Annotated in this window: 52 protein-coding genes and 6 tRNA genes (1 of these 58 cut by a window edge); 38 read left to right on the top strand and 20 right to left on the bottom strand. The window is 33.2% G+C overall.

Features of this window, described 5'->3' with window-relative positions:
- From QZU75_RS12805 to QZU75_RS06300, 8 genes are all read right to left on the bottom strand, one after another.
- Positions 1-696: the 5' end (the start) of an ABC transporter ATP-binding protein gene (locus tag QZU75_RS12805; RefSeq protein WP_296882381.1), read on the bottom strand. It extends 768 nt beyond the left edge of the window; the window shows 696 of its 1464 coding nt (coding positions 1-696); its start codon is at positions 694-696; its stop codon lies off the left edge, out of view.
- Between the two features lie 12 nt (positions 697-708).
- Entirely contained in the window at positions 709-1476 is a 768-nt protein-coding gene (locus tag QZU75_RS06330) for an ABC transporter permease (protein WP_296882379.1), read from the bottom strand.
- 8 nt (positions 1477-1484) lie between these two features.
- Complete coding sequence (hisE, locus tag QZU75_RS06325; protein WP_296882377.1) at positions 1485-1775, bottom strand: phosphoribosyl-ATP diphosphatase; 291 nt, start codon at positions 1773-1775, stop codon at positions 1485-1487.
- Entirely contained in the window at positions 1776-2579 is an 804-nt protein-coding gene (locus QZU75_RS06320; RefSeq protein WP_296882375.1) for a CBS domain-containing protein, read from the bottom strand.
- An 8-nt stretch (positions 2580-2587) separates the two neighbouring features.
- Positions 2588-3940 (bottom strand): Asp-tRNA(Asn)/Glu-tRNA(Gln) amidotransferase subunit GatB, encoded by a 1353-nt coding sequence (gene gatB / locus QZU75_RS06315; protein WP_296882374.1) that lies wholly within the window; start codon positions 3938-3940, stop codon positions 2588-2590.
- A 168-nt stretch (positions 3941-4108) separates the two neighbouring features.
- Positions 4109-5446, bottom strand: a complete 1338-nt coding sequence (locus QZU75_RS06310) for a phosphorylcholine transferase LicD (RefSeq protein WP_296882373.1) — start codon at positions 5444-5446, stop codon at positions 4109-4111.
- A gap of 44 nt (positions 5447-5490) precedes the next feature.
- Complete coding sequence (locus QZU75_RS06305) at positions 5491-6471, bottom strand: radical SAM protein (RefSeq protein ID WP_296882372.1); 981 nt, start codon at positions 6469-6471, stop codon at positions 5491-5493.
- Positions 6472-6528: 57 nt separating this feature from the next.
- Complete coding sequence (locus QZU75_RS06300) at positions 6529-8172, bottom strand: hypothetical protein (protein WP_296882371.1); 1644 nt, start codon at positions 8170-8172, stop codon at positions 6529-6531.
- Between the two features lie 933 nt (positions 8173-9105).
- Between QZU75_RS06300 and QZU75_RS06295 the strand changes: the two genes are divergently transcribed.
- The 8 genes from QZU75_RS06295 (at position 9106) to QZU75_RS06260 (ending at position 10977) form a co-directional block, all read left to right on the top strand.
- A tRNA-Asn gene (locus QZU75_RS06295) sits at positions 9106-9178 on the top strand.
- Positions 9179-9185: 7 nt separating this feature from the next.
- Positions 9186-9259, top strand: a tRNA-Ile gene (locus QZU75_RS06290).
- 29 nt (positions 9260-9288) lie between these two features.
- Positions 9289-9363: transfer RNA gene (locus tag QZU75_RS06285), tRNA-Glu, on the top strand.
- Positions 9364-9424: 61 nt separating this feature from the next.
- A tRNA-Leu gene (locus QZU75_RS06280) sits at positions 9425-9507 on the top strand.
- Positions 9508-9539: 32 nt separating this feature from the next.
- Positions 9540-9615 (top strand) — tRNA-His (locus QZU75_RS06275).
- 102 nt (positions 9616-9717) lie between these two features.
- The gene (gene hjc / locus QZU75_RS06270; RefSeq protein WP_296882370.1) at positions 9718-10128 is read left to right on the top strand and encodes a Holliday junction resolvase Hjc; all 411 of its coding nucleotides are present in this window, start codon (positions 9718-9720) and stop codon (positions 10126-10128) included.
- A 37-nt stretch (positions 10129-10165) separates the two neighbouring features.
- A tRNA-Trp gene (locus QZU75_RS06265) sits at positions 10166-10313 on the top strand.
- A 58-nt stretch (positions 10314-10371) separates the two neighbouring features.
- The gene (locus tag QZU75_RS06260) at positions 10372-10977 is read left to right on the top strand and encodes an MBL fold metallo-hydrolase (protein WP_296882368.1); all 606 of its coding nucleotides are present in this window, start codon (positions 10372-10374) and stop codon (positions 10975-10977) included.
- A gap of 6 nt (positions 10978-10983) precedes the next feature.
- On the opposite strand, the gene QZU75_RS06255 is transcribed toward QZU75_RS06260, so the two are convergent.
- Entirely contained in the window at positions 10984-11631 is a 648-nt protein-coding gene (locus QZU75_RS06255) for a TrkA family potassium uptake protein (RefSeq protein WP_296882367.1), read from the bottom strand.
- Positions 11632-11686: 55 nt separating this feature from the next.
- Positions 11687-13120, bottom strand: a complete 1434-nt coding sequence (locus QZU75_RS06250; protein WP_296882365.1) for a TrkH family potassium uptake protein — start codon at positions 13118-13120, stop codon at positions 11687-11689.
- A 67-nt stretch (positions 13121-13187) separates the two neighbouring features.
- On the opposite strand from QZU75_RS06250, the gene QZU75_RS06245 reads away from it, so the two are divergent.
- The 5 genes from QZU75_RS06245 to QZU75_RS06225 all read left to right on the top strand — a co-directional run bounded on the left by QZU75_RS06245 (position 13188) and on the right by QZU75_RS06225 (position 20467).
- Complete coding sequence (locus tag QZU75_RS06245) at positions 13188-14252, top strand: UPF0104 family protein (protein WP_363139641.1); 1065 nt, start codon at positions 13188-13190, stop codon at positions 14250-14252.
- Positions 14253-14290: 38 nt separating this feature from the next.
- Positions 14291-15568, top strand: coding sequence for a hypothetical protein (locus tag QZU75_RS06240; protein ID WP_296882361.1), 1278 nt, complete (start codon positions 14291-14293; stop codon positions 15566-15568).
- Positions 15569-15686: 118 nt separating this feature from the next.
- Positions 15687-16574, top strand: a complete 888-nt coding sequence (gene fhcD / locus QZU75_RS06235) for a formylmethanofuran--tetrahydromethanopterin N-formyltransferase (RefSeq protein ID WP_296882360.1) — start codon at positions 15687-15689, stop codon at positions 16572-16574.
- A 237-nt stretch (positions 16575-16811) separates the two neighbouring features.
- The gene (locus QZU75_RS06230) at positions 16812-18578 is read left to right on the top strand and encodes a hypothetical protein (RefSeq protein ID WP_296882358.1); all 1767 of its coding nucleotides are present in this window, start codon (positions 16812-16814) and stop codon (positions 18576-18578) included.
- A 50-nt stretch (positions 18579-18628) separates the two neighbouring features.
- Positions 18629-20467 (top strand): Ig-like domain-containing protein, encoded by a 1839-nt coding sequence (locus QZU75_RS06225; protein ID WP_296882356.1) that lies wholly within the window; start codon positions 18629-18631, stop codon positions 20465-20467.
- Positions 20468-20469: 2 nt separating this feature from the next.
- On the opposite strand, the gene QZU75_RS06220 is transcribed toward QZU75_RS06225, so the two are convergent.
- Positions 20470-21603, bottom strand: coding sequence for an NAD-binding protein (locus tag QZU75_RS06220; protein WP_296882354.1), 1134 nt, complete (start codon positions 21601-21603; stop codon positions 20470-20472).
- A gap of 163 nt (positions 21604-21766) precedes the next feature.
- Positions 21767-22483, bottom strand: a complete 717-nt coding sequence (locus tag QZU75_RS06215; protein ID WP_296882352.1) for a DUF4013 domain-containing protein — start codon at positions 22481-22483, stop codon at positions 21767-21769.
- A 253-nt stretch (positions 22484-22736) separates the two neighbouring features.
- Between QZU75_RS06215 and QZU75_RS06210 the strand changes: the two genes are divergently transcribed.
- Both QZU75_RS06210 and sfsA read left to right on the top strand, forming a co-directional pair.
- The gene (locus QZU75_RS06210) at positions 22737-24278 is read left to right on the top strand and encodes an NAD(P)H-hydrate dehydratase (RefSeq protein ID WP_296882351.1); all 1542 of its coding nucleotides are present in this window, start codon (positions 22737-22739) and stop codon (positions 24276-24278) included.
- Positions 24265-25008: a DNA/RNA nuclease SfsA gene (gene sfsA, locus QZU75_RS06205; RefSeq protein WP_296882348.1), complete on the top strand. Its 744-nt coding sequence runs from the start codon at positions 24265-24267 to the stop codon at positions 25006-25008. The genes QZU75_RS06210 and sfsA overlap by 14 nt, the downstream gene beginning before the upstream one ends.
- Here the strand turns inward: sfsA and QZU75_RS06200 are convergent.
- A complete protein-coding gene (locus QZU75_RS06200; RefSeq protein ID WP_296882346.1) occupies positions 24958-25683 on the bottom strand; it encodes an NAD-dependent protein deacylase in 726 nt (241 codons plus the stop codon). The genes sfsA and QZU75_RS06200 overlap by 51 nt on opposite strands.
- A gap of 84 nt (positions 25684-25767) precedes the next feature.
- On the opposite strand from QZU75_RS06200, the gene QZU75_RS06195 reads away from it, so the two are divergent.
- Positions 25768-27417 carry a helicase C-terminal domain-containing protein gene (locus QZU75_RS06195; RefSeq protein WP_296882343.1) on the top strand — a complete coding sequence of 550 codons (1650 nt, stop codon included), beginning with the start codon at positions 25768-25770 and terminating at the stop codon, positions 27415-27417.
- Between the two features lie 11 nt (positions 27418-27428).
- Here the strand turns inward: QZU75_RS06195 and QZU75_RS06190 are convergent, their stop codons facing one another.
- The 4 genes from QZU75_RS06190 to QZU75_RS06175 all read right to left on the bottom strand — a co-directional run bounded on the left by QZU75_RS06190 (position 27429) and on the right by QZU75_RS06175 (position 38468).
- On the bottom strand, positions 27429-28607 hold the full coding sequence (locus QZU75_RS06190; RefSeq protein WP_296882341.1) for an argininosuccinate synthase: 1179 nt from the start codon (positions 28605-28607) through the stop codon (positions 27429-27431).
- Positions 28608-28834: 227 nt separating this feature from the next.
- A complete protein-coding gene (locus QZU75_RS06185; protein ID WP_296882340.1) occupies positions 28835-34009 on the bottom strand; it encodes a right-handed parallel beta-helix repeat-containing protein in 5175 nt (1724 codons plus the stop codon).
- A gap of 10 nt (positions 34010-34019) precedes the next feature.
- Positions 34020-36188 carry a hypothetical protein gene (locus QZU75_RS06180; protein ID WP_296882338.1) on the bottom strand — a complete coding sequence of 723 codons (2169 nt, stop codon included), beginning with the start codon at positions 36186-36188 and terminating at the stop codon, positions 34020-34022.
- Positions 36189-36545: 357 nt separating this feature from the next.
- Positions 36546-38468, bottom strand: a complete 1923-nt coding sequence (locus QZU75_RS06175) for an IGHMBP2 family helicase (RefSeq protein WP_296882336.1) — start codon at positions 38466-38468, stop codon at positions 36546-36548.
- 44 nt (positions 38469-38512) lie between these two features.
- Here QZU75_RS06175 and QZU75_RS06170 point away from each other — a divergent pair, with 44 nt between their 5' ends.
- The 20 genes from QZU75_RS06170 (at position 38513) to QZU75_RS06075 (ending at position 51240) form a co-directional block, all read left to right on the top strand.
- A complete protein-coding gene (locus tag QZU75_RS06170; protein WP_296882334.1) occupies positions 38513-39253 on the top strand; it encodes a succinylglutamate desuccinylase/aspartoacylase family protein in 741 nt (246 codons plus the stop codon).
- Positions 39254-39323: 70 nt separating this feature from the next.
- Positions 39324-40049 (top strand): metal-dependent hydrolase, encoded by a 726-nt coding sequence (locus QZU75_RS06165; protein ID WP_296882332.1) that lies wholly within the window; start codon positions 39324-39326, stop codon positions 40047-40049.
- A 27-nt stretch (positions 40050-40076) separates the two neighbouring features.
- Entirely contained in the window at positions 40077-41126 is a 1050-nt protein-coding gene (locus QZU75_RS06160; RefSeq protein WP_296882330.1) for a glycosyltransferase family 2 protein, read from the top strand.
- A gap of 266 nt (positions 41127-41392) precedes the next feature.
- Positions 41393-41707, top strand: coding sequence for a monovalent cation/H+ antiporter subunit E (locus QZU75_RS06155; protein WP_296882328.1), 315 nt, complete (start codon positions 41393-41395; stop codon positions 41705-41707).
- 28 nt (positions 41708-41735) lie between these two features.
- Positions 41736-42002 carry a hypothetical protein gene (locus QZU75_RS06150; RefSeq protein ID WP_296882326.1) on the top strand — a complete coding sequence of 89 codons (267 nt, stop codon included), beginning with the start codon at positions 41736-41738 and terminating at the stop codon, positions 42000-42002.
- Positions 41999-42421: a cation:proton antiporter gene (locus QZU75_RS06145; protein ID WP_296882324.1), complete on the top strand. Its 423-nt coding sequence runs from the start codon at positions 41999-42001 to the stop codon at positions 42419-42421. The genes QZU75_RS06150 and QZU75_RS06145 overlap by 4 nt, the downstream gene beginning before the upstream one ends.
- A 1-nt stretch (position 42422) precedes the next feature.
- A complete protein-coding gene (locus QZU75_RS06140) occupies positions 42423-42656 on the top strand; it encodes a DUF4040 domain-containing protein (RefSeq protein ID WP_296882323.1) in 234 nt (77 codons plus the stop codon).
- The gene (locus tag QZU75_RS06135) at positions 42656-43042 is read left to right on the top strand and encodes a cation:proton antiporter subunit C (protein ID WP_296882322.1); all 387 of its coding nucleotides are present in this window, start codon (positions 42656-42658) and stop codon (positions 43040-43042) included. Before QZU75_RS06140 ends, QZU75_RS06135 begins: the two co-directional genes overlap by 1 nt.
- On the top strand, positions 43035-44489 hold the full coding sequence (ehbF, locus tag QZU75_RS06130; protein WP_296882320.1) for an energy conserving hydrogenase EhbF: 1455 nt from the start codon (positions 43035-43037) through the stop codon (positions 44487-44489). Before QZU75_RS06135 ends, ehbF begins: the two co-directional genes overlap by 8 nt.
- Positions 44486-44821 carry a hydrogenase gene (locus QZU75_RS06125; protein ID WP_296882318.1) on the top strand — a complete coding sequence of 112 codons (336 nt, stop codon included), beginning with the start codon at positions 44486-44488 and terminating at the stop codon, positions 44819-44821. Before ehbF ends, QZU75_RS06125 begins: the two co-directional genes overlap by 4 nt.
- Positions 44814-45092: a hydrogen gas-evolving membrane-bound hydrogenase subunit E gene (gene mbhE / locus QZU75_RS06120; protein WP_296882316.1), complete on the top strand. Its 279-nt coding sequence runs from the start codon at positions 44814-44816 to the stop codon at positions 45090-45092. The genes QZU75_RS06125 and mbhE overlap by 8 nt, the downstream gene beginning before the upstream one ends.
- Positions 45089-45565, top strand: a complete 477-nt coding sequence (locus tag QZU75_RS06115) for an MnhB domain-containing protein (RefSeq protein ID WP_296882314.1) — start codon at positions 45089-45091, stop codon at positions 45563-45565. Before mbhE ends, QZU75_RS06115 begins: the two co-directional genes overlap by 4 nt.
- Complete coding sequence (locus QZU75_RS06110) at positions 45565-45813, top strand: energy-converting hydrogenase B subunit J (RefSeq protein WP_296882312.1); 249 nt, start codon at positions 45565-45567, stop codon at positions 45811-45813. Before QZU75_RS06115 ends, QZU75_RS06110 begins: the two co-directional genes overlap by 1 nt.
- Positions 45814-45825: 12 nt before the next feature.
- Entirely contained in the window at positions 45826-47235 is a 1410-nt protein-coding gene (locus tag QZU75_RS06105) for a 4Fe-4S binding protein (RefSeq protein WP_296882311.1), read from the top strand.
- Positions 47236-47724, top strand: coding sequence for a 4Fe-4S binding protein (locus tag QZU75_RS06100; RefSeq protein WP_296882309.1), 489 nt, complete (start codon positions 47236-47238; stop codon positions 47722-47724). It begins immediately after the preceding gene.
- Entirely contained in the window at positions 47725-48171 is a 447-nt protein-coding gene (locus QZU75_RS06095; RefSeq protein ID WP_296882307.1) for an NADH-quinone oxidoreductase subunit B family protein, read from the top strand. It begins immediately after the preceding gene.
- A gap of 12 nt (positions 48172-48183) precedes the next feature.
- Positions 48184-49311, top strand: a complete 1128-nt coding sequence (locus QZU75_RS06090) for a nickel-dependent hydrogenase large subunit (protein ID WP_296882306.1) — start codon at positions 48184-48186, stop codon at positions 49309-49311.
- Between the two features lie 4 nt (positions 49312-49315).
- A complete protein-coding gene (locus tag QZU75_RS06085; RefSeq protein WP_296882305.1) occupies positions 49316-50314 on the top strand; it encodes a respiratory chain complex I subunit 1 family protein in 999 nt (332 codons plus the stop codon).
- A gap of 10 nt (positions 50315-50324) precedes the next feature.
- Positions 50325-50588 (top strand): energy-converting hydrogenase B subunit P, encoded by a 264-nt coding sequence (locus tag QZU75_RS06080; protein WP_296882304.1) that lies wholly within the window; start codon positions 50325-50327, stop codon positions 50586-50588.
- A complete protein-coding gene (locus QZU75_RS06075; RefSeq protein WP_296882302.1) occupies positions 50581-51240 on the top strand; it encodes a DUF5612 domain-containing protein in 660 nt (219 codons plus the stop codon). Before QZU75_RS06080 ends, QZU75_RS06075 begins: the two co-directional genes overlap by 8 nt.
- Positions 51241-51354: 114 nt before the next feature.
- On the opposite strand, the gene QZU75_RS06070 is transcribed toward QZU75_RS06075, so the two are convergent.
- The 3 genes from QZU75_RS06070 to QZU75_RS06060 all read right to left on the bottom strand — a co-directional run bounded on the left by QZU75_RS06070 (position 51355) and on the right by QZU75_RS06060 (position 55405).
- Positions 51355-52149 (bottom strand): Dna2/Cas4 domain-containing protein, encoded by a 795-nt coding sequence (locus QZU75_RS06070; RefSeq protein ID WP_296882300.1) that lies wholly within the window; start codon positions 52147-52149, stop codon positions 51355-51357.
- Between the two features lie 135 nt (positions 52150-52284).
- The gene (locus QZU75_RS06065; protein WP_296882299.1) at positions 52285-53763 is read right to left on the bottom strand and encodes a sodium-dependent transporter; all 1479 of its coding nucleotides are present in this window, start codon (positions 53761-53763) and stop codon (positions 52285-52287) included.
- Positions 53764-54331: 568 nt separating this feature from the next.
- Complete coding sequence (locus QZU75_RS06060) at positions 54332-55405, bottom strand: DNA polymerase subunit beta (RefSeq protein ID WP_296882297.1); 1074 nt, start codon at positions 55403-55405, stop codon at positions 54332-54334.
- Positions 55406-55672: 267 nt separating this feature from the next.
- On the opposite strand from QZU75_RS06060, the gene QZU75_RS06055 reads away from it, so the two are divergent.
- Together QZU75_RS06055 and QZU75_RS06050 are read left to right on the top strand one after the other, a co-directional pair.
- Positions 55673-57121 (top strand): hypothetical protein, encoded by a 1449-nt coding sequence (locus QZU75_RS06055; RefSeq protein WP_296882295.1) that lies wholly within the window; start codon positions 55673-55675, stop codon positions 57119-57121.
- Between the two features lie 238 nt (positions 57122-57359).
- A partial coding sequence (locus QZU75_RS06050) for a hypothetical protein (RefSeq protein ID WP_296882293.1) occupies positions 57360-57671 on the top strand: 312 nt, incomplete at its 3' end.

The raw sequence follows: 57671 nt of genomic DNA, 5'->3' as shown, positions 1-57671 counted from the left end.
ATCTCTAAGCAGTATTTCCAATTTGGATTTGTTGTGAGCGGAATTATATTTGAAACCGCCTTCATAGTCAATTTTAACAGGGTATGTTCCAACATCTAAAGCTATATCTACCTTTGCAAATCCCTGTTCATCGGTTTTGGAGGTATAGGTTTTCCCGTCAATTGTGAACTTAATCTTTTCCCCTTCAACAGGTTCGAACTCATAATTCCTTAATTTGGCATAGTACTGTGTTTCACTGTTTTTATACATTGTCATATTTGGAGTATAGAGATAAACTTTCTTTTTAGGGTCTTCATCATTTTTCTTTTTATTATTTGTCAGCCTTTTTGTTTTTTCAGGTGTGAACCTGGTTATATTTGTTTCAATGCTTTGTGAATATTCTCCGTTTGGGAAGAAAACTTCTGCAACATATAATCCTAAATCCAAATCCAATGGAAAAATTACATTTCCATATTCATTTGTTTGCTTTTCAATTATTTCATCGTCAATTTTGATTTTTATGGTTTCATCAACAATAGGATTATTATTTTCATCAAGTGCGCTGAGATAAAATGTATCTGCATTCATACCTCTGTCTGGAGCAAAAAGAGTCATATTCTTATATTTGCTGGTATTTGGAAGAATAGTGACTTCTTTTGGGTAAAGGTTATCAATTTGTTTATTTAACAATCTTTTTAATCTTTCCTTTAAACTCATAATAACACCGTCCTACAGCTCCAATGTCAATTTATTTTCATATATGCTGAAAAGAATTATTCCTGCAAAAAAGAATGTCAATGAAAATACCGCCAGATAAGACAGTGCACTTAAATTCGGAAACACTCCAAATACAACACATTCCCTGAAACAGGATATTGCACAGTAAATAGGATTTAATGTAAATATCTTCTGGATAGTTGCAGGTACGATTTCAATTGGATAAAAGAGTGCGGATGCATACATCAGAATTAATGCGAATACGTCATAAAGATATCCTACATCTGTGAAATAAGTGTTTGCAACTGATAATATTAAACCTACTCCAAATATCAATAATATTAAGAAGAATATTGGAATGACTGCCAGAAAGCTTGTAGCGTGGAATTGCGCTCCTGTAACAATCATAACTCCTGCTAAAATGATTAATGATATTAAAAAGTTTATAAATTCATAGCATACTTTACTTACTGCAAACATATATCTTGGAACATAGACCTTTTTAAGGATAGATGAATTTGCCTTAACTGATTTCATTGCACCTATTGTTCCTGATTTGAATAAATCGTAGATTACTCTTCCGGATAAGAAATATACAGGATAATTTTCAATCTGACGTCCGAACATCATTGAAAATATTGCTGTAAATACAATCATAATCATAAGAGGATTGAGAAAACTCCATGCAATACCCAATACGGAGTCCTTGTATTTTGAGGTCAAATCTCTTTTGATTAGTTGTTTTAATAAAAATCTTTTTTCAGGAAAAATCTCAGTCATTTTCTAACCTATTTTCTTCTATTGGCAAATTCTTCAAATACTTCATCTATGTCTACGCCTTTGTAAACTAAAATCAATAATGTATGAAATATTAAATCTACTGATTCATATACAAGATTTTCGTCATTTTTTGCAGCAAGCAATACTTCTCCAGCTTCTTCTGCAATTTTTTCAAGTATTTTGTCTTCAGCTTTTTTATCGCTGTCCTGCATGATTTTGGAAGTGTATGAATCTATGGGATTGTCCCGTCTTGATTCTAAGACTTCATAAACTTCTCTGATGATTGTATCATCAGCCATTTAATCATCACCTTTGGATTCTTGGTCTTGCATGCTTTCTGTAAGAGCGATTAAAGGATGTTTGTCATCGTCAATGATTTCGATGTCATCGAATGTTTTAATTCCAGCTTTATCAGCAGTTTTTTCCATTCCTAATTTGATGTCTTGGCCTAAATCAATAACATATGAGTCTACAGTTTCATATCCTTTCTGCAGTGATGCAACTGCTCTGTGATGTCCGTCGACCAAAATCCATCTGTCTCCAGTCTTAACAACAATTGCAGGTTCGGCCAGTCCTTTTTCTAATTCATATGCTCGTCCTTCAAGTTCATCGGCATACACTCTGTCCTGTGTTGGCCTTAACTTTTTGGTTTCAACACCCATATGTTTTAGATGGGTATGGATTCCGTATAACTGTTCCAATGTTTTTTTGAAGTACTCCACCTTATTTGGAGTTGATCTTTCGATGTGGGATCTTACCATATCTGTATTTGTAATAATTCCAACGAGCTTTCCTTCTTCATCAACTACAGGCATTCTGGAGATTCCTCTTCTAAACATTACTCTGGAGGCATCATTGATTGATAGGTTCTGATTTGCTACAACAAGTTTTGTAGTCATGATGCTGTCAACTGTATTTCCGGCTTTTTTGGCAACGATATCGAATGCTGTAACCATTCCGACTAATTTGTCATTTTTTACTACTGGATAACTGTTGTGGTGACTTTCTTTCATTAAATCGATAATGTGGTCAACTGAGGTGTCTGGAGAAACGCTAATTACATTTTGTGTCATATAATCTTTTACAAAATTTTTCTTTCCCATTCAACCACCTATTCGATATTTTCTTTTAGGAGTTTTACAGTTTCACCAGGATCCGCTTTTCCACGGGTTAATCTCATTACTTGACCTACTAAAAAATTAATTGAAGCTTTTTGACCGGATAAGTAGTCGTTCACAGCTTTTGGATTTTCATCGATAGCCTGTTTTACGGCAGCTAGGATTTCATCATCTTTTACAACACCAAGCAATCCTAATTCCTCTGCAATTTCTCTAGGAGTTTTTTCATTATTTGGCATTTGTTCGATGATTCTTTGACCAGCTTTAACAGTGATTTCTTTTGACTGAACCATTTTTAGGAATTCAACAAGGTTTTCAGCTGTAATTTCACTGCTTGCAAAGTCCAGTTTGTTGTAAGTTAAAACTCTTTTAAGTTCATCTCTCATCCATTTAGCTGCAAATACTGGGTCAATTTCTTTTACAACTTCTTCATAAGCTATAGCCAAGTCAAGTTCTGATGTTAAAACTTTTGCGGTTTCTTCATCAATGTTGTAATCGTTAACAAATCTTTTCACTTTGTTGTGAGGAGCTTCAGGCATTGTGTCTAAAACTTTTTGAATTGTTTCGTCGGAAATTTGCATTGGAGGTAAATCAGGATCGGTAATAAATCTGTAATCGTCTGCATCTTCTTTCAATCTCATTGCAGTTGTAATCATTTGACTTTCCACATATGCACGTGTTTCCTGCTTGGTTTCAACTCCTCTTTCAAGGTTTCTTTTTTGTCTGTTACGTTCAAAAATCAATGCTCTGTATGCACCTTTGATGGAGTTAACGTTTTTCATTTCTACCCTGTTTCCGCCATTGATGGAAATGTTTACGTCAGCTCTCATGGTACCTTCTCCACGGGCTCCGCCACTGTATTGCAGGACACGAATCAATTCATTTAAAAAGCTTCTTGCTTCTTCAGGGGATTTTATATCCGGTTCGGTAACAATTTCGACCAATGGAATTCCTGAACGATTGAAATTAACAGTACCTCTGTCAGGTTTGAATTGACCAGGGTCTTCTTCAACGTGAATTTCCCTGATTCTAATTCCGTTCAGTTCCCCGTTAATTCCAATAGGTACTGAGGTTCTCTGATAACCTGACGGCAAATCAGGATAGTCATAGTGTTTTCTCATAAAATAAGTAACATTCTGGTCTATTTCACAGTTTAACATTAAAGCTATCATCAATGCATTTTCCAATGCTTTTTCGTTAGTTGGGTGAGGTTTTGCACCAGGCTGGTTTAAACAAACAGGACAGATGTTTGTATTAATAGGTGCCTCCTGATAATTTGTTGGACAGTCACAAAATAATTTTGATTCAGTTTCTAGTTGTACGTGGATTTCAAGTCCACACATCATATCGACATCGTCACTAATAGTAATTCCTCCAGTATAAGCTAATTTTTTATATTATTATAATATTAGTTTATATAACCTTATAAATATTATCAAAAATTTACTTTTTTTAGTTATGATATAAATATTTTTAAAAAATTTAATTTCATTATGGTGAAGGTTGGCTCTTAACTATTCGAAATTTTCATTTGTTTTGCTCATTATTTCAAGTTCTTCTACGAATAGCTTATGCAAATCGCCTTCATAGGTGTTAATAAGAGCAGGCATTCTGCCGTGTATCTTAATTTTTTTAGGCATTTTCATGAACTCCTCTCCGTATGTCATCTTAAGGTATTCTTTTTCTTTGTTTGCAGCTAAAAACTTGTGATTTTCAAATTGGATTCTTTGAAGAGGAAACATTTCTTCATGCTTGTAAATTCTGATTCGGTTTGGCCTTAGATTAACTGCAGAAGGTATGATGTAATCGGATTCATGGGGAACTATTCCAACAATTTCATTAAGTTTTTCATTTGCTTCAATTGGGGATTTTTTGAATAGTTCCTTTTCTAAAAATTCTTCTTTTGTCACTTCAATCAGATCGGATATTTTATTTTTCAGTTCCTCTTTAGGCAGGTTTTCCCTGTTTTCCAAATGTTCGTATGGCAGAATGTCAAGACATGCAAGCATATGGTCATTTTTGAGAGATCCCTTATAAATGACCTGAATAAATCCGGTTACGGTCTCGTCATATTTCTTTTTTTCACGTATTATTATGCGGTCTTCCAGGTTGTTTGCTTTGATTTCTTTTGTCATGACTTCTACAAATCTCTCGAAATCATTTTTAAGCATTCCCAAATCTATATCGTCATCCCATGGAAGGAAACCTCCATGGCGGACAGGTCCAAGAAGTGTACCGTAGTCCAGCCAGTATTTGATATCATACTTTTCGCATATCATATCAAAAAACAGGAGAAGTTCAATACATAATTCCTGAATGTCCTTTAAAGTGCCTTTTGGAGTTGTTTCATGAAAAATATATAAATCGTTAAACAGTTTATTGTATGCTTCCAAAATTGAAAAATTGTTGGATGATTTTTTCTGCAGGTGCTCAATTTGTCTTTTAGCTCTATTAAGCTCTTTTTTAGAGTTTTTAAGTTCTTTATGATATTTTTCTATTTTTTTCTCTAATTTTTTAACATCTTTGTCATTTGCAGTTTTAAGAGGGTGTCTGCCTTCCTTTTTTCCATATAAAACGTAGTGGACGAGAGGGTTTTCTCCGGACTGTTCAACATCAGGGTTCTGTTTTAAATAGTAGTTGTTGTCAAATAGTTTTCCAGGCTGTTTTCCTTCCTTGTATCCGTGGTAGAGATAATGATGCAGAGGACTGATTCTGCCTTCTTTGACATTGGGATATTTTTTCAAATAAAAATCCGGATTGAACAGATCCTGCTGTTTTATTTTTCTTGAAGCTTTATACATTTTATATGCTTTTTTCAGATTTCCTTTTTCTTTTAGTATGTAGAATAACATTTTTTCACAGATGTTAATTTGATTAGATAAATTATTTTATAAACTTAATATTTATTTTTTAAGGATTCTTTCACATATCTTTTGATGAATTTATCCAGTTCCGGTGAAACTTCACTTTTTTGAGGGCCTAACATATCTTTATTTGTAAATGTTCCCTTAAGTTCTCTTCCGGCCCATTTGACCTCTTCTTCAACTCTTTTTCCATATTTTGTTGCAAACATTTTAAAAAGAGGAAATTTTGTGATTCCGTTAGCGCCGCTTAAAATTAAAATTCCAATGTTTGCCAGGTTATCAATCCATGTTCCGCAGATTATTTCAATATCAGGAAATGCCAGTCTGATTTGAGCTACGACCTGAGCATAATAAAGTGATGCAGGCTGTGAGGAATTGGCATAGACTGTTTCTTTGTGAGGATTCAATGAGTAAAATATCACTCGGTCTATGTTGTGGTCTTTAATATAGTCAATGATGTATTGGACATCATCCAATGTTTCTCCAAGCCCCAATATTATTGTTATTGCTTTTTTAAAACCTAAATCTCCGGCAACATCCAGCATATTGCTTATGTCTTCCAGTTTTTTTGAAGGGCAGACTTTTTCGTGTATTGTCGGATTGGCTACTTCAACTGCACCGGTAATTCCTTTTATTTCGGATCCGTATTCATCAAGTTCATCAGTAATTCCGGTATTTAACCAGACTCCGTCGCCAGTAATATTTTTTATTGTAGTGGCAATCTCTTTAATTTCACTTGTAGTGAATGATTCGTATCCTCCGGATAAAAATTCAATGTTCCAATCAAGACGGCTGCACATTTCAGCTTCTGCATAGATATTGTTGACGTTTCTTCTGGCTTTTTTTGGATCTTTTATTTTATCCTTTTGTGTTGACATGTAGCAAAAAGCACAATCTCCTTTATCACACCACCAGGATAAAAACACTGCTCTTTCAAGTGTTATTAGATTTCCATGATTTTTTAAAGTAGTTTCATTGGCATTTTTTATCAAGTCAAATATGTTGGAATCCATATTTGTATATATGTCTTTTAAAGTTTATATACTGATTTTATTTTTAATGACTCTATTTTAATGATTGGTGGAGTTATTCATATTTTCATATTTATTTTTATATTTAGTGAATTTTTCATTTGTTAAATAGTTATTCAACTCCAATTCTTCTTCAATTTTTTTCAAATCATCAAATATTAATATTTTTAGGCATTTGCTAATGTCAATGCGTTTTAATATTTTTTTAGAATATGGTCTTTTTGAATCAAGGAATGCAATATTTTTTAGGAATTCTTTCACTATTTGGCTATTTAAAATTAACATGGTGATGTATGCTTCATCATAATTGTCAAAAGGTAAAAAATAAGAAGCATCATCTAACATCATTGCTTTTTCACTGTAAATAAGCGTAAATATGGGGTTTTTAGTAAAACCAGGGGTTGCGACTTTATATCTTTTAAAAGAATAATCGTCTACACCAAATATGCTAAATTTAGGGCTATTTTTATAAATTGCACTTTTTCTTTTATCGAAATATCTTGTATTGTCGTTTAAGTATTGCCATGTCTTAGGTGCTTTAATTTTAATATATTCTGTGTCTTGTTTTATTCGTTGTTGGGTGATAATAATGTATTTTGAGGTCTTATTTATTATAGGTTTTTTAAGGTCTCCACTCTTTAGTAATGGATAAATAAGTGTATTTTCTATATTAATTTTTTCATTATTTTTATTTGTTAATTGATTATTTTCACATTTTAACTCCATAATTTTAGCACAATCATGTTTTATTCCTTGTTTCCATTCTATGGGGCATTTTCCATCAATTTTTGGAACTTTGTCTATATTTGAATAAAATTTATCAGATATAAAACCAAATCTATATGATTTTTTAGAAGGATTAGAAATTTCAGAAACTTCACATGTTTTATTGTTTGTTATTGGTTTTTCAAATTGGATGACAAATAAACAGATATCAGAATTTCTTTTAAAAATATCTGAATCAATATTCAATTGTTTGGTAAAACTGAAAGGAATTTTGTTTCTAATTAAATGTATAAAAATATTTCTTGAGGTGGTTATATGGCATAAAAATGCAATTGTTGAGGGTGTATTTTTAAAGTCATCTATTATTTTTAAGAAAATCTGTTCTTGACTATAAAACTTATTTGCATTAAATCTTTTTGAATTATTTTTTCTTAAATCAGAGGCATATTTGGGGATGTTCAATGAAGTAATATTCAATAAATTATTTTTTGAATAGTGTGTGAGATTTCCGATAATTAAGTAAGATTTATTTTCATTGATATTATTGCATTTAAATGTAAATATGTCTTCATTAATCAATTTAAGATTTGAGATTTTTTTATCAATTTTATCTAACTTATTTTTGTCATTTTCAATTCCATATAATTTTGTGTGTGGGAATATTTTTGATGCGGTTTTTAAAAAATTACCAATTCCACATGAGGGTTCAATAATGATGTTGGGAGATATTTTTAAATCATTTTTTAGATATTCACAAATTTGTTCTGTTAAAAATAAAGGAGTTTGAAAATCTTCTAATTCATTTCCACCATATTCATCATAAGTGTAAATACCCTCTGGGTCTTGTTCTAAATTTAGAACATTATTATATTTCAATCTCCATTGAAATGCATTAGAAATTGTTAAATAGCCTTGTTTAGGAGGATTTGTTAAGATCTTTCTTGCAAGATTTTTCAATGATTCATTATCATACGGAATATTTGAATTCTTTAAAAATTCTAAAATTTCTTTTTCTTTTGCATTATTATTAATTAATTCTCGTATTTTTTTAGTTAAGTTATAATCTCCACTTTTTTCAGATTCAATAAATATACAATGTTTAAAATCAATATAACATGTATTATTTGCGTCAATTTTTTCATAAACAAATATAAGTAGATTATGTCCTAAACCATAAATTTTTTGTTCGATATTTTTAAAGGGTGATGAATTTTGGGGTTTTTTTATAGAAGTTACTTTGATGTCTGTATTAATATTGGCATCGGGTAAATCAATTCCTTTTCCGCTTGATCCGATTGTAACTTCATATTTATTTTTGAGATATTCATCAAATTTATGTTCAATATAAGTTCCAACACTTTTACCATCATTAATTCCAATTAACTTGTCATGTTTAATTTCACTTTCATGTTTACAAAATTCAATTGCTTCTTTTCGAAGTTTGTCGAGGTTTAATTTCATTTAATTATCTCCAATGCTGATGATTTTTGGTGGGAGATAGGTAATATATAAAATATTATTTAAATGGTGTTTTCATATTTCTTTTTTTTAAATATTATATTAAATCTATTATAAATATGTTTTTAATGGGTTATTGGGGTAATAGTTATATTTTTTTTAAAATTACATTGGTTTCAATTTTTAGTTTTAAATTTAATGGAATTTGGTTATTGATTAAATCAAATTCAATTAAAATAATGATTTTTACAATGCCTAAAAATTTATATATTAGTTTATATAATTTAATTTATAGGTTTGTTTGATTTTTAGTTAAAATCATGAAATACCAAAACCTTTATATACTATTAAAATCATAATCATAATTACTGTTTAAAGTCTTTTGATTTTTAAACATGGGTTTTATTTGGTTAAGTTAGATGGGTGTCATATGCCATCGTAGCTCAGTAGGTAGAGCGTTCGGCTGTTAACCGATTGGTCACAGGTTCGAGCCCTGTCGATGGCGCTTTTCTGGGCCCATAGCTTAGCCAGGTAGAGCGTCCGGCTCATAACCGGAAGGTCATGGGTTCGAAGCCCATTGGGCCCATGTTAATTAAAATTTATTTGTGTTCGTATGCTCCGGTGGTGTAGTCCGGCCAATCATTTCGGCCTTTCGAGCCGAAGACTCGGGTTCAAATCCCGGCCGGAGCATTTAAAAATTTGTTAAGATTTTTTATGGTTTCTATGTATCCTTTGTTTTTTTTATTATTAAGCGGGGGTGCCCGAGAGGCCAAAGGGGACAGGCTTAGGACCTGTTGACGCAGGTCTACCAGGGTTCAAATCCCTGCTCCCGCATTTTAACAATTTTTTGTATATGTTTTATCTATGCCGGGGTAGGGTAGGTGGTCATCCTCCGGGACTGTGGATCCCGGGACTCGGGTTCGAATCTCGGCCCCGGCCCCATTATATATCTTTTTTTAATATTACTTATCAAATGCTCTCGCATCTTTTTTATATATTGTTTTTTAAAATAGTATTGTATTATATAAAATTTTGAGTGTTAACATGGCTAAAAAAGGTTCGGCTGAAGAAAGGGATTTAGTACATAAATTATGGGATAGGAATTTTGCAGCTATGAGAGCTCCTGCATCTGGGGGAGCTACCAAAAATCCGCTTCCTGATGTTGTAGCTGGAAATGGTAAGATTTATCTGGCTATTGAAGTAAAAACAACTACAAAAGATAAGGTCTATATTGAAGAGGCTCAAATTTCAGCATTATGTGATTTTTCAAAAATATTTGGGGCAAAGCCTTATATTGGAGTTCGTTTTAAATATACCAAATGGCTTTTTTTGGAGCCTAGCAGGACTCCACGTACTAAAAATGGAAATTATAAAGTTGAAAAGGATTATGCCTTGGAAAAAGGTTTGGAAATTGATGAAATAGCAGGTATTGATAAACAGATGAAATTCGAATAAATGGTAATCTTTATATATCATTAAATATGTTATATGTGGGGTTATGGTGTAACCTGGCATCATCTGGGACTCCAGTTGTCTTTGAAGAAATATACGCGTAACTGAACAGTATCCGTTGTGATGAACAATTGGAGTACTGAGGCAAGAGAAATCCCAGGATCGGGGTTCAAATCCCTGTGACCCCATTTTTATATTAAACTTTTTTTCAAAACTTTTATAACATTTTAAATTATATTATCTTTCATGTCAGATATTGTTTTTATTATAGGATATAATTATGATTCAAATTGTTACTTGATTGATAAAAATACTTTGGTTGATACCGGTGCAGGCCTTAATAAGGATTACTTGTTTTCAAAACTTCGTGAAAATGGTGTTGAGCCTGAAGATATCGAAATTATTGTTAATACTCATTGTCATTTTGACCATATCGGAGGAAATCATTTTTTCCCGAATGCCAAAATTGCAGTTCACAGATTGGATGCCGTTTCAATGAGAAACAAGGATACTTTGGGAACTTCCATGTCTGCCTTTGGGGATGAAGGAAATTCCAGAGTCGATATTGAACTTGAGGAAGGTGATGAAGTATCGGGTTTTAAAGTTATCCATACTCCTGGCCATACCAGTGGAGGAATCTGTCTGTGGGATGGTGAAAACTTAATTAGCGGAGATACCATTTTCGCCGGTGGGGGTGTTGGCAGAATGGATATTGGCGGCGATTACACTGATATGAAAAATAGTGTGGAAAAATTATTGAAATTGGATGTTAAAAATATCTACCCTGGCCATGGTCCAATAGTAGAAAATAATGGAAAAGACCATTTGAAATTGTCTTATTCCTTTTTATAATTTTTTTTATTCTAATTTTTTGGAAACTTTCTTAAAGGTTCCTCTTCTGACTACGATGGAAATTTTTTCTCCCCGTGAAATAATGTTGTCAGGCTGAGGGATAACAAATTTTCCATTCTGATAAGTAGCAATTATAATGTAATCTTTTGTTGGAGACACTTCTTTAAATCGTTTTCCGATAATCTTATCGTTTGTTATTGTCATCTCTTTAATTTCAGCGTCACCTTCACCCAATGTTGTCAATGTGGATACATTAGGATTCATTACATACTGAGCCAATTCTCTTGCAGCACTTATCTCTGGGCTGATTACCTTGTCGATTCCTACTTCCTTAAATGCCTCCTCGTGATCAGGGTTACTTACACGGGCAATAATGTGAGGCACATCAAATTTTCTAACCAATATGCATGAAAGCAAATTAGCTTCATCGTTCCCAGTTGTTGCTATGAAATAATCGGCATCTTCAATGTCAAGTTCTTCCAATAATTTTGAATTTGTTCCGTTTCCATGAATAACGAGAGCATCCAAGTCTGATGCAACATCATTACATAATGCTTCATCACTTTCAACTAAAGTAATGTCTGCTCCGCTGTCAATTAATATATTGGCAAGTGCAAGTCCTACACGGCCGCCTCCCATAATAATCGCATACATCTAATCGCCTCATTAACAATTAATAATCAATATTTATTTTAATATAAATATAAATCTATCTTTTAAAAATTTCAAAAACTGCTCTCATTGTAATAAGTACAGGATATATTTCTATCCTTCCTGTCCACATGTCAAATATGCTGACAACTTTCAATATAGGGTTTAGTGTGTTGTTTATTATTCCAAGTTCCAAACCGTTGTTACCCTGCAGTGTCATTGCCGCAAACAGACTTTTAAATGGATCATATCCGAATAAACAAAAGAGTGCCCATGTAAACAGTATGAACATCAAATAGAGTGTGATATAATTTCCCGCTTGTGATATTGCCTTTTCAGGAATTTTACGCCCCTGTAATTTTACAGGAACGACCCTGCCTTCGGGAGATAGGATTTCTCTGACCTGGCGATATATTCCTTTAAAATAAGTAATCATTCTTACAAGTTTTATAGCACCTACTGTTGAACCGTTTGATCCTCCGGTCAGCATCAGACACATCAGACAGATTATCACGAATGATGGCCATCCTGCCATTGTAGTTGAACTTGCAACACTCGCTCCTGTTGTTGTCATTGCTGATACGACAGTAAATAAAAGTTCTATCGGAACAATATTTGAGACAAAGTAAAGGATTACTGTTACTACGGCAATAACTGAAATTATTATTTTAAACTGCAAATCATTAACTAATGATTTTCCCCTAGTTTTTATAACTTTATAATGGACTAAAAAGCTTGTAGCTCCTAAAATCATTAAAACAATTGAAATAAGATAAATCAAATCATTATGATAATATCCCATATTGGCATTTTTAATACCCATTCCTCCGGTTGAAATAATATGAAATGAGTTACAGATGGAATCAAAAACAGGCATTCCCGCAAGAATGTACAATATTATTCCTGCTAGGGTATAAATTGAATAAATTTCTATTGTTTTTTCAAGAGTTGCTTTCACACTTGGTTTAATACGCTCGTCCCGCGCTTCTGAGTAATATAGTTTGGATGAAACAGATCCGGGTTTTGTCAGGACACTGATGACCATAACAACTACTCCCAATCCTCCAACCCATTGTTCTAAAGCTCTAAAAAATAGGATGCTGTGAGGTAATATTTCAACATCATTAAACATGGTTATTCCAGTTCCGCTTAGTGCGGACATGCTTTCAAAAACAGCATCTAACGGAGGCATATGTGTTGCAAGCATATAAACAAGCCCTCCTATGATACTTGCCCATAGCCATGCAAATGACGAAATCATCATACCGTGCTTCAGTTGTATGCTTTTTTTGGTTTTATCTTCAAGATATTTTAAAAGACCATATCCCAAAAGCACGGAAATTACACATGGTATGACAAAACTCAATATGTCAAATTCGAAGTATACTAAATCAAAAATTAGCGGTACCAAACACATTGCTCCAATTCCTATCATCAGATAACCGGAGTTTTTCGCCACTATTAATAAATCTGTTTTAGTAATATACCTCATCACTCTTAATATTAATAAAAATTTCTATATAAATTTATAAGTATGAAAAATAAAATTAATATTCACTATGGATAAAAAAACAGTTTTTTTCATGGGAGTAAGTATTCTTATTCTTATTGTAATGTTATGGCTTGTTGGAATAGACAAGGTAATCGATGCTTTAAAGGTTGCCAAAACAGAATATATCATTATAGCTATAGCAATGCAGGTATTTACATATTTCCTATACACTCTGCGTTGGAAAATACTTAATAATTTAGTTGATATCAATACAGGTATAAAAAAGTTAATTCCAATGGTTTTAGTAGGTTTGGCTGTAAATAATATTACTCCTTCCGGAAGGGGTGGTGGAGAACCTGTAAGAGCATATATATTGGCTCGTGAAGAAGACTATCCTATGGAAGAGACATTTGCAACTGTTGTTGCGGACAGAGCTTTGGATACGTTCCCGTTTGTTGTGCTGGCTGTTCTGACAATTATTGGAATGACAATTTCTTTTGATTTTGATGCATGGTTGCTTATTTTAATGATTATAGCAGTCATTGCAATTGTAGCAGTTTTGATTATACTGATTTACATGTGTGTTAATCCGGGTTTTGGAAAAAGGGTTGACGGCTGGATTATCGGTTTGGTTAGAAGATTCTACAAGAAAAATTCTGAAGATCTGGAAAATAAGATTCATTCTGCAATATCCGGTTTCCAGGATACCATGAAGCTTGTAATCTCAGATAAAAAATCTTTATATTATGCAATGCCATTATCCTTTGTAATTTGGATTTTTGAGATTTTAAGAGTCTATTTTGTATTTTTGGCATTTGGAGCCAGTGTCAGTCCGGTTGTTATTGGTGAAGTCTTTATTTTAGCATGTCTTGCAGGTATGATTCCTTTGCTTCCTGGAGGACTTGGTGCTGTAGACGGAATAATGATTGCTTTTTACTCAGCTGCCGGAATTACCGCATCAATCAGTGCTGCAGCAACCATTATTGAAAGATTAATTTCATTCTGGATGACTACAATATTGGGTATGGTTATTTTACCGTATTACGGTTCATCAGTACTTGACAATATATCATTTGGTTCTTCAGATGAGCAAATCGAAGAATCACTTAAAGAAGAATTGGAAAATGATTAACGCATATCTGATTTTATTTTGTTTTTGAGGTATTATTAATGAAGGATATTTGTGAAAAGGTTATCGAAACAGATTACGATAATTTAAATGAAGCTTTGGGACAAATTGAGTATAATATAAAAACCGGTCTTATCATTTATTATAATGATACAAAATACGAATTTCTGTTAAATATTAAAAAAGATGTTGATGAACTTTTATGTCTCAGTTCAAGTGTTCTTAAAGTTGATGATTTGGAAAGATTTCACAAAAAACCTCTTTTTCACCGCTTAAGCTGGAAATTCAGACAATCTACAATATTATTCAATGATCCGACACGTTATGTTGATGTTGATGATGATTATACAAAAGACCTTCAGGGAGGCTGGAGTGTTGGAACATATGATGATTATTTTTTGAGAAATATCAGTGAAATGATTTTACAGATTGCTTCTTATTTCAATTTTACCAATGATAAAATCTTGTTTTATGGAAGCAGTATGGGAGGATTTACTTCATTAATGCTTGGAACTATGGTAAAAGGTTCAATGGTTTTAGCAGATCTTCCGCAACTGTATCTGATGAATTTCGGCCATTTTACAAGCAAGGTCATAGGAAAACTTTACAGCGATTATTCCGATGAGGAACTCGAAAAGGTCAGCTATAAGTTTTCATTTATGGGGCTGATGAAAAAGGAAAATTATGTTCCCGATGCACAGATTTTTATTAGCTGCCGTCCTTATGATATAGATACACAATATCTTCAGTTCATTGGAGATTTATATGAGATATTCAAGCTTGAAAACAATGAAAATAAAATTAAGCTTGTAATCAGGCCAATCGACAATCACCAGCATATGGACAAAAAGGATTCAATTGATTATGTTAACAGGCGTTTTGACGAGAAGAAATTGTATGGGGAAAACAGTTTTAAAGCTCAATTTTCTAAAGTAAAAAAACATAACAGGTATTTGACAAGACGTCTGGATGAAAAAGACCTTTCAATTGAGTATTATTCAAATTTATCTTTCTTTAATAAATTATTCGGTGGTTTTAATTCACGAATTTATATTATTTTAAAATCAATTGCTTCACATGAAAATATAGGTACAAATTTAAGCTTATATAAGTTATTGAAGAGTTCTGACTTTTTTGATGTTGGTTTTTATTTAAAACAAAAAAATCTGAAAGGCACCAGATTTTATTCCACATTAAATCCTATTGTGCATTATCTTTTCTTTGGAATGGGTGAAAATGTGAGTTTCAACAGGACTTTGAAATTCGAATTCTCCGATAAAAAGGAATTGCTTAAAATTTTAAGTGAAATTAAAAAATAATTTTTGTTGCAAATTTTCTTTGTTAAATTAAATAGAAAACTTTATTTTAATTTATTATCATAAATTTTAACATAGCAAAAAAATAATTTTTTTGCATTTTATTAATTTTGGTGAAATCATGGAAATTAATGGCGTAGAAATTAAAAATACTTATGCAGAAGGTTTTGGAATTAAAGTTACTAGAATTTTAGTTACTGCAGCAACTCAAGAATTAGCAAAAATTGCAGCAACTGAAGCAACCGGTTACGGAACTTCTGTTATTGGATGTCCTGCTGAAGCAGGTATTGACTGTTTTGTACCAGCTGAAGAAACTCCAGATGGAAGACCTGGTTATGCAATTATGATTTGTCACGCTAGTAAAAAAGCACTCGACAATGAATTAATGGAAAGAATCGGTATGTGTGTTTTAACTGCTCCTACCGCAGCTGCATTCAACCTTCTCGAATCTGAAGATGTTTTAAAAACTGGTAACAAGTTAAAATTCTTCGGTGACGGATTCGAATCCGATTTAGAAATTGACGGAAGAACAATCCACTCAATCCCAATCATGTCCGGTGACTTCTTAGTTGAAACTGCATTCGGTTTCAAAGAAGGTGTAGCTGGAGGAAACTTCTTCATTTTAGCTAAAGACCAAATGACTGGTGTTAAAGCTGCACAATTAGCTGCAGCTGCAATTCAAAATGTTCCAGGAACTGTCACTCCGTTCCCTGGAGGTATGGTTGCATCCGGTTCTAAAGTCGGATCCAACAAATATGCATTCTTACCAGCATCCACTAACGAAAAAATGTGTGTAACATTAAAAGATAAAGTGGACTCAGATATCAGAGAAGATGCTGACGGTGTATTTGAAATCGTTATTGACGGTGTAGATGAAGAAACCGTAAAAGCAGCTATGAAAGCTGGTATTCAAGCAGCTTGTGCTGTTGACGGCGTTTTAGAAATCAGTGCAGGTAACTTTGACGGTAAATTAGGTTCAGCTATTATGAACTTACACGATTTATTCTAGAGAGATTTCCTCTCTTTTTATTTCTTTTTTTGATTTTATTTGATTATTTTAAAAATTTCACACATTATTTATACAAGTTAATACAAATTTCTAAATGTAATTTAACAGTTAATGTAATTTGCATATTTGCATTTAACAAGAATATTTAAATTATGTATATTGGAATGATGTGAAATGATGTTGTTTTTTAAAAAAACTTTTAATATTTTATTTATATTGCTGGTTTTATTTGTTAGTTTGAGTATCGTATCTGCTCAGGAAAACACTACACAATTCATTGCAGATGGAGAAAGTTTTTCTGAAAGTTTGGATGAAATAAGTGTTAATAATACAAATGCGGCTGATACTGTTGACGTTCAAATAGATGTGTGTGATGTTGAATCTTTCTATAAGGAAAAATCCAATTTGGAGGGTTATTTAAAAGATTGTAACGGCACTCCAATCAGCAACAAGCAGGTAAATGTAGTTTTAAATGGACAGTCTTATAATAAAACAACAGACTGTCTTGGAAAATTTTCACTGGCTTTGAATTTAAAGCCGGACACCTATAAAGTTAATCTTAAATTCATGGGGGATGAAAATTACACCTCACATGCTGCAGATTCGATTGTAAAAATTAAAAAGGCGCCTCTTGGCATTAAAATAAGCAACTTCAATACCTATGTCGATTCCGATTTGTTTTTCAAAGCAAAAGTCTATAATAAACTCACAGGCAATGCGGTTTCAGGAATCAGAGTTCATTTTAAAGTTTATTCCGTTAAAACTAAAAAATATTCCAATTATTGGCGAACAACAGATAAGAATGGTATTGCAACACTGAACAAGAACCTGAAAGTTGGAACATATAAGATATCTGCTTGTATCCAGGATTCTAAAAATAAAAAGTATATCTCATATGAAAATTCCAAAAGTAAAGTTACAATGAAGGTTAAACCTACTGCAGAGACCGGTTGCTGTTCCTTTTATTTGCAGGTTAATGCAACCGAAAGTGTAGCAGGTTTCAGGCGTGATGCAACCAATGCTTTAAACATTTACATAAAAAATGTAAAATGGAATGGCAGAACTGCAATAAAACAGTATAAATTGGCTTATTCTTATTTTTTCCATTCAATAACAACTTCTGACGGTTGGATGATAGGAACTGGAGGAATCGATAATCCTACAATCAACAGGGCTATTGAAAATCTTGCAGGCAAAATGGTTAAGTCAAATAAGATACAGTCATCTTATCTAAAAAAGATTCAAAACTATGAAAGACGTTTGGGTTTGGGTCATTTTTCAATTAAAGCGCCTGACGGAAGATTTGCCGCAGTATGGCTGAACGGTTATATAACAGGCAAATTAAAACCCGGCGAATTTATCAGTGTTCCTAATTTAAAGTCATGCTATCGCCACGGTGAATATTCAAAATTCGGTTCAAATCCTTTAAAGGCAGCCGTTAAAGTAGGTGCAACCGATGTATACGGTGTCAACAGAAGGGACATTACTCTTTTCCATTGGAAATCTGCAACCGATAAAAACTTCAAAACAACTTCTCTTGTTAAGGTTTATGGTGCAAACGACAACGGCAGATTTGTTGGAAGTTCCACCGGATCTTTAAGGGATGATATCTATTACAAAAATAAGTTTATCGGTAAATATAATCTTCCCGCAGTTCCAAATATGAAACTGCTTGGAACCCATAAATTCGGTAATATCGATAAATTTGTAAAGATTCCAACAATAATAAGGGCTCCGGAGGTAACAAATCATTTCAATCAAACAAAATACTTCAAGATAACTGTTAAAAATAAAAAAACTGGTAATTTAATTTCCAATCTTAAAATTAAAATAAAAATAAGTGCAGTAGATAAAACAAACGTTTATATCATTAAAACTGATAAAAACGGTTTGGCAAAATTAAATACTAAAGATTTATTAGTTGGCACTCACAAAGTAATTTTATATCCTGCTAGTGATAAATATCTGATTTCAGCTAAAAGTACCATTATAATTAACGAATAATAATTTAAGGTAACTTTGCTTGAATCAGAAGGTTTAAGGGGGTTTATTTAATGAACAAATCTTTTAAAATGATTTCCTTATTCTTATTGGTATTAGTGACCATAACGTTGGGCCTCAGTTTTGTTTCGGCTTCAGAAAACGTAACCGGTGATGTTCTATCAGAAGATATTTCATCTTCCGTTGATGTAGATGGAATTAATAATGCCGATGAGGATTCATTCGAAGGGGAAAATTCAAAAATTGATACTAAAATTGATGTAGATGATGTAACTTCATATTATAAAGAGAAAGTAAAAGTTGAAGTTCAACTGAAAGATTCAAATAATGTCTCATTGGTCAATAAAAATGTCAATGTTTATTTCAATGGGGATGTAGATAATAAAACAACAGATAATAATGGTAAATTTATTTTAGATTTCAGTAATCTTAAGCCAAATACATATAAATTGACTGTAAAGTTCAATGGGGATGAAAATTTCACTTCCAGTGAAGCTAATTCTTATGTTAAAATTAAAAAGGCTCCGTTGGCTATTCAGATGAGCAATTTCAATACTTATTTTAAATCAGGTTCCTATTTTAAAGCAAAAGTATATAATAAAAATACTGGAAATCCTGTAAGGGGAATTAAAGTTTTATTTAAAACCTATTCCACTAAAACTAAAAAATATGCTAATTATTATGCAACCACTGACAGTAATGGAATTGCCACTTTGAAAAAGAATCTGAAAGCTGCGTCTTATAAGGTTTCTACACAAATTAAGGATTCCAAAAATAAAAATTATATTTCCTATAAGAAATCTAATAACAAAGTAACTGTTCTGGTCAAACCATGTGCTGATGAAGACTGCTGTTCCTTTTTCCTTCAGGTGAGCAACACTGAATCAGTCGGAGGTTTCAGAAGAGACAATACTGCAATGACCACCATTACTGTTAAAGACTATACATTAGGAGGCATACCTGTTGTAAAACACACTAATGCTAACAATTTCATTCATTTGATGGTATTTGCCAACGGATGGATAGTAGGTAACGGCGGACTTGACGGATATGATTTCTTACAGTCAATGGAAAAGTTATCTGTTGATATGATTAAATCCAACAAAATCAAAATGTCTTCCTTGAGAAAAATTTATAATTATAAAAGAAGCATTAATTTCGGACATTATTCAATTAAAGCTCCTGACGGAAGATATGCAGTTGTATGGAAGAATAATATTATCACAGGTAAATTAAAACCTGGTGAATTCAGCTGTTCTCCTAACTTTAAAGAATATTACCGCCACAGTACTTATAAAAAATACAGTACCGATCCTGCTAAAGCAGCAATCAAGGTAGGTGCTACAGACCACTATGGTGTCAACAGAAGGCAGGTTGTTGTGCTTCACTGGAAAGCTACAACACACAAGGACCTTTCAGTTACCTCTTCAATCAAGGCTTATGCAGCTAATGATAATGGCAGATTTGTAGGTGTGTCTTCCGGAGGACTGGTTGATAATGTCAGATTTAAAAACAAATTCGTAAGCAGTTATAACCTTCCGAGATGTCCTAATATGAAATATCTGGGATCTCACAGCTTTGGAAATGTTGACAAATTTGTTAAAATTCCAACAACAATAAAAGCTCCTGATGTGAAAAACAAGTTCAATGCGACAAAATACTTTAAAGTAACTGTTAAAAATAAAAACACAAATAAAGCAATATCCAATCTTAAAGTTAAAATCAAATTAACTTCTGGCAGTAAATCAAAAGCCTATATAATTAAAACTAATGAAAAGGGTGTTGCAACATTTAATACAAAAGATTTGTCAGTTGGAAAGTATAAGGTTGTACTGGCTCCGACTAACATTAAATACATAATTTCAGGTAAAAGTAAAATTACTATTGTGTAATTTTACTTATTATTTTCTTTTCTTGTTAATTCTGCTATTTCTTCATCACTTAAATTAATTCCAAGAATTTCTTCTTTTTTTTCTAAATCTTTAATCAATTTTTCAAAGCTTGAATTGTCGGGTCCTGAAATGACATGTGTGTGGATATTGTTGACAGTGTTATATAGAAAATCTATTGCTTCTTTTTTATCATCATGACTGTCTAAATAATTTTTGTACTTTTGACCCGCTTTAATGTCTTTGGATTGTATTTGACGGGTAAGAGGAGTTTCAACTCCTGGAAGGTGGTATTGGATATTTTCTAAAGTGCATCCGTTTTTGGATATGATTTCATATTCATCAAAAATTTTATCAGGGGTATGCCTCACGGTAATTCCTAAAAGATGAGGTCTTGCAGATTCAAAGTATAAATCTTTTCCTCCAATCACTTCTGGAGATATTACTTTATTTGCACCTGCTTTTTTAAGCCTTGAAATATTTTCCAGTTTACTGGACCTTGTTACAATCCATGCATTTGGGTTTGTTTCACGTATTGTCAGCACAATGAATATGTTGATTACATCATCGCCGCTGCATAAAATCACGCTTCTGCATTTGTCTCCTGCCAGTTTGGCAATAAGATCATTTTCCGTTGCATCCTTTGGAAGAACGATTACTGAATCGGATTCTTCAATGCTTTCAGCTACCTCTTCATCTTTTTCAAACACGACTATATTCTGATTTCTTTCGACTAATTCTTTAAATACTATTCTTCCCACTCTTCCATAACCGCACATTATATAATAATCGTCCATTCTTTCAATAGATTTCATTTTTCTTGCTCCCTTTGAAAATAGAATCATTCTTTCCTGGAAAGTTGATAACATTACATTAAATACATAAGCCAATAATCCAATTCCTGAAATCGCTAATGTTGTTGCAAATACTTTTTCAAATCCGGTAGTTGGAATATAATCTCCATAACCTACTGTGGTCATGGTAATCACAGAATAATAAAGAGCATCCAATGGATTTAAGTTCATTATGAAAATGGAACCTACAAATCCATAAATAAATAATCCTCCTATTAAAATAACGCCTGTTGTTATGTATTTTTGAGGTAAGTCTCTTAAAAGCTTCAATGTTATTTTTCTCATGAGATATTTCCCTAAATTATATAATTATATTTATTAATTATAGTGGTATTTTAATCTAAAGGTAATTTTTTTAAGACTTTCGTGTCTGCAAAATGTTAATACCAAAAAAAATAAGATTTATTATTTGTTTGAATTTAAAAAAAGAAAAAAAAGAGTGGTTAAATTATACGTCAGAGTATAATAAACCAATAGCTCTGTTGTAGAAGAATACTAAGTAAACTAAAAAGATACCGAATAAGATATCTCCGACAATATCGCTGATACTGCCTATAATTCCTATAAGAATCACAATGATTACTGCTATAATTACAACAAGAACAACAGTTGCAATAAGTCTGCCGATACCTACTCTGGATATGTCTCCAATAGCTTCTCCTATAGCTAAAGCATCACCTAAATTGTCAGTTTTTGCTAATCTACATTTAGCCATAAAGTTTGCTAAAGCAAATAATATCACTAATATTAAACTGATTATGGTCATAATCCAGTCTCTGAGGAAAATTCCTAAAACAAAAATGATAATAGCTGGGACAAGGTAGTAAACAATATTAACAATAATTAATTTGACAGCATTTGAAATTTGTCTTCCTATATCAATTCCAGGTCCGTCTTCTCTTCTTTCAATACCAAATTTTATAATGTCCAAACCATATCCTTCAATCAGGAACAGTATTAAAATGAAAACAATCATTCCAAGAAGTCCTACGCCGCCAAGAGCAAAACTGGAGGCTCCTTTTGTAGTAATTGCAGTTGCAAAACTAAGGATTGTTGTTCCTCCAATAATTGCGGCAATAATTCCTAAAACTATATATAAAACTAAAGCTTTAACATTTTTTAATGGGTATGCCATAGCATCACTTATTATATCTCCTATATTCATTTAATTCACCTTTTTTTGATTAATTTTAAACTCATTACGAGATATCTTTACTTTTATTTATAATTTAATATAAGTATTACTATTTTTAAAGGTTCAAACTATTATTTGGAATGTATATTATTTCAAAAATATGAAAATAAGAATATTTTTACATTGTGAATATTAATTCTTATCGCATCAAATCGTCATTATCATATTCTTTTTTAGTTAGTATCAACAAATATTGTTGTAAAGAGTAAAAGTGTGGGATATTATGAAACCCATTGATATGATGGTAACGGATTATAACTGTGAATATTTAGGATTGTCTAGATTATGTTTAATGGAATCTGCCGGAAAATCTCTGGCTGAAGAAGTAGGTAAAATTGCCGTTTATACATTTTCAAAACCTGTTAAAGTTGTAATTTTTACAGGTTCCGGTGGAAATGGCGGGGACGGTTTTGTTGCGGCAAGATATTTGCTGAACAGAGGTTATGATGTGGATATCTATATGTTAAAGGATAATATTCACTCAGATCAGGCAAGGATTAATTTTGAAATATTGCAAAATATGAAACCTCGTTTGTCCCGCTTAAAAATATTTAATTTAAAAACATTGGAGGACATTAATGCCTGTGAGGTTGCTCAAAGTAAAAAAGGCGAGTATATTATTGTGGATGGTCTTTTAGGAACTGGAATTAATGGGAAACTCCAGACAAATATCAGAAGAGCAATCGAGATTATAAACGATTCCAAGGGGATTAAGATAAGTGTGGATGTTCCTTCAGGAATGGATCCTCTTACAGGCAGTGTTGATGATTTGGCCGTTGTGCCGGATTATACAATAAGTTTTCATAAAATTAAAACTGGAGTTCGCCAGGCTGATGAAGAAGTTGTTGGCGGTCTTGTTACAACTGATATTGGAATTCCATTTGAAGCGGAATATTTTGTTAATTATGGGGACTTTTTAAGACTTAAAAATAGAAATCCTAATTCTCATAAGGGAAATAATGGTAGTTTATTAATAGTTGGTGGAAATAATGATTATGCAGGTGCTCCGGCTATTGCAGGGATGGCTGCTATAGGTGCTGGCGCCGATTTGGTTTATGTTGCATCTCCATGTGATGCCGCTCGTGCCATTAAATCTACCTCTCCTGATTTAATTGTCAAATCTCTTGAAGGCGATAAATTATCTTTAACACATCTCGATGAGATTCTTGAATTGGCACAAAAAGTTGATGCAGTATTAATTGGACCTGGAGCTGGAATTGATGAGGAAACATCAAAATTATTTAATGTGCTGGCTGCAAAAATTAAAAAACCATTGGTACTGGATGCTGATGCTTTAAAACAGGTTGAATTATCTTTAATTAAAAACAGGGATGATATCATATTGACTCCTCATATTTTTGAATTCAGATCACTTTTCAATGTAGGCAGTGATGTGAAATTGGATATTGATTCATATGACTTTGAAAAGGTCGATGAAAACATTACTGGTTTTCAGCAGATTGCCCGCAAAATTAAAGCCACAGTTATTGTTAAAGGAAAGTATGATTTAATTTTATCAGGTACCAGATTCAGAATCAACAAAAGCGGAAATGCAGGAATGACTGTTGGTGGAACTGGCGACGCACTGGCTGGAATCTGTGCAAGTTTACTAACACAGGATATGGATTCTTTTGACTGTGCATGTCTTGGAGTATTTGTTAATGGTCTTGCAGGTGATGCTGCATTTGAAGAGAAAGGAAATGGATTTTCAGCAACGGATCTGGTATCCCACATTGGCAGTGTGATTAAAAATGGATTATGTTAAGGGAATCTTTAAAAATCGTCCAAACAGGTTTATTGCAGAGGTCGAAGTTGAAGGCAATCTTGAAATTGCCCATGTTCCAAATACCGGCCGGTGCAAAGAGCTTCTGGTTGAAAACGCAACTGTATGGCTAAAACCTTCCGATAATCCGAACCGCAAAACCAAATTTTCACTTCATTTTGTTGAGAACAGGGGTGAGCTGGTATCACTTTACTCTCAGCAAGCTAATAGCATTGTATATGATGCAATTGTAAATGGCAAAATAAAAGAACTTTCTGGCTATTCTTATCATCAAAGGGAAAAAACTGTTGATAATTCAAGGATAGATATATACTTGGCTAATCATGAAGATGATTGTTGTGGTATGAATTTTTTGACAGACTCATGTTATGTTGAAGTAAAGGGCGTTACATTAATAGTTGGTGATGAAGCAAGATTTCCGGATGCTCCAACAGAAAGAGGCGCAAAACATCTAAAAGAACTAATCAAGCTTAAAAAAGAGAGAAACAGATGCTGTGTGTTTTTCCTGATTCAGCACCCTGCAGGAAAATTTTTCAGACCCAATTGGGAAAACGACCCTAATTTCTCTAAAACTTTAAACGAAGCATTTGATGCAGGTGTGGAAATCCTTGTTTACAGATGTGATAATCGTTTGGATGGAATCGATTTGATTCCCGAGTCCTTAGATTTTGATTTGGCTCAAAGTCTCCCCGATAGCATCGTTAATGACTAAATTTGCAAGACTGTCGTATTGTGTTTCACTTTTGTTAATCAAAACCAAATTTTTGCCGTTAAAGTAATTTATTAATCCGGCAGCAGGATATACAACTAGGGAAGTTCCTCCGATAATTAATGTTTCTGCATTAGAAATGTAATCGATTGCAAAACTTAATACTGCATTGTTTAAAGGTTCTTCATACAGGACAACATCCGGCTTTACGATTCCTCCGCATTCACATTTTGGAATTCCGTTGCTTTCCAGGATATAATCCAGGTCATATTCCTTATTGCAGATTTGACAATAATTTCTGTGGATGCTTCCGTGCAGTTCCAAAACGTTTTTGCTTCCTGCCTTTTGATGAAGTCCGTCGATATTTTGTGTAATAACTGCTTTTAATTTTCCGCATTCCTCCAATTTGGCAAGAGTGATGTGGGCAGGATTCGGATTCGCATTTCTGAAAACTAGATTTTCCTTATAATAGCTGAAAAACTCTTCGGTGTGGTCTAAATAATAACTGTGTGAGACAAGATTTTCAGGTGTGTCACCATATTTTTCAAGGCTTTTAAATATTCCGCTTTCAGATCTGAAATCTGGTATTCCACTTTCTGTAGAAACGCCCGCTCCTCCAAAAAACACAATATTATCTGAGGAATCAATAATTTCTTGTAATTGAGTAATTTTAGACATATTTAAAGATATGTGTAAACTTTTAAATATAATTATCCAACATATATTTATTATAAAGTTGTTATTAAAATTGTGGGGATTTAATTGGAAAACAATAATTCAAATCTCGATTGGATGGTTAACTGGTCGCTTAAAGGCCATTATCCTAGAAACAGCCAAATCAAGCTTATAAATAAGATTAACTGGGCTATTGGTGAAGGCTATAAAAATATTATTCTCGAAGCGGGAACAGGTATTGGAAAATCCGCTATCGCTACGACACTTGCCAATATGTATGAGGATTCCTACATTTTAACAATGACAAAACAGCTTCAGGAGCAATATCTGGATGATTTCGGAGATATGCTTGTCGAAATCAAAGGTCGTGGAAATTACAGGTGCAATTATAAGGGCAGCTGCGATTTTTGCATTAAGGCGGAATATAAGCTGCAGAAATGCGGCAACTGTGAGTATAATCTTGCCTTTAAGAAGGCTCTGAATGCCAAAAATGTAATAACCAATTATGATTATTTTTATTATGCAGGTGTTGGAAATCATCTTTTTGATCCGAGGGAACTGCTGATTTTGGATGAGGCCCATAATCTTGAACGCAAGATGTTAATGCTGTCCTCTTGTGAGCTTAACCGTGAATATATTTCCACAAAGTTTGGTATTGATATTTTTGAACCTATAATGCATGCCACAAGTTCTATTAACAAGTTAAAAAAGGATTCAAGTTACTGGATAAGATTATGTGATGATTTGATTGGGGAATGCAAGAAAAGGATTAAAAAGATTGAGGGTGATGCCAATAAATCCGTTCAGGTATCCTTGGATGAATTTGAAAACAATCCTTCTAAATTTTCCAATTTTGATTATGTTGAAAAGCAAAATCTTGAACAGGACATGAAATCCTTTGCATCAATCAGCATGGGTCTTGAAGCCAATGATTATATAATTGATCTTCCCAACAAAACAACTATTATTGATAATAAAATGGATATTGCAGCGGAATTCAAACCATATTCAGTATTGGACGATACCCAAAAGTTGCTTGATTTGGGAAATGTCTGTATATTCTTAACGGGGACACTGGGAAGCAAGGAAAAATTTTGCGAGTGGAACGATATAAACCCTGATGAAACATATTATATCTATGAAAAAAGTCCTTTTGATGTTGATAAGAGACCTATTTATATTGATTTTGCAGGTAAATTGAGTGGTTCTCTAAATGGAAGGCCAAGATGGCAAAATAAAAGGGCATTAGGTAAAATAAAAGAGTTATTGGACTTGCATAAAAATGAAAAAGGAGTTATCCACACTTCAAGCAATGAACAGGCATTTTGGATTATGGAAAATTTAAAGGGATACAATTTCATGTTTGTTGGCGGTGAAGACAGGAACCGTATTTTGAAGGAATTTACAGAGTCCCGTGAAGCTATTGTTCTTATAGGGGCATCAATTAAAGATGGTGTTGATTTCAAGGGGGATTTATGCAGGTTCCAGATTGTATTTAAAATGCCTTATCCTCAATTAAACGAACAGGTAAAATACAGAAAGGATTTGGATCCAAAATGGTTTTATTATCAGGCTGTGATGGCTTTAATGCAGGCTTATGGTAGGGGAATTCGTGACATTGACGATTACTGTGTGATGTATATTATAGATTCCAGTTTTAAACAGTTGTTTGAATATAATCGGGGTTTTTTCAATGAATATTTCATTGAAGCGGTACAAAAAAAGAAGAAAAAATGATAGCAGTAAAGCTATCTGTTTAATTTTTGATAATTTGCAGCTTGAAGACCGTGGTATCTAATCATACCTTCAACGTCTCTTTGGTCAGTTTCTTTGTCTTCAAATGTAATTTGTTCTATGCTGTGTAAGCTAAATGGAGATTTTCTGGAAATTGGCTGGATTGAACCTTTAAATAGTTTCATTACAACTTCTCCACTTACTCTTTCTTGCATATTGTCGATTGCTTGGTCAAGGTCATCTCTTAAAGGTTCTTGCCAGAGTGCTCTGTATACAAGGTCTGCATAGAGTCCGGACATGTATTCGGCAAATCTTAACTCATCAGTGGTTAAAACCAGTTCTTCTAATGCTTGGTGAGCTGCAATCAATAATTTTGCACCAGGGGTTTCGTAGATTTCCCTACTTTTAATACCAATCATTCTGTTTTCAATAGTGTCTACTCTGCCGATTCCATGGGCTCCTGCAATTTCATTTGATTTGATGATGATATCGAGTAAGGGCATCATTTCGCCGTTAATAGCTACTGGAACACCTTCTTCAAATTCAATAGATACTTTTTCAGGTTCGTCTTTAGCATCTTCCCATGAAGCAGTCCATTCATAGATATCTTCTGGAGGTTCATTTGCAGGGTCTTCTAGGACATCCCCTTCAATTGCTCTTCCCCAGAGGTTTTCATCGATACTGTAAATTTTATCATAAGTTAACTCGATTCCTTTGGATTCTGCATATGCTTTTTCTTCAGTTCTTGTTAAGTTCATTTCCCTGATTGGTGCAATGATATCCAAATCGGACATTGCAAGAATAATTGCTTCAAATCTGAACTGGTCGTTTCCTTTTCCGGTACAACCATGTGCAATTGCAGTTGCTCCTTCTTTTTCAGCTAATTCTACAAGTTTTTGAGCAATTAATGGCCTTGCAAAAGCAGTACTTAACGGATATCCTTCGTATTCTGCATTTGCTTTAATTCCACGTGCGATGTATTCGTTTGCAAATTCCTCTTTAGCATCTATATTGTAGTGTTTTAATCCCCCAATTTTAGCTGCACTTTCTTTTGCTTGTATCATTTCTTCTTCGCCTTGTCCTACATCTACACATGCGGTAATAACTTCTACATTGTATTTTTCTTCTAATAATTTAACACAAACGGAGGTGTCTAGCCCACCGCTGAATGCTAAAAGTACTTTATCAGTCATAAAATCACCATAATTAATTTCAATAAGAATGAATTATCAAGATATATTTATATTTTTAATAGTATTTAAAATTTTTAAAAGACGGATTGTCATTATGAAAAAGGTTTAGATTTTTGTGATGTTTTAAATTAAAAATTAAAAAAAGTGATGAAAACCTCGCAATGCGAGGAATCTCATCTAGATGTATACAAGTTTACTTTCTTTTTGGTAGTTGTTTAAAAGGGTATTTAAGTAAAGTATATGATTTTATTCTGTTTTTTGTAGTTTTCCAGTGTGGATATTGCTTTTTTATCAATTTGAGAAGCTGTTTTTCCAAATAACTGAACTACTGCCACTTTCATGGCACCTCCTTTTGCAATACCCTGGATTGCACCACCGAATGGTGAAAATTGAAGTCCGCTTCCGACACCTTTCAATACATCACTCCAGAAATTGCTGTAGTCATGATGGTCATTTGCATATATTGCACCATAAGCTCCGCCCAAAATACCTCCTATGGCTGCATTAACTCCCATTGAGATTAATGGAGCAAGGGCACCTGCTGTTGCTGCAATGTACCATCCAGCACCGGCAGTAACCGCTGCGGTAAGTGCGAGAAAACCGCTTTGAAGCAAATCCTTTCTCCATGAAGCCATCGGATGTTTCTCATAGTTTCTGTGATCTTTTCCGAAGATGATAACATCTTCAAGGGAACCGTCATCATTGTAGATGTCAATTTTTTTGCCCAGATTTTTAACAGATGAATAACCTGTATTGTCAGAAAAGATTGACATTATGACTTTGGCAGTTCCTTTGTTGTAAATAGCTCCACCATATTTGGCATAATTGTTTTTAAATGTGGAATTGAAAACATTCAGGATGCCTTTGTTTACAATTGCACCTCCATAATCATCCTTTACATTATAGTCTACCTTATTGTTGTTGAATGCACAGTTGGTTATTGTCAATTTTCCTGAATTTTCAACGGCGATATTGAATCCTTCTATAATTAGATTATTGAGATATACATTTCCACGGAGGGCTATGGTTAAAAACTGTGTTGTATCGCTGTCATGAGGATTTTGAACAAATATTCTTGCACCTCCGCCGTTGATGATGAGTAATCCGTAATCTGCCTTAAAGAGGCTTTTTGAATTAGGTATAACACCGTAATCATCTTTAAGCATAGTAATGTTTATGATGTCATATTTTGTGTTACCGTTAATGATTTTTGTAACTCTCATTAATGAAGCCATATTATCTACAACGGTATTATATATGCTAATGTTCAGGCTTTCTCTTTCAAGATATATTCCTCCGTCTTTAGTTTTTATTGTGGACGGGGAGTATCCTTTGCAGTTTACTAATTTGACTACTGACAATTCATCGATTTCAAAATCATTTTTGTCATTGTTTTTCCATGGCCAATTTGATTTGATTAAGTTTCCTGAAAATTCACAGTTGTAAAATACTCCGTTTGCATCTTTTCCAGTACTATAGTATGCACCACCTTCAGTGGCACCATTGTTCTTGAACAGTGAATTGTAGCAGTATACATTACCATAGTTTCTTATTGCGCCACCGTAATCTCCCTTTTTAATTTTATAGTGGATTGTGTTGTCTTTGAATGTGCAGTTGATTGCAGTGAATATGCCGTAATTCAGAATTGCTGTATTGAATCCGGATAATGTAAGGTTTATCAATGTGAGGGATCCGTAGTATGGAACGTATGCAAAGTGAAAATCATTAGATACGCTATTTCCGGTAAGTTTTATGGTAGCTCCGTTACCGTTTATTATTAATGGTTTTGAGTTTAAATCGAAAAATCCCTGATCCCATATAGTACGCCCTACTACCATTTTGTCTCTTACCGCACCGCGCCATTCATTGCTTTCTCTATATTTGTCAATTTCATCTGCAGAAAGAATATATTCTCCTTTTTTTAATGTCACATTGAATAATGTTACGTTGTTTAAACCATCAATCCATTTGTTTAACACATTTAAATCGCTTACATTTTTTATGTAGAAATTTTTGGTTGCATTGTTTTTTAAAGAATAGAGTGATCTGAGGGATAGGGAGGAGTTATCATCAAAGTAGCTGTTTTCCACGACATGATTATATGTGTCCCAGTTATCGTCATAAATAACAACCATACTTTTTTCTTTCGCCCGAAAGTCATCGTCAGTTGTCTTGAAGCTGCATTTGACGAAGTTTGTCAGGGAATTCTTATCGGCATATAAAACGCCTCCAAGTCTACCTGAACCGCCTCCGCTGTTGTCGTTTTTATTGAATATACAGTTCTCAAATGTTGCTTTGTTTTTGTTGTAGATTACAGAACCTGGGGTTTTTGTTGCCCAGAATTTCGCATTGTTTTCTGTGAATGTACAGTTTTCACAGTATACTTCTCCGCTGTTTGCAAACACTCTGTAGAATTTCTTGAATTCAAGATTGTCTACCATGATGTTGGAACCCGGTTCCATACCTATGAAATTGTGCTTGTAGTCATCCTCAAGTGTTGAACCGTTACCGTGAATGATTAATGAACCGTGTGTAAGGTGGCTTAAATAATACCATTCAGCATCTCTCCAGAAGTTTTCTGTAACTTTGTAGGTGTTTTTCTTGAGGTTTATGATTGTGACATCCACCTTATAATCTGTTCGCACCATTTTTCTAAGGACTTCTGTAAGTTCCTGTGAATTTGAAACAGTGACGTTGTACATGATGAATGCTTCACCGTTTGCCATAACATATCTGTAAGTATTTTTTCCAAGAACAGAATACATTGTACCGTTGGAAATGATTTTAAATGTTTCATTTGAATATATCGGCAGTAATGCACCGTATGATGTTCCGTTAAGACCCAAATCAATGACTGAATATCTGTTTGATACAGTAATATAATCTTTGATTGTTTTGCCGGCAAATGTTGTTTCAACCATATAATTGCCTGCAGTTACATTCAAAGTGAAGTAAGCTATTCCCTGCTCTGAAGTTTTGTCTGTGAATGTTTTGCTTCCAATCTTGAATGTCACAGTCTGGTTTGCTGAAGCGTTGACCTTAATTATGTAAGGGTCATTGATGTTATAAGTCACATTCCTTTTTGCCACAGTAATTTTATTTGTGAATGATTCACCAGTTACATTGTTTACAGCCTTTACGGTGTATGTGCCTGGTTCAAATGTTGTATAAAGGATTGCAGCTCCGTCATCATTGACAGTACTTGTGTACTTTGCATTGTTTACAATGAATGTGACTTTTGTTCCTTTGGCAAGGTATTTTCCGTTTTTATCCTGGAATACGGCGGAGTACAGTGAGTCATCACCGTAGGTTTTTGTGAGGTCATAGCCGTATACACTGGTGTATTTAACATTCATTTCAAAGGACAGTTTTTGTGAGTTGATTGTGAAATCAAATTTATGAGTTCCTGTTTCATTTGGAACATAAATCAATTCAAGTGAATTTGCATTGATTTTTTTGGTTATAAATTCGCCTTTTTTGTTTGATGAATATTTCACTGTGTCTAAAACATAATATGTGACGGAACCTGTAAATGAAACTTTAATTGTGGTTTTGACACCGCTGTAAGCATCTTTGTCTGCAACTATGGAAACTGTGAGAGGTTTGGAGTCTCCTTTGTCCTTGTTACTTCCAATCCTGTGGTATTCTTTTAGCTGATTTCCTATTTGTGCTCCATTGATTCCCCACCAGTTGTTAGATATGTCATCATAATAACCGGAGTTGAAAACAGAACGCCCTTGGTCGCCTGCTGAGTTTTCAATGAATGCATTGTTGGTTAATTTCAGATGTGCTTTTATAGAATCAGTATAGATGGCTCCTCCGCGTGATGCTGCTCCTCCATTTTTTTCGAAATAATTTCCGGATATTGTCACGGTGCAGTCCTTGTTGATATATATCGCACCTCCGTTACGGGTTCCTCCATTTTTAACCTGATTTGAAATGAACACTGAATTTTTAATTTCGCCTGCTGTTTCAGCATATATTGCTCCACCAAGGTTTTCAGCCCAATTATCTTTAAAAGTACAGTTATCTACATTAATTCCTCCGTTGGAACGTACTGCTCCTCCGTAACGTTTTTCTTTACCTCCTGTTGCGTAGTTTGATGTGAAAGTACAGTTAGTAAAGAAAAGATTGGTTGAACCGCTGTCTGAGTATACGGCTCCTCCGTCACCTGCATTTGCATGGTTGTTTTTAAATACGGATGAATAAAATCGTACATCACCGGATTTCTTGTTAATATAAATTGCACCACCAAAATCACTGTCTGCATGATTTCCCTCAAAAATCAAGTTGCTGCTGGTTTTTCCAATTGTATCGGTATAGACAGCACCTCCATGGTCTTTTGCAGAGTTGCTTGCGAATGTGTTTTTCCCGGAGAATTGGAGGTAATCAGTTTTAATGGCTCCTCCTTTTCCTTTTGCTGTGTTGAGCTCAAAAACAGAATTTCCAACATGTGCCCATTTGTTTGAATATATTGCTCCTCCGCCATTATCGGTTGCACTGTTCTTTTTGAATGTTGATTTTTCAATATAGAGGTGGCTGTCACTGGATACTTTGATAGCTCCGCCCTCTTTAGCTGTGTTATTAATGAATTGTGAATTTTCAATTATCAAATCTAAATACGCAAAAATTGCACCGCCCTTATTTGCAGAATTCCCATTAAATGTACAATTATTGATGAATGCATCTTTTTTTACATTAATTGCTCCACCATATGTTCCAGAAAGTGTAAAATCAACATGGTTAGAATTAAATACTGATTTTGAAATGTCAACTGTTTTTTCACTATTAATGGCTCCGCCATCAACTTTTGCATAATTCTTTTCAAAGACGGATTTTTCAACTTCAACATTTCCTTTGGAGTATATTGCACCTCCTAAAGTTCCTGCAGTATTTCCTGTGAATTTACAATCTTTGATAGTTAAAGTAGCTACGACATTATTGTATATTGCACCACCATGGTTGCTTGCTTTATTGTTTGTGAATGTACAGTTAATAATAGTAAATTTAGCAGAACCTGTAATGTATACAGCCCCACCATTGTGTGTATTTCCGTCTACAAATTTCATGTTCTTCAATGTGATGTCACCGCTTGATGACTTAATTTGACCTTTTATTGTATTTCCTGCTCCGTCAATAGTCAGTGACTTATTAATATTTATTGTGCTTGCAGGTGTATAACTGCTGTTTAATTTCACTGTTGAACCTGCAGATGCTGAACTGATAATCTTTTGAAGGTCTCCAGTGGAATCCATCAGTACTGCATCGTTGGCGACTTCTAAATTATCAATTGCAATGTTTTGCTGCATTATTTGAGTGTCATTAGTATTTTCAGCACAAACTGTTGAAATTGAACATAAAATAAATAATAACAAACAAATAACTGCCAATTTTCCTTTCATATTAATGACCTCATTTAATAGTTAATTTTACATTTTTACTTACACTTTTGTAGTATTTTGTAGTTTTAAAAGTAATTTTAGCTGTAAATTTACCTTTTTTGTTGAGTTTGGTAATTTTGAATATTGCTTTTCCTTTGGAATTGGTTTTTGAGGTGTAAGTTTTTCCTTTTACTTTTAAGTATACTTTGGCTTTTTTGAGAGCCTTGTTTTTGCTGTTTTTAAATGTAACAGCATATTTTTTGGTTTTGAGTGATTTTTTGAATGTTTTCTTTTTGGCAACAATTTTTGTCTTTTCCTTGTTGATAGTTACCTTTACGGATTTGGAATTTGGATTAAAATTGTCTGACAAGGTAATTTTTAAGGTTTTGGTACCTGCTTTGAGTGATTTTAATTTACTTGCAGGGATTGTTATGCTTGCAACACCTTTCTTGCTGGTAGTTGCAGTTTTGATAAATTTGTTGCTGATGTAAACTGACACTTTTTGACCTGCAATAACTTTCCCATTTTTATCTTTAATTGTAATGTAATATTTGCCTGCATAATTGATTATAAAGCTTTTTTTGGCCGCATTTATTGTAATCGGCTTTTGGAATACGTCCAAATCATAATGGAATGTGGTGGAGTTGTATTCACTGCCTTCATAAAACACTAGAACATCATAAAATCCGCTGTTCAAGCCGGAAACATTTACGGCTGCCTGATTACTTGTTAAGTTAGCCTTATATGTTCTGCCGTTTACATTAACATTAATCATTCCTTTTGTCATGTCTTTTGGCATTGTGACTTTGACTTTTAGTGTATCTCCGTAGGTGATGTTTGTCATGCTGATTGTCATGTTTATGGCCATAGTGATATGTGCATCGTCTGAATAAATGTTGTTGGATCCGTTGACTGCAGTATTGTTGTTGAAATAAACTTTATACAGATTTAAATCACCTGAAACGTAGATTGCTCCTCCTGTTTCATTTGCGAAGTTTTTAGTGAATGTTGTGTTTACAATTGAGCCGTCATTGGCTACAATTGCACCTCCGTTTGTTGCATTATTATTTGAAAATGTTGAATTTTCAATATCAGTTGCACTGTCAGAGTATAATGCGCCACCTGTTGTTGCATTGTTGTTGTCAAATGTTGAATTTATAATATTTGAATAGGAATCTGCCATTATGGCTCCTCCTAACTCAAAAGCGGTATTGTTGTTGAATTTGGAGTTCAATATGTATATTTCGTCGTTTACATCACTATAGATTGCTCCACCATTGCTGGCTAAGTTTTTTGTAAATATTGAATTTTTTATAGTATTGTTGTCGGATGCCAGATAAAGGGCGCCTGCATTTTCATCAGCACTGTTATATGTGAAATTGCATGTATCTATCAGATTTGGATAAGCCATTGAATAAACGGCTCCTCCGTTGATTGCGGTATTGTTTATAAAATCACATTTTGATAGGACGAAGTTCATTCCGTCGGAATATACTGCTCCACCGATGTCATCAACAGAGTTATTTCTAAATTTAGAATTATCTAATTTTGTGTCTCTTCCGGTAATGTATGCGGCACCGCCTATTTCGGCAGTGTTGTTGAAAAAGATACAATCTGTTATAGTGCCTTCTATACCGTACCAGTACAGTCCGCCTCCGTTTTCAGCAGTGTTGTTGATAAATGTACAGTTGATTAGAGAACCGTTAATTCCTGTCCAGTCAACGGCGCCGCCGTAGATTGCAGTGTTGTTGATAAATGTGCAGTTTCTCATCTCACCGTTGCTGCCTATCCATTCGATGAGATTGTATGAATATGTCATGTCCCAATTGCTGAAGACTATATTTTTCAAAACGACGTTATCTGCATGAATTCTAAGGAAAAAAGGTAAATCTGTTGAATTTCCATTAATAGAATGACCTTGTCCATCTAAAATTAGCTTTTCGGGTATTTCAATGCCTTCAGATTTTACATTGTCGTCGGCAATTATGTCGTTTTCTAGTTTAATTGTTGAATTGGGAGTTGCGTTTTGAATTTCACTGTTTAAATCATCAATTGTTTCAATTCTGTTTGAAACTTCCAATATTTTTTCATCAATCACACTGACATTGTCTGTGCTTATATTTTCGCTTGCTGATACTGCGGAAAGCGAAATGACAATGCACAGCAAAATCAACATGATTAGTGTATGTTTGAATTTCATCAAATTCTACCTCAAAAATTTTTATAATAATTAACTATATAATTTCTATTATAATAAGTATTTGTTCATTTATTTGATATTTTAATAATTTCTATTAAAGTGATGTATAAAATTATTTCATTGTATTTTTGAGAGTATTTTTTTAAAATGTTATAATTGTACAAAATCATTTTTTAGATTCTGTGATGATAATTAAAAATAGGCAGAAGAAAACTCTTAATTAGGGAGTATAATTGAGGTTGAAAGTTATATGGGCTTTAAAAAGAAAATCCCTATTAAGAGTTTAAAAAGTATTATTTCATACTTCAATTAATATTTTGCACATTCTACTATTTAAAGTTTAGGTATGCCTAAAAATTATAATCTAACTAAGACATTATTTTCTTTTGCAAACTCAATCAGTCTTGCATATGTCTGATTGCTTTCAAGGGTGTTGATGTTTCCTATAATGATTAGTTTACGTTTTGCACGTGTTATTGCTACATTTAATCTTCTTAAATCTCTTAAAAATCCAATATTTCCATCTTCATTGCTTCTGACTGTTGAAATAATTATGATTTCTTTTTCTCTTCCCTGAAAACCGTCAACGGTTTTAACTTCAACAGGGGTTTTATCCTGTATAATCTTTACTTGGTCTGCATATGGGCTGATTATTCCAATGTCTTCTTCTGTTAGTCCGATTTTCAGATAATCATTGGCAAGTTTTATTGCAATTTCTGCTTCAATTTCATTCATGATGGATTTTGAATCCTTAAGGTGTCTTTCGCCATCACTGTCAATATTTGATGTATCAACAAAAAGCATAGGATCTTCTTTTTCAGTCGTTGTTAGGATATCATTAATGGTAATGTCATCAACCGAAGAATCACTTTCAAGACCATTATCGTAAAATTCTGCATTTGGAAACTTCATCAGAAGGGAGTTCATTCTATATTGAATATTCAGAAGTTGTGATTTGAACGGATAGATTTTTATTAATTCTTCAAACAATGTCTTTTCAAGACCATGAGCCTTATCGCTGATTATTGTTGGAGGAAGCTGTTTGTGGTCTCCTGCAAGAATAAATCTATGGGCTTTTGCAATTGGAATCAGAACACTTGGAATTGTGGCCTGTGATGCTTCATCGATAATTGCAACATCAAATTTTGTTCGGGCTATTGATTCCAATGCAGCTGATGAGTTTGTTGATAAAATGACATCGCTTGTTTCGATAATGTCTTTAATCATTTTATTTTCAATTCGTTTAATTTCATCATGCAATTCATCAATTTGCTGGTTGTATTCTATCCATTGAGCCATTGATTTCATTTTTTCAGCACTGATTCCACGTCCGCCTTTTCCTTTTGAAGCGTTATAGAGTATATCGTAATCTCCATATCCTCGGCGATACTGAGGTGTCGGTTTAGTATAAACTTTTCTTTTTTCAATCAGTTTTTCAATTTTTTTGTGAATCTTGCCTATTTTTTTATTTAACTTATGATTTTCAACTTTATAAGCTAGAGTTTTTGAAATGTTGTGTTTTGAAACTCTTTGGGGATGTCCTAGTCTTGTCAGATTTAATTTTTTGTTTTCCATTAGTCGTTCAAGGATGTTGTCAACGGCGGCATTACTTTCTGCTGTAGCCAAGACCTTATGATTCTGACGGGTTTCCTGTGAAATAAGTTCGACTAAGGTTCTGGTCTTTCCGGTTCCAAAAGGGCCGTGGATTAAATAAAAGTTTTCACATGAAAGGGCATTTTCAATAGCTCTTTTTTGAAATTCATTTAAATTTTGGTCAATATGGTTGATATAAGGGGTTGAATGATTCTTTTTCGGATTTCTCTCAGTCAGCATATATTCCAATGCATTTTTTCCTTTCAAACTCAAATGCTTGAGATTATCCTCCATTCTCCTGAATGTCACATCATTGGCATATAAATCAAGTCTTACCTTCTTTTTTAAGACCCATCTGGGAATCCTTTTGTCAAAGGCCACTTTAATAAATCTTGCACCCTTTTCTGTTACAGTTCCTGTAAAATCGCTGCTTAAAGGATTTGCAGTACTGACAAGTACCATATCTCCGACAGATATCTCTGTATCTATAATTTCTGACCTGCCGAATTGAACTATTTTAAGGCCTAATTCTTCACCAATATATTTTCCTTTAACTTTATTGATGGCACGGCCTAATTCCTCTCTTTTTTGACCGGACATATGTGCTATTTCAAAACGCATCAGCTCAATTTCGGCATCCCTTTCATAATTGACTAATTTTATTAAATTTTTGATATATTTTTTCAATTTAATCCCTAGTTTTAAATAAGAGCGTCAATGTATAATTAATTATGTATTTTGAAAAAATTGATGAATTTGAAAATCTTGAAATGACATATATTTCTGATTTTTCCGGAGGTTACATTTCAAGAAACAGTGAACTCTTTAAACATATAGAGTTGAACAAATTAAATCAATTTATTTTAGAAAAATCTGTTTATGGAACTCCAATTTTTAAAATTGGTGGCGGGGGAAATAAACTGCTGATTTTATCCGGAATTCATGGTAATGAATTGCCGGCACAAATTGCAAATTTGAAACTAATCAATGAATTGGTTAATGAAAATTTATCCAATACATTATTTTTCATTCCCTTTGCAGCTCCAAAATCAACAATGAATAATGAACGAACATTCAATTCAATGGATTTGAACAGATCTGCACATATTGAAAATTCTGTAAGTAATCTTATAGTTAAGGCCGCTGAATCTCTTAAGGTTAAGTTTGTTGGAGATTTTCACTCAACGGCCCTTAATTCAAATCCGGGATTTGAAGCAATATTTTCATCTAAATCTCCAAGCCCTGAAAGTTTTTTGGTTGCAAATTATATTTCAAAAGATGTCGGATCTGAGATTATTGCCTTTGACTTTGCAGGTTCATCCTATAAAGGTGCAGTTGAAGATGTCTTTAATTTAAGGGGAACTCCTGCCGTTACATGTGAAGTGCTGTGTCCTTTCGGTAATGTTGGTAGAGGAACTGTTGAAAAGTCATTTGCTCAAATGAAAAGCTTTTTATCATATTTCGGGGTTTGATTACTTATCAAGCGCTCTCGGATTAATTATTTTTAATATTATATCATATACTTTTAAGTAAGGTGATTTCATGTCAACTTACAAAGGACATTCAATATTTGCATTAATTCTTTCATTGATGTTTTTTCATAGTCCTCTGTTAATTGCTTTAACTCTGATAGGTGCAAATATTCCTGACTTTGATCATAAATTTAAAAAAGATAATGTCTACAAGTTGATAATTTTGGGATTAATAGTGTTTATTTCACTTTATATCCTTAAATTACCTTATTTCATTGGGTTAATAATTGTATTTCTTGGAGTTACATTCTATTTTTCAGAACATAGGAGTTTTACACATTCCATTTTCGGAGTTTTAACATTAACGTCAGCAGTTTCATTAATATTAATCTGGTCATTTCAGTTAATCCTTGCGGTAACTAACATTAACGATTACTATCTGATAATGGCAATTTTAATTGCTCTTTTAAGCTTTTCATTCTTAAACAGGAAAGTGTTAATGTTATTCCTGCCGGTATTTTTTATCAGTTTGTTTATATTCAATAAAGGAAGTGTAAACTATGTTGAAATTGTCTTAAGTCTGTTTTTAGGAGTATTTTCACACATTGTTCTTGATTCATTCACGCCGTCTGGAATTAAAATATTTGCTCCTCTTTCATCAAAAAAAGTTTACAGAAATTTTGGAATCATATCTGTATTTGTTTTAATTGTTTTGGCTATTATATATCAGGCTCCTGTATTTTTTAATCTTTTTGAGCAATATGTGTCCAATTCAATTTCAATCATTGGCATTTAATAATGAGTAATTCATATATTAATAATCATGGTTGAAATTTCAGTTATACTCCCTGTTTATAATAGTGAAAACTACATAAAAGAGTGTTTGGACAGTCTTTTAAGTCAAACATTTAAGGATATCGAAATATTGTGCATTGATGACGGCTCTACTGACGGGTCTTTAAATATCCTAAAAGACATTGAAAAAACAGACAGCCGTATAACTGTAATCACACAGGAAAATATGGGAGTTGCAAAAACTCGAAATAATGGGCTGAATCTTGTTAAGGGCAATTATGTCTATTTTATGGATTCTGATGATTGTCTTGATAAAAATGCATTTAAAAAATTGCATGACAATATAACCTCGAACCGTTCTGATTTTTGTATCATGAAAGTAATTTTTGTAAATGGTTCTGAAGAATATAAATTTCCTGCATTTGACATAGATAAGGAATTTGATAAGGTTAACTTCAATGACTTCACATTTACATACAGGGATGTCAAAAGTCATGTTTTAAATGACCTGTTTGCACCATGGCTTAAATTATACAGTGCTGAATTTTTAAAAAGCAATGATGATTTTACTTTTCCAGAGATTAAATCATATTCGGATGCACCGTTTCATGTAAAAACAATGCTGAATGCTTCCAAGATATCATTTGTTCCGGAATATCTGTATTATTATCGTGAAAATGATGGTTCTCTTGTTCATTCATCATCAAATACCATTAACTTTTTCAGGCTTTCCGATATTATTGAAGATTATCTTGTCAAAAATGACTTCATCGATGAGTTCACGGATGAATTTGCAGCATTTAAAATTGTTAAATTAGTCTATTATATGGGATTTACAGACTCGGAGGAGTATTATACAAAAGCCAAAGAGGAATTGTCAAATGTTAATGCAAATTTTTCATTGATTGGAGATAATGACATTGATAAAATGAATATTATTCTTGATTCTGACAATCTAAAGGAATGTAAGTTGGCTTTGGAGTTGTATGATTGTAAAAAACGTGTAAAATCAATGCAGGAGTCTAAAAGTTGGAGAGTCACTAAACCATTGAGGAGATTTACATCCTCTTTGAGATGATTGGAAGATTATACAAAGATTGTTGTAAATATTGGTATTATTTCTTTATTTTTAATTTTAAGTTTTAATTTTATTTGTTTTTATTATTATTACAATTGTTATTGTTTAATTTAATTTTTTAATAAATTTTTTATTAAGATTTTTCAATTTTATATGATTTTTATAAAAATGCATACATTTATAATAAATAATCATGATAAATAATAATATTATTATTTAGTCAGTATTATGGCTATTATTAATATTAATGAAATGGAGCTTGTTTAATGTTTTTGACTAGAATTGGCTATGGAATTGTTTATTTTGTAGTTCTTATTTATGAAATAATTAAATCAACAATTAGTGTTTGTTTTAATTCAATTATGGGGAGAAATATTGATCCTATAGTTGTTGACATTGAAACAGTTTTGGAGAGACCTGTTTCTCAAACAATTTTAGCAAATAGTATTTCTTTAACTCCTGGTACTTTGTCTGTTGATTTGGACAGTGAGAATAACATTATTAAAGTAGCTGCTATTTCTCCAAGAAAAAAAGAAGATATTATTCCTTTTGAACCCTATATTAAAAAAATGTTGGAGTAATACCTTATAAAAATGTCGAGTGAGAAGTATGGATATATTGTTTATTTCAAAATATTTGCTGGTTATTGCATTAATTATATTAATGTTGGCTGCTTTAAGGGCAAGTGCATATAAATCCACTTCAATGGGGCTTTTAGGAAGTTCTGTAGTAGTTAATGCTTTTGCAGTAGCTTTGCTCATTGTTGGTGATTTATATCATCTTGAATTCTTTAGAGATATATCATTAGCTTTAATATTCTTTGGTTTTGTAGGCACTGTTGCATTCAGTATTGTTTTGGGAGGTGATGATGGATGATAGTTTACATTCAATCTGCACTTCTTATTATATCTGCAATTCTAATAATCATATCTGCAATTGGTGTTTTAACTTTACCAAAAAACACTAAAAATGTAGTTTATGCAAGAATACACATTTTCGGTGTTTTTGATATCGCTTGTATTATTGCTATGATTGCATTAGGCCAATTTTTACTTGCTGGTGTATACTTTATTCTCGCACCGTTTGTAGCTCATGCAGTAGCTAATGCTTATTGGAAAAAAGAAGATAGAGAAAATAACATGGATTTAGTAACTGTCGAAGAAGTTGTTGAAGATGACAATCCTTTCATACATCCTAAAGAAAAAATGCAAGCTTTAGAAAGCAAAGATTCAGAAAAACTCAAGGCTGATGAAAGGTTCTCAGTTACTATGTTGGAAATTGATGAGGGGGAGTAAGATGTTAGACTTTGTATTAATGATTATAATTATTGTAAGCGCAATTCTTGCTCTTATTCAAAAAGACTTGTTAAAGGCTGCAATATTAACAGGATTTTCAGGAGGAGCGTTGGCTGTACTGTTCCAAATTTTACTTGCTCCGGATGTTGCATTAACACAGGCAATTGTAGGTGCAGCTATTATTCCTGTATTCATTGCTTTAGCTGTTAAAAAAACTCAAAGGGAGGATAGCTAATGGCACAAACACAACTTGCGATATTATTGACATCTGCTGCATTGGTTATTATTGGACTTTATTCAGCAATTTTCATTGATAATATCATAAAGAAAATAATCGGTATTAGTTTTATTGAAGAAGGTGCTAATCTATTCATTGTTGCTATTGGTTATAAACCTGGTGGTGTTGTACCTATTTTGATGCCTGGAATGGATACATCCTGGTTTGCATCAAATGCTGCATATCCATTGCCTTTTGGGTTAGTTCTTACCAGTATTGTAATTGGTGCAAGTACTTTGGCCGTTATGCTTGCATTGGTAATGGTTTTATACAGAAGATATGGTACTTTAAGTACTCGTGTAATGTTGGCGGACACATCAAAACAGGAGGAATACGATGAATGAATTAATTCCACTTATGGTTATAATACCTTTGATGGCTGCATTACTTATCAGTGCTTTTTCAAGATTTAATACAGTAACCAAGATTTTTGCATTTGTTGTTGCAATATGTCTTCCGATAATACCTTTGGCTTCTAATTATGGCCTTCACTTCTTTGGAGGTTATGCGCCGATTGCAGATAATGTGACAGGTTTAATCTTCCATCCGGCGATTACCTATTCATTTACATTCTTGCAACAAATATTTATAGGAATGATTGGTCTTTTAACATTCTTGGTAGTATTCATTTATTTAACCAAATATAAAGAAGTTTCAGGACCTTATCTGTTCTTATTGTTCTTAGGTACTGCTGCTGTAACTGCAATGTTACTCACTGATGATATCTTCCACATGTTTGTGTTCTTTGAAATATTGGCTCTTGCGCAGGTGGGTATTGTAGCAGCATCATCAATAGATTACAGTTATGAAATGGCTCTAAAATACATGATTTTAGGATCAATTGGCTCACCGATAATGCTTTTAGGAATTGGATTCCTTCTGGCAATGACAGGTAGTGTAAATATTACTGATATAGCAGCGGCTGTTCACAATGGTTTGGTTAGCTCAACATCTCCAGTATTTTTATTATCACTCGCTTTAATATTCTTTGGTTGGTTATACGCATCAGGTTTACCACCATTCCATACAATAAAATCTGGAATTTATTCAAAAGCAGAACCTCACGGAGCAGCATTGCTTCAATCATTTACTGTAGTTTCAATGATTTCTATAGTATTGATAATGTTTAGAATCTATTCAACACTGCCTATATTTGAAGTTCTCATAGTTTTCTTCTCTGTCTTAGCTATGATATTGGGTGTCTCTCTCGCATTAACCCAAACTGACTTCAGAAGAATGATTGGATTTTTGGCTGTCGGTGAACTTGGTTTCATAGGATTAGGTATTGGTCTTGGAACACAATTTGCAATTACTGCAGGTTTGTTCCAGGCATTGAACGAAATAATTATTACTGCATTATTATTCATAGGATTTGGTGCAATTGTCAATGCAACAAATGAATCAGATACCCGTAAACTTGGAGGGCTTCTTGCTCAACATCCAAAGGTAAGTTTAATTCTTTTAATCGGTGGTATGGCAATGGCCGGTGTTCCTCCATTAAACGGATTCCAGTCCAAATTAATGCTTGTTCAAGCATCTTTAAGTTGCGGATATCCGGAACTGTCAATTTTGGCTATTATGGTAAGTATAGCAACATTTGTTGTATTTGTAAAAACATATTATGCCATGTTTTTAAAACCAAAACCTAGAGATTTGGAATTGGAAGGAAAAGATGTTCCAAAATCAATGGTTTTGGTCATGATAATCCTATTGGCAATTATTATATTATTAGGTATATTCCCTGATGTGGTAACAAATGGAATTTCTAACTTTGTAGGAGGAATATTATGAAACTTTATGATCAAATATTCAATGTTGTAAAACAGTTTAAAAAATTGTTTTCACCAGGTCCTGTAACTAATGCGGACGTTTCTGGAAGTATTACAGCAGAAATATTCCTGATTGTTTCATTGGTCTTATCTACACTATTGTTAAGACATATCAATGTTCTTTTAGCCGGTTTTGTTGCATTAATATTGGCTATTGTGTTGATTTCCAATATTCCGCTTATTCCTAAATTTAAAATTGAACAAGAGGATTCTTTAGAGAAAATGATATTTTACGCGGTGGTAACACTTGCTATCATTGTTGCATTCTTATACTGGGGTGGTAATTTTGTCTAAACGTACAATCCGTAATTTATTGGCTGCAGTTTTAACAGCAATATTCTCTGTTACTCTGCTTGATGCGATGTTCCATTTAAGCAGCATGATTCAGCCTGGTGTAAGTTATATCTATAATGCTTTGGGAACTCAAATAGCACCGAACATGGTGACCGTAGTTATTTTTGATTTCAGAGCTTACGATACATTAGGTGAATCAATCATATTATTAACTGCCGGACTGGTAGTATTGCTTATATTCGGTAGAGGATTACTGGGGGACAAACAATGAGTCAGGGCAGCATGATTTTAAAACTTATATCTTTACCTATTTCAATTATCTTAATTTGTTTAGGTATAATGACTATCCTTGGAGGTCACATCACTCCTGGTGGAGGTTTCCAAGGTGGTGCAATGATTGCCAGTGGAATTATATTATCTGTCCTTGTTTATGGTCTGGGTAACTCTCCATTGGAATTATCTCATACTTATATTGAAGTATTGGAATCTGTAGGTGCATTAGGATTTGTCGTTTTCGGATTGATAGGTTTATTCGTTGGAGGATTTTTCCTATACAATGTGGGAACAGATTTATTTAATGTTGTCCCTGCAGCTATTCAGAATGTTCTGCATTATCCTGATGTCACCAATGCAGGCATAATTCCATATCTCAATATATTTGTAGGTTTGAAAGTATTTGTAGGTTTATCCTCAATTGTAATTGCATTTGCAGGATTTAAGAAATTTGTTGGGGAGGGTGAATAATGTTATCATTAGGGCCGATAATATTTGGTTTAATATTGGGCATAATTATTGGGTCTCAAATTAAACTCGCCAATACTGATGTAAAATTCACTCTCGGAGCATTTGTAGTAATTTTGATTGCAGGAATTATTGTAGCATGGCAATCAGGCAATTATCCGTTTTACACAGATTTACCTATTTCCACAGCATTTTTATCTGCAATGATTGGAATTTTTGTAGGCAAACTACTATTTGCAAGGAGTAAATAAGGGGTTTTTATAATGTTTTTAACAACTAATACCTGTGAAGAAAAAGAAGAGTGTATTAAATCATGTCCTACAAAATCTATTAGATTAATTAATGGCCAACCGTTCAGTTGTCTTACATGCGGGATCTGTTCTAAAAACTGTCCTAATGGTGCTATATTCCAAAATAGTTATGGAGGATATGTTGTAGACAGGGCTAAATGTAACGGTTGTGGAATGTGCATGTACAACTGTCCGACAAACAATATCACTATTGAAGACGGTATTGTTTATGGAATCTGCTCACGTTGCGGAGCCTGTGCAGAAGCCTTCCCTGAAAGCCGTGTAGATGGTTTTGAGCTTGAAAAAGATAAGCAAATCACATTAATCAAATCAATGAACATACTGAATCCGCCACTGAATGATGTTCCTCACAAATCAGAAAACTTGATAGAGGAAGTTTCAAGATGTTACTTCGGAACTGATACTGATAAATGTATATTATGTGGCAGATGTGAAGAATATTGTCCGATGGAAGCTATCCATGTAAAGATTGACCGTGATGAAGGAATCTGTCGTGAATGCAGATTGTGCAGTGATGTTTGTCCAAATGGATCAATGAATAAACATCAAATGGTAAACAAATCATCATGTACACTTTGTCTTAATTGTATGAAAGCATGTCCTCATGATGCAATTTCTGTAGACGACTTTGAAATAATCGTCAATAAGATTAATCAAAAAGCGACTGGTAAAATCATATCCTGTCTTAATTGTGGTTTATGCGCTGATTTATGTGAAAACGAATCACTTAGAAAAGTTGACGGCCACTTAAGATATGACCCAACATCAGACACTGAAAATGTTTCTCATGATATTGCAGTTGCCTCATGTCCGGTTCATACATTGACTGAAGACAGTGAAATGTTTATTTATGATGAATTTGAGGACACAGAGCTACCGGCATTGTCCGGATTTTGTGTATCATGTGGAAAATGTGTTCAGGTTTGTGATGAAGCTCAAGCTCGTCAGTACATGACTCATACCTGGGATGGAAAAGTTTCAGATGATTGTATCTCATGTGGAATATGTGTGGAAGTATGTCAGGAAGAGGCAATTACATTGTATAGGGGCACAATATCTGTAAAATTGGATAAATGTATTTTATGTGAAAATTGTGCGGTTCACTGTCCGGTTGATGCGATTCCAAAATCTACAATGTATAAAAACGAAATTGTTGATGGATTCAACTTCATCGAACAGAAATTATGTATGCATTGCGGAGTATGTCATGGAATCTGTTCATATGATGCAATTGATAAAATTGATGGTAATTATGTAGTTAATGAAGAGAAATGTACATATTGTGGAGCATGTAAGAATGCGTGTCCTGCAAAAGCATTTTTATTCGAAAGAAATTTTAAAGATTCAATAGAGGGTATTTAAATGAGTATACTAAGAATAGCTTTGGAAGGAGCATTTACTAACTTTAAAAGAATCTTTTTTGCAGCTGATAGAGTTACAGACATGGAACTTAGAAAGCAGATTTCAACCCTTTCAGTAGAAGTTGATGACCGTGTTGACGAGAAGGCTTGTATTGGATGTGCAGGATGTGCGAATGTCTGTCCTACAGGTGCAGTTGAGATGAAAAAATTGGCAAGTCCTGTAAAAATAACTGACGGATGGACTAAAACCGAAGTACCTGAAATTAATCTTGAAAAATGTGTGGTTTGTTATTATTGTCATGATTTCTGCCCGGTATATTCACTTTATGGTGAAAAAGGAACAATTCACCCAAGTTGTGTAGGAGATCAGGAAGTTGATATTGCAGATACTATGAATAAACCGTTTAAGATATCTGAAGACAAGCTTAAATTTATTGCACAATATTTATCTGATAATACGGTATTGAAGAATAGGGAGGAAGGTGATTAGATGGGTCTTAAATCATTTTCAAGAGCAAGAGCAATACATGTCATGTTGGTTTATACAGGCGGATGTAATGGATGCGATATTGAAATTGTAAACTCAATATTATCACCAAGATTCGATGCTGAACAATATAATGTGTTTTTAACATGGAATCCTCGTGAAGCTGATGTACTGGTTGTCACAGGGCCGGTTACTCATTTGAATAGAAAACCGTTGGAAAAAATTTATGAAGCTATCCCTAATCCGAAATTGGTGGTAGCTGCAGGAAGTTGTGCTTTAATGGGCGGAGTATACAAAAACTGTTATGGTGATATTCCGTCAGAAGAAATTGAAGGACCAGTCGAAAATATTATACCGGTAGCTGCAAAAGTTCCTGGCTGTGCTGTAAGGCCGCAGGATGTTTTAGCTGGAGTTGTATCATTGTTACCTACATTATTGGATGCGGATTAAAGAGGGGATTAAATGGATGAAAAAGTACCAAGAAGTAATATTATAGAAACTGAAATTCCAATGGGTACAGTTCACCCTGCTGCATTGGAACCATATAGAGTAAGATTTTTCGTTGAAGATGAAATAGTTCAGGAAGCAGAAATCACTATTGGTGTAAATCACAGGGGAATTGAAAGAATTATGGAAGGTCTTCCGGTTGAAAAAGCTAATTCCCTTACTGAAAAAATTTGTGGAATTTGTTCTAATTCACATATATGGAATTCCTGCAGAACTGCTGAAATTGGTTTAGGTATCGAAATTCCAGAGAGAGCTACTTACATTCGTGTCATAATGGGTGAACTTGAACGTTTACATTCACACTTCTTATATTTAGCGCATGGTTGTGAAGTATTGTCTCACGAAACATTCTCCATGAGGGTATTCTATTTAAGGGAAATTGTAATGGAACTGCTTGCAATGATTGGAGGTAACAGAGTTCAATACGGTTGTTCCGTTTTAGGAGGAGTCAGGCCAAGATGTGACTTGGATGAAGCAAAACTGTTAAGACTTAAAAATGATATGGATGCAATAGAAGAAGGGCTCACTGGTTTTGTGGAAAGGTTCACTGCAGACTCAATTGTCATGTCAAGGATTGCAGGAATTGGTGTATTGCCTCAAAAACAGGCTATTGAACTGGCTGTAACCGGACCTACCTTAAGGGCAACAGGCGTTGCAAGAGATTTAAGAACAACCATGTTTGAATATGATAACTTTGATTTTAATGTTATCACACAGCCTGACGGTGATGTTAAATCAAACTTAATCATGAGAGCTTTGGAATCATTCGAATCAATTAAGCTTATCCGTCAAGCAATTGCCAATATTCCTGAAGGTAAAGTAGTCAACAGGGATTGGGAAATGTTTGACACTGATATTATTGAAAGTTATATTGAAGTTCCACGAGGAACTCTATATCACTCATATTATTTGGAAAGTGGAAGAGTAAGGCACTGTGTAATAAGAACTCCATCAATGGCAAATATTGGAGCTATGCAATATGCCTGTATCGGAGATCAAATTACTGATGCCCAATTATGTATTGTACAGTGTGATCCATGTTTTACATGTACAGACCGTGCAATTGAGATAATCAGGAGGTAAAAAAATGTTTGAAAATACTATTGTTCAATCAGTTATTGCAGTTGCTGCAACTGTACTTGTCTGTTTTATAATTTCAACATTTCTTCCGGGAATCGAACGTAAATATATTCATGCAAGAATTCAGCAAAGAATCGGACCGGTTGTAATTGCTCCTGGAATAATGGCTCCAATAAAATTCATGTTTAAGGAAAATGTTAAAGTTTCATCTCCTGTTTCAGGATTATATAAGATATTGCCTATAGTATGTTTTATAGTTGTGCTGTGTATTCTAATTGCACTCACTCCTCAGGCTTACAAAATTCCGGCACTTGCAAGTCTTGTAGCTATTGTCGGATTTTTAAAGGTTGAAGAAATATGCTATGTGCTTATGGGGGCTTTATCCAAATCCGTAATGTCTGTCAATATGCCTTTTCCAGATCAGATTAAAGGTGCAGTTCACAATAACGCAAACAGGTCTTTCATTGAAGATATAAGTGCAAGAAGATCTTTAAGGATGATTACTTACGGGTCTTTCCCACTGTATTTAGCTTTATTTGCTCCTGTCACTGCTGCCAGAAGCATATTCTTGCCCGACATTGTAGCATATCAGCATGCTCACGGACCATTCCTGTTTACTGTAGCTGGTGGAATTGCGGCAATCGTGTTTTTCATTGGTTATATGATTATTTTAAATGAATATCCATTTTCAATAATTAAAGCTAAATGTGATGTTATTGAAGGACCATATATGGAATATGCTGCCAAATACAGAGCTGTTGTCTATCTGACAAGAGGATTTTTCATGTTTGTGCTTGGTGCGGTATTTTCAGTATTGTTTATCGGAATACCTCCAAATGTATTTTCATGGGGAATTTTGGTAAATATTGCTGTAGCTTTAATATTTGTATTTATGATGGGAATATTTTCAGCATTCAGTCCGGTATTTACAAACAGACAATTGCTGCCAACTATAATTGGTACAACATTACTCGGAATCCTATCTGTAGTACTTGGATTATTATGAGGTGATTATTTTGAAATTTGTTATGAGACCATATCATATGGTAAGTCTTGCAGGATACATTGTAGAATGGGATTTTCCTTACAGAAATCTCATTATTGTAAATAAAACCTCCGAGCCTATTAAAATAGAAATACCAGTTTTTCATGAAGAATGGATTGAAGAACACAGAGAGTTGGGTCTTGATGTAATTCCGGTATCTAAAAACGATAATTTCTTAAGCATGTGGAAAAGAGCTCATGCAGAACTTGATAAAGTAAGGCCAAAAGATGAATGATTATACATTAACTATTAAAACTTGTGAGAAAAAAGGTGTATTGGACGTTATTACTGAGGTTATCACTAGTCATGGTGCCAATATCAGTTATGTTCATCTTTTTGTTGAAAAAAATGATGTAGGTTCCATTAATTTGGAACTTGAGCATGTAACTGACATTGATGAATTGGTATCGGATTTGAAGAATATATCTGAAGTTAAATCTGTCGAATTGCATGGTTCTCAATTGGATATTTATGGAAAACGTATAATTATTGTTGGTGGCGGAGCGCAGGTGTCTCAAGTCGCTAAAGGTGCTATTACTGAAGCAGACAGGCATAACATACGCGGTGAGCGTATAAGTATTGATACAATTCCTCTGGTTGGTGAGAAAAATATTGCAGATGCTGTTGAAGCTATTTCAAGACTGCCTCGTGTAAGTGCATTGGTATTGGCAGGTTCACTTATGGGTGGAGATATTACTAAAGCCGTTAAAAAAGTTAAAAAAGAAAGTAATTTAATTGTAATATCTCTTAATATGCCTGGAAGTGTTACCAGATATGCTGATTTGATTATAACTGATCCTATTCAGGCCGGTGTTCTGGCGGTAATGGCTATTGCAGATACTGCCGTTTTTGATATTAAAAGACTTGGAGATAATATAAAATTTTAAAATTCATGTTTATGGACATATAGGGGAGTTAGTTTCTAACTCCTTAAAGGTAAATAAGGATTAATTATCCTTATTTGCTTTACTTTTTTTCATTACTTTTTTGATTTAAGCTATTCACTCCTTGATGCAGATGTCTATATATTCACAGGTATCACATTTTCGGGGATTTCTTTTAACAGTGGGGAGTTTTTTATTGTCAGTAATTTCTTTAACTTCTCTCATCACATCAAATAGTCCTTTTCTAAGATTAACGTCCATCACAACAGGGCGTCTTTCTCCGATTTTGTCATAATCGACAAAACCTACATAGACGTCGGTTTCAAACTCTTCTTCTATAAGTATTGCGCAGGCAACAAGTTCGATTGCATCCTGATCCCAGACGCCTTTCAGGGGAGGATTTGAGTTTTTGATGATAACTGGATAATATTTGCCGTCGCTTATTTCTATCTTGTCGCACATTCCTATTAATTCAAGTTGGGGGTCTTTTAGAAGATATGAATACATGCAGTTTGGAAAAAACATGTCGATTATTGCAAATGCGTGTTTGTTGAAAATTATCATGGACTGCTTTATTTTTAGAGCTGTAATTTTAATGTTGAAATAGGTGTCGTCAATAATTTGGTTGATTTTCGATGATTCAAGCCCTAAATCCATTGACATAATTGCATCAGCGGTGCTTTTGATGTATGAATCAATATTTTCAGATAAAATCTGTTCAATTTCAGATATATTCATTTCTTTTCTTATTTTTCTCATATTTTTCTGAATCAAGTCTTGAATGTCGATTTTAAGCTTTTTAATTTCGATTGCAAGTTGGTAATCTTCATTTTCCTGAATATCTACATGCTTTTGAATGTAGAGTTTCATCGGACAGTACATGTGTGTTTTTATTGAAGAAATATTCATCATGTTTTAACCTCTTAAATTACGTAATATTAGTTAGATTCTAATGATATATAAAATAAGAAGTTATAAATGCCTTAAATTATCTTAAATAAAATAAAAAAAGTTAATAGCTATAAATATAGCTATTTTAAGTCAATTTTATACGTTGTAGTAATCTTTATTTCGTGCAGGCAAGAATGCAACAATACATGGGATTACTATCACTACTATAGTTAATATTAACATCACGATTGAACTTAGGTCATTTGGTTCAGAAATTGTTGAAATTACTCCTTGTATCCAAAGGCCCAGTATACAAATCGGTAAAATGTATTTGATGACTATTTTCCAAGTTTTTCCAACTTTAATTGTTGAATGGTTATTTAAGGTTTCAATTAAATCATCAAATTTGTAAATCCAACCGAAGACTATACACTCAAGAAGCACTGCAAATAATAATGCGAAGTTATTTAAAAATGCATCGAAAATTCCTAAAAGTGTACTTCCAATACCTGTTGTAAAGAGGATTGAAATACAAAATCCAACAATGCAAACTACTGTTGCAGTCTTTTTACGTTCGATAAGGAATTTTTCAGAAATTGAATAACATACTCCCTCAAGAAGTGCAATAACGGATGTGATTCCTGCAAATAAGATGCATAAAAAGAACAATGGTCCAATTACATATGCTGCAGGTCCCATTGTATTGAACACCTGTGGGAATACTACAAATGCAAGTCCTGTTCCTGATGTTACAAGTTCATTAAATGGAATCCCGCTTGTCACTGTCATGAATCCTAAAATGGAAAAAATTCCAATTGAGTTAAACACTTCAAAACCGGAGTTTGAAAATGCCACAATTATTGCGTTATCTACTAATTTTGAACCCTCTGGCAGATAACTTGCATAGGTCATTGCAATTGCCATTCCTAAACTTAGGGAAAATACAATTTGTCCAAATGCTGCTAACCACACTTCAAAATTGCCCAATGCCGACCAATCGGGTGTGAAAATTTGTGTATATCCTGCTGATGCACCTGGCAATGTTAATGAGAATGCAACAATAATTACAACAATTCCGCAAAGTATAGGTAATAAAATTTTACTTACATTACCGATTCCCTCATTTAAATCCCTTTTGATAATAAACCATGCTATAAACCAAATAGCAAATACTGAAGCGAGAACAACAGGTACAATTGTAAACAATCCAGACACTGATTCTGTAGATTGTAATACTGTATTAGTAAAATATAAATCGGGATTTGATCCCCATGCTTTTGTAAAACTCAGGAATATATAAATTAGGTCCCATCCAACAACACAAACATAATATGTCGTAATTAAAAATACAACAATCAGTATAAACCATGCTACCGGTTCTAATTTTTCATTAATTGAATATAATATTCTTGCAATTGACCTTTTGAACTTGAATCCGACTGCATATTCCACTAAAACAAATGAAATTCCTAAAAGAAATAGTGAAATGATGTAGGGAATCATAAATGAGCCTCCACCGTTAGAATATAAAACATTTGGGAAACGCCAAATGTTTCCAAGACCGACAGCAGAACTAATCATTGCCATCATAAATGCAAGATTACTATTCCATTCAGATTTTTTCTGTTCTGTCATATAATCACATTAAATTTAATACTATTATTTTAGGTGTTTAAAGTTTATATATTATTGTATTAAATTTAATTATCTCGTGTTATTTTTTATTAAAACAATTTGAATGGAGTTTGTATTTGTTATTTTTTTAAATAAATAATATTCATTGTAAAAATAGTGAAAAGTTAATAATTGGAGTCATAAATTTTTAGTGTTTGTTTAAAAAAATTTGACTATAATTTTTTGTTAACTTAATTATCGCTGAGGCCTTTTTGCTTGGAAAACACTGGTCAATTACGACTCTAAAATAATTATATTTATATATTTCCTTCAATAATATAATTAAACAAGAGTGTTATCTCTTAGGAGAAAACCTCAAAAAAATTAATTGTATGGTTTTAATGTCTAATGGGATGTATTGTGGGGTAAAACTCACAATATAGACATTAATTGATTTTATTTTTGAAAATTCTATTTTTTGTTTTCTTTTGAATTGTTATTCTGTAGTGGGTGTTTACATTAACATCAATCTTTTTTCAAATCCGCTTTGGGTTTTTGGTTTAAAGAATTATAAACCTTGAAATATTATCTAAGCTGGGCTTTCCTTAAGCTTTAGATACTCATCAATTGCTTCACGGGTAGTTCCGACAACAATGCGGTAATGTGAAAACTCACCATTTACAATGACTTTTTCCACTTTGCCTTTTGCAACCACATGCTCTCCGTCAACAACCTCTCCTGCATAGGTGTGTGTAAATGAAACAACTTCAGTCAATGGGAAATCAACGCCGTCAAGAACTTCTACATTTTCAATTGTGTATAATGATGGATTGTCGAATGCTCCAAGTGCACTTACGATATCACATTCGATTTTTGCAATTCCCTGAGGCTCATAAACTGTATCTCCCCAGCTTCCTTCAATTTCATCGTAATCTTTGGTTGCTAAAATATCGAATAATGTTCCGTTGATTGTTCCTCTGTTTGCTTTTCTGTTTTCATACCATCTGAACTCTTCTTTTGTAAGGCTTTCGTCAAACATTCTTTTATCATATACGAAATCCCAGTAATCGTTGGTGATTCCTTCAACTGTAATGTGCTTGTCAACTTCTTCGATGTAGACTTCTTTTCCACGGTGTTCTTTAAAAGCGGCAATTGCTCTTCTGTGATTGTCAAGACCATAAACCACAAAGTCCAGGTCACTTACATCACTTTTTTGAAGGCCGGGCAGTATTGAACCTGAAATTCCTAAATGGTCATATGGAATGTCTGCTGTGAAATGGAAAAAGTCAGCAACATCCATTAATTTTGCAATCAATTCTGGATTTTTAACTTCTCCTCCTTCATCAAAAGTCTTTTTGAGGCCTAAAAGCCTTTCTTCAGGCTTTATTATTTTTTCAACTTTTTCCAATGGAACTCCCATCATTTCAACATTGGTGACTTCTGAAAAATACAGATAATCAGGATAGTTTTCACGTAAATATGAGTATGCCTCTTCAGACCCTACTTTTCTATAACGTTTGCCGTCTTTTTCACGGTCTCCTTCAGGATCAGGTACATATCTTAAAAAGGAAATTACTCTGTTTTCAGGGTGAATGTAATTTGTTGATGCGAAATACAAATCATCGCTTGTGTAGATAAAATCTCTTGTTCTTACTTGCTTCATAATTTTTACTCCTAGTTTTAATTTTTAATTTTAATTAATTAAAATTTTACTAATGTTGGCGTGTTTGTTTAGTTCATTATATGGATGTTATCTCTTCAAATTAAGTTTAGGTATTATGAATTTGTAATGGATAACTTTTTTTTTAACATTTATTTAAAATCAAATGTTAATATAATAGAAACACAATTTTTAAGAACTAACTGGTAAAATAACAAAACAAAAATTATTTATATTTTAGTCGATAAAATTTGTCAATGTGTTGCGAATATGAAATTTAGAAAAGAAATTATTATATTTTCATTAATAATAATATTCATGCTAATGTCTGCTGTTAGTGCAGAAGAAAATATAACTGTTGATGATGGAACCAATTCGAATTCAGATTACATTGAGTTAGGTTCTAATCAAGGTTATAATGAAAATAGTATTAGCGAGAATCCTGTCCCTGATGATAATGTCATTGATGATGATGAAAATATCTCAGAAGGTGGTATTAAACTGGATATTTATCCTGGATCATCGGATGGTTATGATGCCTCTATGGACTATGGGTTTAATGGTGCAGCTCATGCTGGTGCTTATTCAAATAAGAATATTGCTGTTCACAAATCATCTTTATATTCTCCTTATTCAAGGGGTGATGGTGCAGATGTTAGGGATAATGAATATGGTATTGATGGAATGCTTTCTAATTTTCAATCCTCTGATGATGGGGATATTGAAGCATTAAATGATAATATTTATGCCGAAGATTTTTTTGCACAAACATACTCCAGTTTCAGTGAATATTCTGATTATTTAAATTGGGATTCATTAAAAAACTTAATTGAAGAAAATAAAATTGGAGAGGTTTTTAATAGCAACATCCCTGTTTTTGATTCTATAACAATCAATTATTTGAAATATGGTCTGATTAATTTTATGGATGCTGGGGCGAAATATGTTGAGTTCTCTGTAGTGAATTTAATTGATGTAGATGCATTTCTTGATATTTTTGATAAAATCATGAACTCGCCATCCACTCATGAGGTAATGACTAATATTCCATCATCCAATTATAATCCAATGTTGAGAAACGATAAATATTATTCTAATTATTCAGATTACGGTTTTTATCAAGATATAGATTTGATAATAAATTTATATGATTTGAATGATGAAATGGAATTATTTATGAAATCTGACAGTAATATTTCGGATATTCTGATTATTCAGGACAATATAGAGTTAATTAATCAAACATTTGATTTAAATTTAATACGTGATGTTTGTATTAATTCATATAATCTGGGATCTGATTTAAATTCAATACATGATGTTTGTATTAATTCATATAATCGGGAATCTGATTTACACTCATCTTATGATGTGGCTTGTTGGCGTGATGCATATGACAATTCTGATAAAACTGCAGAAATACAAAGTTTTAAATTTAGCCAACAGACCACTTGTTTATCAAGCAATATATCACAAGATATTCAACATACTTTTTATCATATGATTGGATGTGAATGTACTAACACCAGTTTCACTAAACAGTTTAATAGTTTTGATAATATTCCAAAAGTTAGTGAATTTGACACCATTGCCAGTGCTGAACAAGAAGATAACCACGATTATGTTCTCTTTAAAAAATGTAATGTCAATTCTCCTTTTATTGTAGAAAATACTTCTATTTTTGCATTATTTGGAGTAATTGAAATCACAATCCCTTAAAAAAATTTTAGGGATTTTCCCACTATTTTTATAAAATATTTAAATTAATGAAAAATATTTTTTCTTAATTTTAAATATTAGAAATAATTTTTTTAGCTTGAATCCTATTATTTTTTTATAAAAATAACTGTGCTAAAAAATGGCAGTTTAATATTTAAAATATTTCATTTAAAGCTAAAAACATTATTTCTAGTTTTTAAAGAGAATTAGGAATAAAAATTAAAATCGAGGTGAATAAATGAATTCTAAAACTAAGATGATTATATTTTCATTGTTTATCTTGGTGTTGTCAATTTCAGCAGCAAGTGCGCATGAAAATATAATAGCAGATGGAAACGACGCAATAAATGATGGCATGATAAGTATTGGCAATTTGGATGATGATTCTGAGGATGGTTGGGATGATAGTTTAGACGATTTGGATGATGAGGACTGGGATGATAGTTTAGACGATTTGGATGATGAGGACTGGGATGATAGTTTAGACGATTTGGATGTTGGTTTTGATGATTTGGATGATGAGGACTGGGATGATAGTTTAGACGATTTG

The sequence above is a fragment of the uncultured Methanobrevibacter sp. genome (assembly GCF_902764455.1).
Taxonomy (GTDB): Archaea; Methanobacteriota; Methanobacteria; order Methanobacteriales; family Methanobacteriaceae; genus Methanocatella.
The sequence above is the reverse complement of the archived record's forward strand: the minus strand, read 5'-3'. Positions and strand labels throughout refer to the sequence as shown.

Coding starts and splice junctions, on each gene's coding strand:
- QZU75_RS06100 (WP_296882309.1), top strand. CDS start 47,236: ATGAGTATACTAAGAATAGCTTTGGAAGGAGCATTTACTAACTTTAAA.
- QZU75_RS06245 (WP_363139641.1), top strand. CDS start 13,188: ATGGATAAAAAAACAGTTTTTTTCATGGGAGTAAGTATTCTTATTCTT.
- QZU75_RS06200 (WP_296882346.1), bottom strand. CDS start 25,683: ATGTCTAAAATTACTCAATTACAAGAAATTATTGATTCCTCAGATAAT.
- QZU75_RS06255 (WP_296882367.1), bottom strand. CDS start 11,631: ATGTATGCGATTATTATGGGAGGCGGCCGTGTAGGACTTGCACTTGCC.
- QZU75_RS06145 (WP_296882324.1), top strand. CDS start 41,999: ATGATAGTTTACATTCAATCTGCACTTCTTATTATATCTGCAATTCTA.
- ehbF (WP_296882320.1), top strand. CDS start 43,035: ATGAATGAATTAATTCCACTTATGGTTATAATACCTTTGATGGCTGCA.
- QZU75_RS06085 (WP_296882305.1), top strand. CDS start 49,316: ATGTTTGAAAATACTATTGTTCAATCAGTTATTGCAGTTGCTGCAACT.
- QZU75_RS06115 (WP_296882314.1), top strand. CDS start 45,089: ATGAGTCAGGGCAGCATGATTTTAAAACTTATATCTTTACCTATTTCA.
- QZU75_RS06240 (WP_296882361.1), top strand. CDS start 14,291: ATGAAGGATATTTGTGAAAAGGTTATCGAAACAGATTACGATAATTTA.
- QZU75_RS06060 (WP_296882297.1), bottom strand. CDS start 55,405: ATGAAGCAAGTAAGAACAAGAGATTTTATCTACACAAGCGATGATTTG.
- hjc (WP_296882370.1), top strand. CDS start 9,718: ATGGCTAAAAAAGGTTCGGCTGAAGAAAGGGATTTAGTACATAAATTA.
- QZU75_RS06055 (WP_296882295.1), top strand. CDS start 55,673: ATGAAATTTAGAAAAGAAATTATTATATTTTCATTAATAATAATATTC.
- QZU75_RS06140 (WP_296882323.1), top strand. CDS start 42,423: ATGTTAGACTTTGTATTAATGATTATAATTATTGTAAGCGCAATTCTT.
- QZU75_RS06125 (WP_296882318.1), top strand. CDS start 44,486: ATGAAACTTTATGATCAAATATTCAATGTTGTAAAACAGTTTAAAAAA.
- QZU75_RS06110 (WP_296882312.1), top strand. CDS start 45,565: ATGTTATCATTAGGGCCGATAATATTTGGTTTAATATTGGGCATAATT.
- QZU75_RS06185 (WP_296882340.1), bottom strand. CDS start 34,009: ATGAAAGGAAAATTGGCAGTTATTTGTTTGTTATTATTTATTTTATGT.
- QZU75_RS06155 (WP_296882328.1), top strand. CDS start 41,393: ATGTTTTTGACTAGAATTGGCTATGGAATTGTTTATTTTGTAGTTCTT.
- QZU75_RS06305 (WP_296882372.1), bottom strand. CDS start 6,471: ATGGATTCCAACATATTTGACTTGATAAAAAATGCCAATGAAACTACT.
- QZU75_RS06160 (WP_296882330.1), top strand. CDS start 40,077: ATGGTTGAAATTTCAGTTATACTCCCTGTTTATAATAGTGAAAACTAC.
- QZU75_RS06190 (WP_296882341.1), bottom strand. CDS start 28,607: ATGACTGATAAAGTACTTTTAGCATTCAGCGGTGGGCTAGACACCTCC.
- fhcD (WP_296882360.1), top strand. CDS start 15,687: ATGGAAATTAATGGCGTAGAAATTAAAAATACTTATGCAGAAGGTTTT.
- QZU75_RS06070 (WP_296882300.1), bottom strand. CDS start 52,149: ATGATGAATATTTCTTCAATAAAAACACACATGTACTGTCCGATGAAA.
- QZU75_RS06135 (WP_296882322.1), top strand. CDS start 42,656: ATGGCACAAACACAACTTGCGATATTATTGACATCTGCTGCATTGGTT.
- QZU75_RS06065 (WP_296882299.1), bottom strand. CDS start 53,763: ATGACAGAACAGAAAAAATCTGAATGGAATAGTAATCTTGCATTTATG.
- QZU75_RS06210 (WP_296882351.1), top strand. CDS start 22,737: ATGAAACCCATTGATATGATGGTAACGGATTATAACTGTGAATATTTA.
- QZU75_RS06170 (WP_296882334.1), top strand. CDS start 38,513: ATGTATTTTGAAAAAATTGATGAATTTGAAAATCTTGAAATGACATAT.
- QZU75_RS06075 (WP_296882302.1), top strand. CDS start 50,581: ATGAATGATTATACATTAACTATTAAAACTTGTGAGAAAAAAGGTGTA.
- hisE (WP_296882377.1), bottom strand. CDS start 1,775: ATGGCTGATGATACAATCATCAGAGAAGTTTATGAAGTCTTAGAATCA.
- QZU75_RS06225 (WP_296882356.1), top strand. CDS start 18,629: ATGAACAAATCTTTTAAAATGATTTCCTTATTCTTATTGGTATTAGTG.
- QZU75_RS06330 (WP_296882379.1), bottom strand. CDS start 1,476: ATGACTGAGATTTTTCCTGAAAAAAGATTTTTATTAAAACAACTAATC.
- QZU75_RS06180 (WP_296882338.1), bottom strand. CDS start 36,188: ATGAAATTCAAACATACACTAATCATGTTGATTTTGCTGTGCATTGTC.
- QZU75_RS06150 (WP_296882326.1), top strand. CDS start 41,736: ATGGATATATTGTTTATTTCAAAATATTTGCTGGTTATTGCATTAATT.
- gatB (WP_296882374.1), bottom strand. CDS start 3,940: ATGATGTGTGGACTTGAAATCCACGTACAACTAGAAACTGAATCAAAA.
- sfsA (WP_296882348.1), top strand. CDS start 24,265: ATGGATTATGTTAAGGGAATCTTTAAAAATCGTCCAAACAGGTTTATT.
- QZU75_RS06320 (WP_296882375.1), bottom strand. CDS start 2,579: ATGGGAAAGAAAAATTTTGTAAAAGATTATATGACACAAAATGTAATT.
- QZU75_RS06095 (WP_296882307.1), top strand. CDS start 47,725: ATGGGTCTTAAATCATTTTCAAGAGCAAGAGCAATACATGTCATGTTG.
- QZU75_RS06260 (WP_296882368.1), top strand. CDS start 10,372: ATGTCAGATATTGTTTTTATTATAGGATATAATTATGATTCAAATTGT.
- QZU75_RS06310 (WP_296882373.1), bottom strand. CDS start 5,446: ATGTTATTCTACATACTAAAAGAAAAAGGAAATCTGAAAAAAGCATAT.
- QZU75_RS06250 (WP_296882365.1), bottom strand. CDS start 13,120: ATGAGGTATATTACTAAAACAGATTTATTAATAGTGGCGAAAAACTCC.
- QZU75_RS06105 (WP_296882311.1), top strand. CDS start 45,826: ATGTTTTTAACAACTAATACCTGTGAAGAAAAAGAAGAGTGTATTAAA.
- QZU75_RS06220 (WP_296882354.1), bottom strand. CDS start 21,603: ATGAGAAAAATAACATTGAAGCTTTTAAGAGACTTACCTCAAAAATAC.
- QZU75_RS06165 (WP_296882332.1), top strand. CDS start 39,324: ATGTCAACTTACAAAGGACATTCAATATTTGCATTAATTCTTTCATTG.
- QZU75_RS06215 (WP_296882352.1), bottom strand. CDS start 22,483: ATGAATATAGGAGATATAATAAGTGATGCTATGGCATACCCATTAAAA.
- QZU75_RS06090 (WP_296882306.1), top strand. CDS start 48,184: ATGGATGAAAAAGTACCAAGAAGTAATATTATAGAAACTGAAATTCCA.